Raw genomic sequence first — 57,671 nt, forward strand, 5'->3', positions numbered from 1 at the left:
AAATGTTCATAAAAAATGCCAACCGCACATTCGCTTTGGCCGTCTGCTTATCCTATAAATTATGTAAAAAGATTCACATATTACATGCTTGTGTTCAATATCTCCTTCCCCTTCATTCTTGATGTAATTGGGTAAAATAAATACAAAAAAAACCTGCTCGGCAGTTGGCCGAACAGGCTTCGTCATTAAGAATAAGGGCTTGTCTCCGAGTCGTAAGAATGACCAAATACACCTTTTTAGCATTATTCGATTCGGGCCAAACGAAATCAACGCACGCGATTAGCTCCAATTTCCACAAAACTGCGGTTTAACAATCACAGAGATGTTTTTTCGTCATTCTATAGTTCATGCCGCAGTTTTGTACCGGAGTAACGTCACTGAAGTTCGTTAAACTTGGCATTTTATGATTATCCGCTTTTAAAACGCGGTAGGTTCGTTAGCGGCTTTGAATTAAGAAAACAATTTCGTGCATGAAAGCCTATTATTTTATTTTGACCGTACCCTCACCCAGCATCTTCTCCATCTCGGAGAACAAAGAGGGCGAAGGTTTAATCCGGTAGGCATCACTCAATGCAAGGAGCTTCTGATGCTGTTCATAGAAGAGCACCGTCGCCACCGGACCTGAATGCTGCTGAAGCAATTGTTTCAGTCGGGCCAGAAGCTCCGGATTTTCCGCCTGCGGGGTGATCTTCACGAACACTCGCTGCTCCACCACTCGCGGCCCACGGCTCTGCTCCGTGCCGCCAGCGGCCTCAGCGGCCAGGCGAGCCACGGAAGCGGCGCCATTAGCATCGGCCGCTCCAGATCCGCCCCCAGCGCTGTGCGACGCTGACGGGCCCTGGCTTCCGCTGCTGCGTGCAGCTCCAGCATTCACGCCTGCGCTGCTGCGCTGTGCTCCGGCTCCCGCGCCAGCCGCCTGCCGTGGCGGAGCCGCCGGGCGCGAAGCACTGCCGCTGCCGGGCTTACCGCGCCGTTCGCGGCTGCGCAGCTGCTGTTCCAGTGCCGCCGGTGACAACGGCGCCACTTCCTCAGCCAGCAGCTTGAACCCTTCGTCCTGCTGCTGCACCTTGGCACGCACGACGAGCAGTTCACCTTTCCCGACATGCTGCTGGCTGCGCCGCCATACTTCGGGAAAGAGAACCACTTCACAGCGTTCGATCTGGTCTTCCAGCTCCATGAACGCCATAGCCTTGCCCTGTTTCGTCGTAATCGACTTCACAGACACGACCATCCCGGCAGCGACGGCCATCGTATCGTCAGCCGCTTCCGTCAGCTCCATAATGCGATCTGCGCCGCTGGATTCAAGCACATCTTCGTAGTCATCCAGTGGATGACCAGACAGATACAAACCTAACAACTCGCGTTCCAGCTCCAACTGCTGGCTCCCGGAATAAGGCGGAATTTCGGGATATTCTATCTCCCAGTTCGGCGTCTCGACAAAATCAAACAATTGGATTTGCAGATCCTCGCGTTCTTTGCGCCATTTCAGAGCGGCTTCCACGGTCTCATCCAGCATTGCCAGTAATTGGGCGCGGTGCCCAGGCAATGTGTCAAAGGCTCCCGCCTGAATAAGCGATTCAATTACACGTTTGTTGCATACACGCAAATCGACGCGACGACAAAAATCGAGCAGGCTGTCGAACGGTCTTTCCTGCCGTACAATCATGATACTCTCCATCGCCTGGGTACCTACATTTTTTACCGCAGCCAGACCGAAACGTATCGCCCCGGTTGCTGAATCTGCATCAGAATTCTGATTCGTCAATCCATCTTTCTCCTGTACAGCGGACATTTCATGCTGTTCGGAATGCGAGGACTCCTCTTCCCCAGTCCCATGCAGACGATCTGCTGTAGAAACAGTCACTACGCCAGAATTATTTCGATCCTCGGACTGCTCTGGCACTGTCGTCGCTGCCTGCCACTCATATGCACCACTACCGTCTTCGTCTGGTTCAGGACCCGGGTCATCCGGCAGAGGTGCTTCACCGTACTCTGCTTGTCCGGAATAATGATCATCATGTACAGCATGTTCCACCGTAGAACCTGCTGTACCGTTCTCATTATGCTCTCCCCCTAAACGTTGGGTTTCCGCCGCTTGTCCAGCCCTAGTTCTGTTGGATGATGCAAGCACAGGTGTAAACAGAATGCCGCTCTCATTCACATCCGGTGGAAGCACTTCAATATTCATGCGTCGGCATTCCACAACGTACTCCGCTACTTTGCGGTGACTGCCCATAACGGCAGTTAACATGGATGCCATAAAATGAATGGGATAATGTGCTTTCAGATAAGCCGTCTGGAAAGCAAGCACGCCATACGCAGCGGCATGAGCACGCGGGAAACCGTAGTTGGCAAACTTGACGATCATGTCATAGACCAGGTCTGCCTCCGCTTCACTGTATCCTTGCTTAAGACTGCCCTGAACAAAATGCCCACGTTCGAGATCCAGTACTTCCCGTTTCTTCTTGGAAACCGCTCTACGAAGCAAATCCGCTTCACCAAGAGAGAAACCTGCCATCCGGGAAGCAATCTGCATAATTTGTTCCTGATATACAATGATGCCATACGTATCCTTGAGAATGGCCTCCAGATCGGCATGCGGATAATCCACTTCGATCTGTCCGTGTTTGCCCTGAATGTATTTGGATATGAACTCCATCGGGCCCGGACGATACAAGGCCAGTACGGAAATAATATCTTCAAATACACTCGGCTTCAGCTCCTTCAGGACACGACGCACTCCAGCGGATTCGAGCTGGAATATACCCATCGTGTCACCTCGACCAAGCATCTCATACGTGAGTGCATCATCGTCCGGAATATGACGAAAATCCGGAATTTCGCCATTTTCACCAATCCAGCGCAGACATCGTTCAATAATTGAAAGGGTACGCAGACCGAGGAAGTCCATTTTGAGCAGTCCAATGGACTCCAGGTTTTCCATGGAATATTGCGTTAGGGCCGTTCCCTCACTGCCCTCCTGAAGCGGAACAGCATCCGTCAGCGGATCACGGGAGATGACAACCCCCGCCGCATGCGTGGAAGCATGACGAGGCATGCCTTCCACCTTCATAGCCATATCGAGCAATTCACGTGTTTTCGGCTTGGTCTCATACAAAGCCTTCAGTTCAGGGGTGGCTTCCATTGCCCGCTGAATGTTAATACCAAGCTGTGCAGGAATCAGCTTCGCTGCCTTGTCCACCTCGCCGTAAGGCACATTCAGGGCACGTCCAACGTCCCGAACAGCAGCACGGGCAGCCATCGTACCAAAGGTAATGATTTGGGCGACATGGGCTTTGCCGTATTTTTTCGCAACATACTCAATGACTTCGTCCCGACGTTCATCGCTGAAGTCGATATCAATATCCGGCATGGAGATCCGCTCAGGATTCAAAAACCGCTCGAAGAGCAGGTTATACTTCATGGGATCAACGTCTGTAATACGCAAGGTGTAGGCAACCAGACTACCTGCCGAGGAACCACGACCCGGTCCGGTGACAATTCCCTGCTGGTGAGAATAGGCGATAAAATCCCATACGATCAGGAAATAATCCGAGAATCCCATACTGTCTATAACCCGGAGCTCATAATCCAGCCGCTGTTCAAGTTCGGCTCTGAGCTCCGTATCCGTCCAACGTGATGATTCACTATAGCGCTCTTCCATTCCCTCTTCGCACAACTGACGCAGATAGGCAGAAGGAGTTTTCCCTTCAGGAAGTGGTCTATACTCCGGCAAAATGGATTTACCGAACTCCAGCTGCAACTCACACGACTCCGCGATGCGAACCGTATTCGTCAAAGCCTCGGGCACATGGGGGAACAAACGCGCCATTTCTTTTTCACTCTTGAGATAGAGCTGATTGGTTCCGATGCGAAGCCGATTCTCGTCATCTACCGTTTTCCCTGTTCCGATGCAGATCAACACATCTTGAAGCTCAGCGTCCTCTTCGGACAGATAATGCGCATCATTGGTCGCCACCAGTGGAATATCAAGCTCTGCTGCCAGACGGATCAGTTGGGGGTTCACTCTTTTTTGCTCAGATAGCCCATGATCCTGCAGTTCCAGATAGAAATCGGCACCAAAAATATGTTTGTAACGCAGCGCCGCACGCTTCGCCTCTTCTTCTCGTCCATGCAGCAAATGCTGGGGAACCTCGCCTCCGAGACAAGCACTTAAACAGATGATACCCTCGTGATGGGCAGCCAGACTCTCCATATCAATACGTGGTTTGTAATGGAAGCCTTCCAAATGACCGATGGAGCATAGTTTCATCAGATTGCGATAACCCGTCATATTTTTGGCCAGTAAAATCAGATGATGGATCGGCTGATCCTTCCGGCTGCCCCGCTCTTTGCGAGACCCGGCAGTCATATAAGCCTCACATCCAATGATCGGCTTAATTCCCCGCTCGACGCATGCTTTATAGAAAGGAATAGCACCATACATTACACCGTGGTCGGTCAATGCCAGCGTAGTCATTCCGAGATCCGCGGCTTTATTCACGAGATCCGGTATACGCGCAGCGCCGTCCAGCAAACTATATTCACTGTGAACGTGCAAATGCACAAAAGAACTCATGTTTTTTTCTTCCTTTCGCCATGGACAGTCGCAGCAACCTGCTTGAATCAGGTTACTGCACTATCTTCTTCTATCCGTATTTTTCATCCTTCGGTTCAGACCGAAAGTCGCTTTCTGTATTCATGTAAAATGCTCTATTAATGAAATGAATGAAATATAAGGATTCATCCTATTGAAGAGTGTTTTATTATTCTATTTTATCATAACGTTCGGGGGCACGCCCATACAATAGAAGTACAAGCCGCTCCCCCTGTTACGGACCAAAGACAGGAGGTGTGCTGCTAGGTCTGAAAGGGGTGTTGCCAGATGAGCACATTTTTGTCCAAAGCTATTCTTGATTTCTTCATTGCGTTTGGGATCGTGCTGGGCGGCGCGATGATTGGAGGTATAGGAGCGGTGGTCTCTCTCCAGCCTCCGACACAGACGATGCTTGATGTCGCTGGGAAAATTAAAATTTGGGCGCTCGCGGCGGCCGTTGGCGGTACAATCGATCCGATGCGGGTGATCGAAAGCAACGTGCTGGACGGCAATCTGTCTCCGGCAGTCAAACAAATTTTGTATTTGATATCCGCATTTATGGGCGCCCACATGGGTACCGAACTGGTGAAATGGGTATGCGGTGGAGGACGGGGTTAGCATGACTCCAGGACAGCGCCCATGAGAATCCCGCCTTTTGCACGTTACCGCCCGCTTATGCGCATGACTGCTGTCTTTGTTCTGGGAATGATCGCCGGTTGTGTCGTGTACAACGGTGTATTTCACTTGAGTTACAACGAGTTGTGGCTCAATAATCAGGAGTTGCAGCTTCAGCTGCATCAGAATGAGGAGGATATTAAAACGCTGAAAAAATACAGTAAACGCCAAACCGTCATTAAGGAAATCAAGGTCCGTGCAGAAGATTCTGACAAAGGTCCGGACGAGGCCTCCCTGAAAGTGATGTTACAGAAACTGGGCGATGAACTTGAGGTGCTCCGGGGCCGCGACGTGTTCAACATCGATGAGTACAGCAAAATGACGCGGATCATGCTGAACCAAAAAGTGTACACGGTCAGAGAAAAGGAATATACCGTCCAGGTGAAAACAATGCTGGTGATGGAAGGTGTTCTGCAAGTTTGGGTACAGATTCGGATGCACGTTCCGGCTTAGAAATAGATGACAGCCCCGGAAAAAAACTGCCCTTGCTCTCTGCCTGCATGGTACAATAAGGGCAGTAAATGCTTTCCAGAAAAGGAGCTGCGTCTTTGTGTTCATCGATGTACTCAAATATGTCCTAATCGCCATCTTTGCCCTGGCCATGGTCTGTTCAGCTCTGAACAGCATTCGTTCGCGCAGAACCACTGATCCCATCGCCACAGGTCTTTATCGCTCATGGACCAACGTCTGGATGGGTAGCATGTTGATTATTCTTTCCCTTATCCTGATGTTTGTGTTTACCGGTTCTACACTATCCGTCGTTGTGGAAGCGCTGTTTCTAATTATGGGAGCGTACAATCTGTTCGCCGGTCTACGTAACCGCAGTTACTATGCCCGTCTTCAGCAACATGCAGACGGTGGAACTAGCAAGACATCCGGACAATCTGCCTGATGCATTAGCACGATGTCATTGCGTTTTGCCAAAAAGAGAGTATCCTCATCTATCGAACAAGCCTGAACCACGTTGATTTTGGGGTACAGTGTGCTATTTCGATAAGAGGATACTCTCTTTTTTCTGAACTTATGATATTTTTCGAATCCAGGATCTCTCGCTTTTCTAGGCATGGTCAATGGATTGCAGAGTCATCACCGCTTTGCATACAACATTCCCATCACGGGAAATGACAATATCCATTTTGCAGGTCCGACGACTTGTCTCCAGAATAATGGGACGAACCAGAATCTGATCTTCAATCTGTACCGGACGAACAAAATACGTTGTTACATTATCCACCACATGGTCGTTACCTGTAACGTCCCAGGCGGCACGCCGTCCCGCCTGTGTCATCACATTCAGCAGAACACCTTCCGAGATCGTACCGAGGTCTGTCGCCATCTGCGGAATGATGAATCCGTGGAAAAACAATTCGTTCTGCTCTCCGCGCTCTTCTGCAAACCCGTTCCAGATCAGATGATCAAACGTCTCTCCAAGCTGTGGCTGCTTCTGTGCATCACGCATCGCCTGCAGCACTTCCTTACGTGTGACGGATGCAATCAGTTTACGATTCCGATCCACAATTGGTAGGAAGTCAATACCCTCCCACGTCATGATCTGTGCAGCCGAAGCCAGTGAGGTTTGCAGTGAAGCTGTGATTGGGCGACGTACGACACACTTCTCAATACTCTGATCCTCTTTTAACTCGCTCACATCTTTGAGACTTACGATACCGATAACCCGGTTCCATTCATCTACTACCGGAAAGCGATGCTCTCCCGTTTCGGAAACCAGCAGATGAAAATCCGCGGCTGAACTGGTCACCTTTAGCACCTGAAGGCGTGGTTTCTGACCGATAATGTCCTCTACCAACATAATCTTTTTCTTAATCAGTCGATCGAAGATCGCACGGTTAATCATTGAAGCCACGGTGAACGTATCATGCCGGGAGGAAATGATGGGCAGACCTAACTCATCAGCCATCACCCTCACTTCACGGCTTGTACCAAATCCACCTGTAATTAATACACCTGCGCCCTGTTCGAGCGCAAGGGAATGTGCATTGTCCCGGTTACCAACAATTAACAGGCTTCCCGCGTCAATGTATCGGGCCATGGCCTGCTCTTTCATCGCACCGATCACGTACTTGTGAAGCGGTTTGGCCAGACCGTCACTTCCACCCAGCACATGACCTTCGACGATGGTTACCACATCGGCAAAAGTCAGCTGCTCGGTCATACCGCGAGGTCTTTTCTCGATCCGCACCGTTCCAATTCGTTCCTTGGTCACGACCAGGCCGAAGTTCTCTGCCTCTTTTACTGCACGATACGCTGTTCCTTCGCTTACGCCCAACTCCCGCGCCAGTCCACGCACCGATATTTTACTGCCTACCTTCAGTTGTTCAATATGTTGAAGCAATTGTTCGTGCTTCGTCACGTTTTCTTCCTGTCCGTCCATCTGTACCACCCCCGAAGATGCATCTGTACTATTCTGTATCTATTATAACACGACCTTAGGAAAATAACCCCATTCCACGCACCATTCTCCTAAAGAACTGCGCTACATCGATCTGAATAATCAGAACAGCAAATTATAAGGATATAAAAAAGACCGGTCCCTTTCATACCAAAGGGAATCCGGCCTTACTTAAACAGATAGAACCATCTCTATCACCATGTCATCTGTGTTCCAAACCTTATACAGATTTGCTCTGCTCCTGCTTGTCCACCAGTTTCATCTCCCACTGCCGCAGCTTTGCCCGCCGAACAGCTTCCAGTGCACGCTTCTTCTCTTCATCCACACCAAGAATAAAATGTAGATGTGCACCAATGATTAATAATGAGAATAGCACCCATACGATGCCAAAAATATTAACCCAGTCCATTCCACCAACAAAGGAAATCCGCGGCAACGCAATAACCAGCATCGACAACGCGATAAGCAGATAGATCACATGTTTTGCTTTCTTCAACCTTTTCACCATTCACAGCTCCTTCGTTCTTGATCGACTCTATATGTCTAGTCTATGAACGATAAGGAGCTAATATGAGAGGTTCAGGCAAAAAAACGGGACAAGGTTTTAGGTTTAGGCTTCAGCGCCACCGTACAGATGACCCAGACTGTCTGCAATAATTTTGTTCACGTCTTCGATAATAACACTCAGGCGACGTTCAGCGTCAAACAGACGACGGATATTCAGGTTCAGGCTCAGTACCTCGAACAGTTTCTCCATTTTCTCCATTTCGTCCGGTGCAGGCATATCCCCACTCATCATACGTTGTTGCAATTCCATTTGTTGATCACGGAAATTATCCAGCATAGCCTTTGCTTCCGGATCTGTTTCAATCAGCTTCATCGCAGAAGTAATTTCTTCCACCTCGCTGCTTTCTCTCAGTGCTTTGGCCAAATCATTGGCTTTGTCATAAATGTTCACTATAATTCCTCCTCAAATTGGGTTGTTCTTCTGTTATCCATTCGTATTCATCACATTCTCATCGCAACGTTCACCCGTGTTAATACACGTATTTCACTTCCGTCAAACAAAGGTTGCGAAAACATGCCATCCATTACCTGCCGAGCATCAAATGCATTTAATCCAAATGGGTCAATCACCAAGGGTTATATGTCCTCATATGATGAAGCACATGCCATGTTCAGATGCCGTTCAACTTCGAGATCAGACATCAAGTTGCCGCCCGGAAGGAGATCCGTGATGTCCACTAAAAAAGTAACGATTCAGGTTACCGGCTCGGGCATCCTGCAGGACGACGTCATCATGCTGGGCGAAGGGGTGCTCAAGGCACTTAAAATCCCTTCAGGAAGGCCGCTTCAGCTGCAATTTGGCTCTTTCCGCCGAGAAGTCACTGTCATTCCGGTACCAAAGTATGACGGGCTGCGCATCAATCAGACGGTTGCCAGCAAGACCGGTCTAGTTCCACGTTCGGTCCTGAGGGTATCCTATCGTTCAGCCAGCCGTACGCTTCGTCTTGGCCCCTACATCAGTGTACTGATTAGCCAGGATTATCCCGATCAGCCCGATCGGCCCTTTGGCTCCATCACGATGTTCTGTCAAGAACTGGTGAACGCCTGCCGTAAGCAAGGCGCCTATGTATCCTTTTTCACACCGGAGGATATTGGAGCGGTAACAGGTTATATGAAAGGCTGGGTGTATGATGACGGCTGGAAAAAGACTGTTCTGCCTGTAGCAGACGTCGTCAATAACCGGCTAACGTCCCGCAAGCTGGAGAACAAACCTAGCGTACAGCATTTTATGAAAGAAGTAAAATCGCTCTACGGCACGCAAACCTTCAATGAAAAGTTTCTGGACAAAAATGAAGTATTTGATGCACTCAAGTCCATTTCAACGCTTAAACGAGTTCTTCCCGAGTCTCATTTGCTCAAGACATCCACCATGCTAAAGACGATGTGCAACCGACATCCGGTTGTATTTCTGAAGCCAGTACGTGGTTCTTTGGGCAAAGGCATCATCCGGGTCTCACGTCAGACTGACGGAAGTTTCCTCACTTTAGCGACTGGCGTCGGAGGTACCCGGAAACAAACGTATGCTTCTCTGGATAAACTGTATGCCAGTATGTCTGGGAAAATGAAAACAACGCGTTACCAGATCCAGCAAGGGCTGACTCTCATTGATAACAGTGGCAGACCCGTGGATTTCCGTGCGCTCGTGCAAAAAAACCGTACAGGAAAATGGAGTGTAACCTCCATCGTAGCCCGGATTGCGGGCGGGAGTCACTATGTATCCAATCTGGCACGGGGTGGAAGTCTCAGCACCGTCAAGGAAGCTGTTGCCAAAACGCAGCTGTCCGGATCAGCCAAAGCTTCCGCATATGCAGGATTGCACACCGCAGCACTGGATATTGCAAAAGGGATCGAGAGTGCCATCCCTGCTCATTTTGGAGAACTCGGTATTGATCTGGCCCTGGACTCCACTGGACGCGTATGGCTGCTCGAAGTCAACTCCAAACCATCCAAGAACGACAATACACCACTGAGTGAGAGTAAAATCCGGCCTTCGGTCAAAGCGATGCTGGAATACTCCACCTATCTAGCCGGATTCTGAAGAGTCATCCATTAGAGGAGGTGCAGCGGAATGTTCCTGCAACATCAAACAAAAACAGTTGCTATCCTGGTTCGGGCAACAGAAGGCTCGCCTCCTTTCGTAGATGAACTCTTCTGTCGTCGTCTCAGTTTGGAAAGCCATCGATACGGCCTAAATATCATTGTGCTGACCGTATCGAATAACCCCAGCGTGTCTGGTCTCACACAGGGCTATGTATTTGACAGAGGGGAATGGAACATCGTGCCTCTTCCTGCTGTAGACCTGATCATGGACCGCTGTCTACTGCCACTTCCCAGAACAGTCAAACAGCAGCTTCAGCAGCTAGCATCCTCAGGTAACGGAGACCCTGCCCGTTACTGGTCTTCTTCTTTACCTGGTAAATGGAAAGTATATCGCGCCTTATCTACTGATGTAAGACTGCGTGCTCTTCTTACGCCTACGACACTTCTTAAGTCGAATACCCTATGGGAGCAATGGCTGGAGCGCTGGCCAAAAGGTATTTTCTTTAAACCTGTATCGGGCACCCATGGTAAAGATACGTTTCGCCTTTATCGCGAAGATCACCACACCTCCTGGATTATGGAGGGCAGAAATACCCGCAATGAATTGATACACCGTACATTTGAGCATCGCCAGGACGTCTCTGCCTGGCTGGATTCACACAAGGCCGGTAAAAAGATGATCTTACAGCCGTATCTGGAACTAAGTCATCGTGGACGACCGTTCGACATTAGGGCCTTGGTGCAAAAAAATGGGCGAGGACACTGGTCTCTAACCGGATGTATGGTACGGGAAGGACCGGCTGGCTCACTCACTTCCAATTTGCATGGAGGAGGAAAAGCGTACCCCGTGCATCCTTATCTACTGGAACGATATGGGAGCAAGCAATCCAGCGCTCTGCTGGATACGATCAGGCAGGCTGCTGCCCGTATCCCTCCCCTGTTGGAAAGCCGATTTGGCAGACTGGCCGAACTGGGCCTTGATTTCGGAGCAGATGTTCAGGGTCGCCTTTGGCTGCTTGAAGTGAACTCCAGGCCGGGACGATCCTCATTCGCAGAGGCGGGTGATCCCCGTATGCACAGTCTGACCTACGCCCGGCCGCTTGCCTATGCCCGTTACTTGCTGCAACAACATGTTCTCACGGACGTGAAGCGTCCAACGAAAATGCCGAATACATCCAGCACAGCTGGCCTGAAACCCATCCCGATTCACGGCGGTTGAGGCACGCAGCGCCCCGCTTGCCATGGAGCCTAAGGATCTTTTCAGGATAGGAGGATAAATCATGAGTTTGACCTTTTGCAATCTGCATTTCACAAAGCAGCCGGATAAAGTGGTTTATGTATCCAACGCGTTAATGAAAAGCCTAAATCTATCCGGCAAAAAAACGATACATCTGCGGTTTGGACGTGACCGGGTACCTGCCACGATCAAACCAATCAAAAAAGCAGGTAAACATCTCTATCTCGCCTCAGGCATACGCAATCTGATGAACGTTCCAAAAAGAGGCAGTATCTACCTTCGTAACCTGCAGAATGATGAAGTTCAACTGGGTCCATTGATTGGCGTATTGTCTGACGGACCAGCTACAGGTACCAGCCCTTTTGGCTCCCGTACGGGTTTCATTAAACAGCTGCTCCGCGAAGGCAGCCGCAAATCCTATATTTATGCGTTTACCCCACGAGATATTAACTGGCAGAATGAAACAGTATCCGGTTTTTTCCTTAACGACAATGGAAGCTTCAGTCGCAAAACCGTACCTCTGCCAGACGTCGTGTATAACCGATTACCCAGCCGCCGCTCTGACTTCTCACCAGCAATCAACCAGCTGCGGGAGCGATTCATCCGACGCAAGATCCCTTTCTTCAATTGGAGTTTCTTCAACAAATCTGATATTTATAAACTGCTGGAGAACGACCCGGCGGCAGGACGTTATATTCCTGAATCCATCACCAACCCGACGGTAGAACAGATGAAAGAAATGCTGGAACGCCATCAGTTTGTCTATTACAAACCAACAGCAGGAAGTCTGGGCAACGGGATCTATCGATTGACCTATTCGCCCAAACGTGGATATTTCGCCCGTTATCGCAAAAAAGGCGGCAACGCCTTGCTGCGTTTTGGTTCATTCAACAGCCTGATGCGCATGCTTCAAGGCAGACACGGCAAACAGCTTCGCGGTTATGTCGTTCAACAGGGTATCCGGCTCATTGAGATCGACGACTGTCCGATTGATTTCCGCTTTCACATGCATAAAAATGGAAACAATCAATGGGTGGTCGTTGGTATTGGCGCCAAGAAGGCCGGCCGAGGTAGCGTAACCACACATATCAAAAATGGTGGTTCCCTGATGACCCCTGAGCAGGCGCTCAGCCGCAACTTTGGCGACCGAGCGGGAGAAGTGCTCCAGCATGCCAAATCCGTCGCTATTACACTGGCCCAGGCGATTGAAACCCAGCACCAGCATCTAATTGGTGAGATTGGCTTTGATCTGGGCATTGATCAGGAGGAACATGTATGGATGTTCGAAGCGAACGCCAAACCCGGCCGCTCCATTTTCCGTCACCCTTCGCTGCGGCTGGAAGGAAAATCATCGGTGGAGCACATCCTGGAACATTGCCTTTATTTGAGCAAATTCCGGAAGAAAGACGGCATTTGATGAGCTTGCAGGATGATTTTAGACCCGTTATTGCTGTCTTGACCATGCATGATGATCGTCGGATGTTCAGAGGAAACCAACAAAACTTCTTGGATATTGTACAAACGGGCGAAAATATGGGATATGTGGTGTACGTCGTGACTGTAAGAGATTTGAATGTGAGCGGCCCCACTGTGAAAGGATACACGTACAATAATGGAATTGGGAGATGGACTTCACAGTCCTTCCCCCTTCCCCATGTGCTTTACAATCGGATTCCCAACCGGGAAGATGAACGCAAACCTTCAGTACAGCGCAAAATTGAGGAGTGCATGCATTCCGGAATCGAACTGTATAACCCGTTTTTCTTCAATAAATGGAATTTGTTCGAATGGCTCAAGAAATCCAAGTCTACCCAGCAGCTGATTCCCTATACTCGCCGAATGCGAACAGCAACCGCTCTGGGGACGGTGCTTCGATCGTATCCTTACCTGTATCTGAAACCAGAGAGCGGCAAAGCCGGCAAAGGAATCATGATGCTCAAGTTCCAGGAAAAAGAACGTCTTCCTTATCGGCTTAAAATACAGAGCACCCGAAAAAGCACCACGTACAAAGCAGCAACCCTTTCCAAGTTATGGGCAAGAATTCGCAAGGAAACCGGACACACGCCCTATATCATGCAACAAGGTATTGAGCTAGCTTCGTCCCATAAGCGTCCATTCGATCTACGGGTACTTGTGCAAAAAAACGGCAAAGGGCAGTGGAGCGTAACCGGTGTTGGCGCCCGTCTTGCCGGGTCCCGAAGCATTACGACCCACGTTCCGCGTGGAGGTACGGTGGAGGACCCTGAGAAACTGCTCACTGATCTGTTCGGGGAAGAAATGTCGACTTCATTGATGAAGCGGGTGAAGTCCACTTCATTGTTGATCGCGAGACAAGTGGAACGAGGCTCAGGGCATACGCTTGGTGAAATGTCCATGGACCTGGGTATTGACGATCTGGGCGAGATCTGGTTCTTCGAAGCGAATGCGAAGCCGATGAAGTTCGATGAACCGCAGATTCGACGGAGATCACTGGAACGCATTTTTCAGTACAGCGCCTACCTTGCCCGCCAAGCGAAACGATGATGAACAGGAATAACAGCAAAAGAAGGTGATTGTTTGTGTCCTCACCTGTTCTGGGCATTATGACGTTGTACTTAAATGAACATCGCGCTCTGGAAGAACGGAGCATATACCGCAGAATGATCCTTGAAGGGCGCAAGCGGGGACTCGATATCTATGTGTTCACACCTGCCGATGTACACTCAGGAGGCAAACAGATTGAGGCTATGGTCTTTCATTCGGAAAAAGGCTGGTCCCGGGAATGGCGTTCATTCCCGGACATGATCTTCGATCGCTGCCGTATACAGCGCAATCGCAGATTCCAGCAGTTGCTTGCCTTTCGGGAAAAGTATGGACATCTGCTCTTTCTAAACCGTCCACTGCGCAATAAATGGACCATTCATCAAACGCTCTCGGCGAAATCAGCCTTCAGTGAACATCTGCCAGATACCGTTCTGTTTCAGGATATGTCTGATGTGAATCGTATGCTGAAAGCCTCCTCGCTCATCTATCTGAAACCCATTAATGGAACCGGAGGGCGCGGAATCCTTCGCATCGAACGCAGTGGCAGCGAGGCCAATACGGTTCTTGTACAGGGACGGGACCAGAAGCGGCGGATCATCACCCCACGTAAAGTCCATCTGTCACGCTTGGGTTCACTGCTACAGCATTGGAATATGAAAGATAAATACCTTGTTCAGCAGGGCATTCAGCTTCAGCTTCCGAATGGCCGGGTTCATGATTATCGAATGCTGGTCCAGAAGAATGGTGAAGGACAGTGGGAATTAACTGGATGCGCAGGACGTATGGGTGCGGAGAAAAGTGTTACCTCTAATCTGCATGGCGGTGGCCAGGCCATTGCGATGCACAAATTGATGAAACAGTGGATTACCGATGAGAAGGAACGGGCTGAGATCAACACCACTGCCGAGAAATTTGGGATTGACGTTGCTTCATTTCTGGAGAGTACCTATGGCACCTTGTGTGAATTGGCTCTGGATCTGGCGATTGACAAGAGCGGACGTATCTACCTGCTCGAAGTCAATCCGAAACCTGCACGTGAAGTATTTGCCCGCATTGGAGAGAAAGATACTTATTCCAAGGCAATCACTCAACCACTGGAGTATGCCTTATGGGTGTACCACAACCATCCAAGTGCGAACCGTCCCCCTCGTGGCGTGAAGGTAACCAAACCAGTCAAACGCGTAAAAGGTAAGTCTGCCACTCTCAAAAGGACCAGAAGATCCCGGTTATGACCGTCAGACTTCATTGGTAGTGAACCAAATTCTCCTTGAACCAAAAAAACGGACCACCCAACATCCGAATGGATGTTGGGTGGTCCGTTTTTTTCTATTCGGCTTCCCGATATAAACGAAGCAGTTCCGTAAAATCAGAGATTAGTACATCTGATCCTGCAAGTTCTTCATCTCGACCGAACCCTGCATAGGCACAGCCGATGACGGTCTGGTTGTTCATTTTCCCTGCTTCCACATCCGAAGAGCGATCTCCGACCATCCATGCATCCTGAATCCGATGCTTCTCAAGCAGAATCTGAACCAAGTTAACTTTGGAAGGGGTCTTGTACTGTCCTGCACTATACACGCCTTCAAAGAGCGGCATGATCTCATGGGCAAAGGCCACACCTTTAACATAGTCCTCCAGCCCGTTGCTGGCGACAAACAACCTTACACCTTGTTCTTTCAATGCTTCAAGCGTCTCTTTTACTTGTGGGTACAGTTGCGAGCTTCCCCCATCGAGCCCTTCAATCTCCAACTGAAGCAGCAGTTCGTCTGCACGTCGATGGGCCGCAACTGAAGCTTCAGGCATAACCACTTTCCATATGTCTTCTAGCAACATCCCCAGGCTTCCCAGCATTCGTTCTTCAGGAGGAGTCTCTCCCTCAAAATGCCCTTCAGCCCGCAATGTATCAAACAGCTGATGATAGGCTGGCAACAACAGAGTTTCCGTCTGAAACAAAGTACCATCCATATCAAAAATCATTGCTTCCGGTTTACGCAATACCGTCTCTTTTGTCATGTCCAATGTTCCTTTCGGATTGGGATATGTATTCGGAATCGTTCCCCTTCCATGATAAACATAAACGTTTGGCAGTGTAAACCGCGCAATGTAAAACATCTGTGTCATCAACGTTATACAAAATCCACAAACGTTATACTTGAATTAAACAAACTATATACAATTTAATTTTCATTAAGTATAATACTGAAAAATAGTTCCTTAGACACCGCATCTAAAGAACTAAAATAGCTTTCATCCAAGTTTTTTCGACAAATACATATACCCCAAGGAGAGGCATAACAAACATGAAAAAGCACAGAACCTTCAAAATTTTTTATAAGATTGGTTTGGGCTATTTGCTCGTAGTCGCTGTTTTGGCGGGTTGCATTCTTTTAATCCAGAACAGTACCAGCAAACTTCAAAGCGAATTGGATTTTCTCGTGGATCACGATATGAATGTACACGCCCTGACTTATGAGATTGAAAGGAACATGGTGGATATGGAAACAGGCCAACGAGGTTACGTTATTACAGGGCAGGAAAATTACCTTGATCCGTATACCCATGGAAAAGAACAGATGGTTGTACTTAAGGATCAACTCGCTACTTTGATCTCGGACAACCCCTCACAGCTGAAGCTGTTGGAAGATATACATAAGACCATGGAACACTGGATTCAAATCGCGGGAGAACCGGTTGTTGCGCTGCGCCAGGCCAATGACCTACCTTCGATCCGACAATTTTTCACGACAGATCCTGGTAAACAGGATATGGATCAAATTCGGCAATCCCTGAGTACATTCCGAACCAATGAACTGGCTTTGACTGAAACCCGTACAGAAGAACTGAAACAGAAAAACAAGGTGCTCAACTGGGAGTTATACGGAGCATTGGTCCTTGTTGCCTTAATCTCAGTCATCGCTGCCTTAGTGCTGTCCCGGTCCATTGTAAGGAACATCCGTGCAGTGACACATGCACTGAATGATATCGGCTCCTCCAATGGTGATCTGACCTTGCGAATTGCCACTCCGATGAAAGACGAGACACGAGAATTGGCTGAAGCTGCCAATACCATGCTCTTGGGTCTGCAACAAATGATGCTCGATATTCAAAGTAATGCCACCATTCTGAGCACAGCCTCTGATCGACTGGATAAAGGCGTTTCTGACAATCATATCGCTGGAAAAGAGGTGGCCACAGCCATGGAGCGAGTCGCAGAAGGTGCCGATGAACAAGTTGCCCTTACTCAGACCATGGTCGCTGCAATGGAACAATCACTCATCGGACTTAATCGGGTAGCGGCTACAACTGCCGACGTGGCTGAACGTTCCGTACGCACGGAATCCATCGCCGTTGATGGACAACAGCGTATCGATAATGCTATAGGGAAAATAACGTTCATTGAACAATCCTTCTTGTCTGTGCAGGAAGCGATTAACGAAATCTCCGAAATGTCTGATCAAGTTATTAACATTGCCGATTCCATGTCAGGGATCGCAAGACAAACGAATCTGCTCGCACTCAATGCCGGAATTGAAGCTGCTCGCGCGGGGGAACATGGACGTGGATTTGCTGTCGTTGCCTCTGAAATCCGCAATCTGGCAGATCAAAGTGCCACGTCAGCGAAAGAAATTACAAGCATATTGGAAACCGTTGTAACCGGAGTCCAAAATACGGCGCAGGTTGTGGACGAAAGTACACTCCATGTCAACGAAGGATTACGGACGATTGAAGATGCAGGGCATGCATTCACAAATATTACCCAGCACATTCATGATCTCAGCGGTGAAGTTCAGGACGTATCCGCTGTTGTAGAACAACTGACATCCGGCAGTGAAACGGTGATGAAGTCCATTAACGAAGTATCCGCCGTAGTTGAGGATACCGCATCAGCGACAGAAGAGGTATCAGCTATGACCGAAGAACAACTTGCTTCCCTACAGGAAATGACAGACACCTCCAAGCAGTTAAACGAAATGTCCGATGCGCTTGATCAACTGGTTAACCGATTTAAGTTGTCTTGATCCTATGGATTAGATCCAGATAACAAAAAGAAGCAGAACCCTACTCTACAGGGATCTGCTTCTTTTTTCAAAAGGAAAAAACATTTAACGAATCCTCTTCTAGCTCAGTACCTTTTTGGATCAGGATTGATCCGGATTACGCAGCGCTTCAAGGACAAGCTGTGCATGATAACCATCGTTGAAATCGTATATTTTGGCAGGTTGGCTTTGAATACGGGCGATGACGTGTTTAAGTACAGGCAACTGGCTTAAGGATTCATTAACTTCGACGGGAACAAGTGGCTCTCCGATGCGTCCATTCCATAGTTGATCCCAGTTTTCCAAGGCAATTGTTCCTTCAGTACCGTAGACCACCATGGATACACGCTCTTCACCTGCAAAATGAGCAATCCCATTTAACTGGATTCGGGTTCCATCCTCCAGCTCCATCGCAGCCTGAACCTCATGTTCACATTCATCTGTATTCTGAGGAAAATGAACTTGACTGTTAATCACGCGGATAGCACCAAACACTTTTTGGATCATATGAATCCAGTGGATCCCCACTTCAAGAATAAATCCGCCCTGCTCGCGGCTGGTAATCCAGGTATTTTGCTGCCACGCTCGAGGCCACTGAGGGAATTGCAGGATCAGATCAATTTTGCGAATTTCGCCAATCGTTTCCTGACGGATCAACTCTTGCATCTTCACTACTGACGGTTCATGAGGCATGGAGAAATGAATTGCATGTACTACATCGGCCTTCTTTGCTGCCTCAAGCATTGCTCTGGCTTCCTCCACGCTGTTTGCCAGTGGTTTCTCACAGAATACATGAATCTTGCGCTTTAGTGCCTCCATAACGACGGCATAGTGATATTTAGGCGGGACCGCAATGTACAGTAGATCAACCGCATGTGTGTCTAGTAATTGCTTGAAATCCGTATACGTCTTCATCTCAGGATGAGAGGAAGCAAACGAGGTCAAATTTTCCTCACTGGCATCGCATACCGCTACAATCTCTACTTTTTCGGATAGTTCTACCTGTGTTGCCTGATGTATCATATGTAATCCCATTTTGCCCAGCCCAATTACAGCCATTTTTATCATTGTCATTCAACTCACTCCCATCGAATTTCAGTATAACAGAAAGCTTAACATTGCCAATCTTTGCACGGATGCGAAATGGAACGCACACGATCCTCATTGGATACATATAAAATAAATCTATCATATTTTACTTTATTTTACATTTTGTTCTATAAATCTTGTTTATAGGTAATTTGTTGCAGGAATATATAACCAATTTATTTTCTCTTATAGGGCAAGACATTAAGCGTTTCCAACCTTAGAATCAGGAACTTATACTTATAAAAGCGGTTGACAAAAAACCACAAAAAAAGCTACTCTTCCTATTAACAAGGATTTATTTCCTTTTACAACCTTAGACACGACATACATCCCAAAAATGGAACTTGACCTGTGGGTCCAAAAACCTATTTTGTGAAGCGAGGTGTCCCGCATGAGAACAGTTGCGGACTATTTGGCAGAAGCTCTGCGTAATTTAGGCGTTACTCATGTCTTTGGTATTATCGGAAAATCCATATGTCCTGCTGTCCTGAAAATGGTCGATTACGGTTTGGAATTCATCCCAGGTCGCCATGAATCCAGTTCAGGCTTTGCCGCATCGGGCTATGCCCTTCAAACAGGGAAACTGGGTGTGGCCTTCGCCACTTCAGGTCCAGGTGGAACCAATTTGCTCACCGCCGCAGCCCATGCCAAGGCCAACAACTTGCCTGTCCTGTTTATTACAGGCCATCAATCCATTCAGGAATTGGGGCTTCCGCAATGTCAGGACTCCTCTTCCTACTTGGCTGATTTGGCGGAGATGTTCCGTCCTGCCACCCTATTCAGCAAGCTGGTGGAGCGCAGTGATCATTTCAGCACCATATTGAATCACGCCCTTTCCATTGCACTCGGTCCCAACAAAGGTCCGGTCCATCTCTGTCTTCCGTTTGATGTACAAACCGAACAGCTCGCTGATTTCCGGGTTGTCATCCCGGAGCCAGAACCCCTGATTAGCGTATCCAATCTGAATCGTATTCTCCCCTTACTTCAACAGTCCAGTCACCCTTTAATTATTGCAGGCAAAGGCGTCAGCCGCGCCAGAGCCCATGATGAATTGCTCCATTTTGCCGAACATTTCAATATTCCTGTCATTACTTCTCCTGGAGGAAAAGGTGCCATTGCCTGGGATCATCCCCTTTACCATGGGCCTTGCGGTGTTGGCGGCTTCCCTCATGCAGATGAACTGCTGAATCAAAGTGATCTTTATATCGTACTCGGTTCACGTCTGAGTGATATGACAATCTGTAATTTGAAACCTGAAAACCATCCTGCACATCTGATTCAATTCGATGCTGATCCTACATTCGTTGGTAAAATACTTAACGCTCAAACCTTACATATCACCGGTGACTTGAAGGACAACCTGCAGTTTTTGCTAGGTACATTGACAGAACAACCTGTTGTTCCAAGAGAAACACCTACTGTGGATTACACCGTACCTCTCCCGGATCTGCCGCGTCTGTCCTTGGGTTCCATCTTGGAAGAAATGAGTGAACTGCTTCCATATGATCATAAATTGTTTGTGGATGATGGTAGTCATGGTTTCCATGCGGTTCAACGATATAAAGTCAAGAAACCAGGCAGCTTTGTGTTTGACGCCTACTTTGCCTGCATGGGCAATGCCATCGGCATGGCTATTGGGGCCAAGACTGCCGCACCGGAAGAAACCATCGTATGCATTACTGGTGACGGATGCTTTATGATGCTTGGAACTGAAATTAACACTGCTGTATGCAACAATCTGCCCGTCATCTTCATCGTTGTGAACAATAAACAGCTGGATATGGCACTGAAAGGCATGGAAAAAACAACAGGTCGAATTGATGGCACTTTATTTGAGGTTCCCGTGGATGCGGCAAAGTTTGCCGAGTCGCTCGGTGCTGTTGCTTTTCGGGCAGAAACACGGGCTGAATTCATCTCAGCTCTCCAAACCGCACAGCAGCTGAATCAAGTTACTGTAATTGAGCTTCTTACTGATCGCGACGAGATCCCACCCACGGCTCACCGTACCGTGACTTTGAATTAGGAGGAACATAGCATGAGTGAACAAATGACTCAAGGATTGGAGCGTTTTGCAAAGCTTTCCGGTGAATATGGTGCAAAAGCACTGGCACCGATTAAGGATCAGTTCCCTGAGCTCGCCGAGTTTATTATGGGAACAGCTTACGGGGATATCTTTCAGCGTACAACCATCACCGATCAATGGAAGGAAGTTGCGATTATCTCCTCACTGATCTCACAAGGGCAGTATGAGCAGTTGGGGGTTCATTATACGATGGCGCTAAGTGTCGGTGTAACCGTGGATCAGCTCAAAGGAATTTTGCTGCACCTGGCACCGTGTGTTGGCGCACCGCGGATCATCAGTGCTTTTAATATATTGCTAGCTACACTGGATGAAATCCAATAATTCACTCTTCTACATTTTTATACACGATTCGACTTTTTTATTGATCTTATTACATCTCAACCTTTATAATATGGTTAAATTATCCTTCGAATCCGCCTACATCTCAGAAACAGTCAGCGGGGCCTCAAGGCCTATGTCTTGGTTAGCAGGATAGCCTTAACTCATTTAAAGGAGAGAGAACAATCATGGGAAGTTTTATACTGAAAACTGACGTTCCGAACAAGGTTTTGAACATTGAATTGGAGGGCTCTTTCTCTCAAGAAGACGGTTTACGTTCCATCTCGGCATATCAGGACACGATCGCTCCGATTAATACCAAGGAGTATGGGCTGAATATTGATTGCAAAAAGTTGAATGTTACCGCTCCGGAAATTGTGCCTCTTCTCGAGGGCTGCCTGCAGATGTTCAAAAAAGATGAATATAAAAAAGTGGTGTTGACGCTTGAGAATAATGCCATTCTGAAAATGCAACTGTCCCGTCTTGGACGGTCTGTCGGACTGGACAATCTTGAGATCATCTCCACGGTTACGACATAATAAACCAGGCGGACAAGCTGAGGGTTCACTTATCCGCTCAAGAGGAGAATGAAGATGGCTGGAATTCGTATTGTAGATATCGATATCTATCATCCAACGAACAAGGTGGGCAATGACTTTTATATTGAACATTTTGATGCAAGAGGTGTAGATATTCGGGGATTGTTAAAGGCACTTGGGCGTGATACACGTTACAAAATTGACAACGATGATGAAAACTCACTAAGCATGGCCTTTGAGGCCGCCAGTAATTTGCTCGAAAAGACCGGACTCACCGGTGCCGATATCGATCTGATTGCTTATGCAAGTCAAACGCCGGAATATATCTTTCCTACGAATTCCTTAATGATACATCGCCTGATTAACGGGGCATCCCATACGATCTGCATTGACAGCAATGCCAACTGTGCGGGCATGACCGCAGCCTTTGAACAAGTTAGCCGTCAAATGTTGGGCAATCCCAGAATTCGTCGTGCTTTGATTCTTGGCTCGGATTACATCGCTCCTCACGCCAGTCCAGACGATCCTGTGTACTTCGCGAACTTTGGGGACGCAGCAGCAGCTGTTATTGTTGAACGGGACGAGCAGGCAGTCGGTTTTATTGACTCGATCTACCAGACTGATACCTGTGTGTACGGCAATTCTCTCTTCCCGGCACAAGGTCTTGCAAAACTAGGCCAAACCGGTGTTGACGCAGGTGCCTTCCATGTAAAATTCATACCGTTTGATGATTCCATCTGTGTAGGCGCTGCCTCTGATTCGATTCGAACTTTGCTAAGTCGTAATGAAATCGGAGCAGATGAGATCAAAGCCGCTTGTTTCTCCCAATTATCCATTGGCAATATACGTGCTGTATCCGAGAACATTGGCATCAGCGAAGATATTGCCGTCTACATTGGAGACGAGTTCGGATACACCTCAACCAGCAGTCCGTTTATTGCATTGCATCGAGCCATAACTTCCGGCCAAATTCAGCGTGGTGATAAAGTGCTGTTCTGGACCGTTGGCGCTGGGTGGCAAAATGTTGCCATGGTCGTTGAATACTGAGAGTTTGACACGGAACCCCAAAAAGCAGGGCAGCCTTTTTTAATAAAAAAGGACGGTCCTGCTTTTTTATTATTTTAAAGTTTTGAGATGATAACTTTTACTGGATACATCCCATTACCATTATCTCAAAACCAATGAGGAGCATGATCTGAACAATTCCTTTCATCGCAAAAACCGCTCCCTTGACAGAGAACGGCAATGAGAACGATATATTGTCCTTTTCAGAAAATCTTCTTCGTCTCCCGATCATCCTTTAGAATCTCTACTGCCTCACGAAAACGCAAGGAATGCACAATCTCCCGTTCCCTCAGAAACTTGAGACTATCCTGTAGATCAACGTCATCCGTAAGATCGATCAACCACTGATATGTAGCCCGTGCCTTCTCTTCCGCTGCAATATCCTCGTACAAATCCGCGATAGGATCTCCCTTCGAGGCAATATAGGCTGCAGTAAATGGCACACCGGAAGAATTGGTATAAAACAGTGCAGAGTCACGCTGTGCGTAGTTTGGACCAAGCCCTGCTGCTTCCAGTTGCTCCACCGATGCATCTTTTGTCAATTTATATATCATTGTTGCAATCATTTCCAAGTGGGCGAATTCCTCCGTGCCTATGTCGTTCAACAGTCCGATAATCTTGTCCGGAATTGTATACCGCTGGTTCAAATATCGCAGGGCAGCCGCCAGTTCTCCGTCTGCGCCCCCATACTGTTCCGCCAGCAATTTCGCCATATGAGGATCACATTTGCTAACCCGAACGGGATATTGCAATTTTTTTTCATACACCCACATGCAGATGCCTCCTCTATAAAATCAAATCCAACCTGTTACGATCCCTCGAGCTCCTAGCCTGGAACGTCTGCAAGGAAACCCGAGGCTGTTATCTCATACTTGCCAAGGCCATGGCGTCTGGGACCATTCCCACGGATATTTGGAGAAAGCATGCCCAAAGTTCATCAGAGGTCCGTACAATTGCTGAAACTCATGCGCCACCCTCATCCGCTCCTGGCTGAATTTGTTGTATTGCTCGATGCTTTGATAGTCGCCCGGGTGGGTGTCCAGATACAGATTCAACTCAACCAATACAAAATCCAGGGCCTGAAGTTCCTCCAGCAGCTCATAGTATTTTGCATCACAGGCTTTAGGTGCTTCAGGTTCCATCTGCTTCCACCTTCCTTCCCTTCGAGCTCGCAGGTGTATACGGACTGTATAAAGCAGGCCACAACGTTCCAACTCTTAAGGCTTCTGCAGGACTGAACTGCGGCCAGCCCATCGGCTGAAATGGGATAAACAGTTGCGGAGGAACTAAGTACGTCCGAATCGTCTTCGGTGGACATGGATCAAACGGCCCCACAAAAGGGGCGTAAGCACGAAGCTGTGGATCTGACACAGAACAACGCCTCCTTCATCACTGATTTGGTACATTCGACATCGCTTCATTCCAAGCTTTCATTTCCCGTCTCTATAACCATATGTCGCTGTCCCCCAAGTTAATCCCATATTTAGCTGAACGTAAAAAAAGACCTTCGAACGACTTACCCCGCTGGGCAGTGTCCAAAGGTCACTTCATTTGATATGGGGACTATGTGCCCAATGATTATTTCATCAATACTCAGTCCCTGTTACGTTCACGATCATCCTGCATCGAACCTGGTTCCTGTTCTCCTATTTCCACCTTATCTTCTTCAGGATCCGGTCGCTTATATACCTTCACTCTGGTAATTCGGAGACGGGTGGATTCTTCCACTTCAAAGACATAACCGTTTTGCTCCCGTGTTTTACCTTTGACCACGCTGCCTTCCAATTCCTTGAACAGCCAGCCGCCAATCGTATCGACTTCTTCATCCTCAATGACAGCACCGGTCCATTCATGAACCTCTTCAATCAGGCAACGACCATCGATGGAAAAGGCTTCTCCACTGCGCTCCATATGCGGACGTTCGTCTTCGAACTCATCATACAGATCGCCAACGATCTCTTCCAAAATCTCTTCAGCAGTCAGCAAGCCTGCTGTACCACCGTATTCGTCGACCACCAGTGTCATCTGGGAGTGCTTTTTCTGCATCAGACGAAGTACATGACTGATCTCCATCGATTCAGGAACATTCAGAATCGGACGAACAAGCGCAGCCAGATCATGCTGCTGGTCAGGTTCAGCAAGAAGCAGATCGGTAATGTGGATAAATCCGATAATCTCATCCTTATCCTCAACAGCCACAGGATAACGGGAATGCTTCGTTGCATTAATGATTTTCAGGTTTTCTTCCAGCGACATATGAGTATACAGACAGTCCATATCCGTACGTGGTAGCATAATTTCACGTGCCAGCATATCCGAGAAATCAAAGATGTTATCCATCAGTTTGATTTCATCCTTATCGATGACGCCACTTTTCGCACTTTGCTTCATCAAAATTCGAAGCTCATCTTCCGAATGGGCCTCCCCTTCGCTGGCGGGTTCAATGCCTGCCAATCGCAGCAGTGCATTGGCTGACGCGTTCAGTACCCAGATGAATGGGAAGAAAATTTTATAAAATAACAGCAACGGTGCCGATAGCAGCAAAGCCACTCCGTCTGTTTTTTGAATCGCCAGAGATTTGGGTGCAAGCTCACCCAGCACAATGTGCAAAAACGTAATGATACAGAAACCTATAATGACCGATACCGTGGATATAAGTCCTGTATCCGCTACACCAAGCTTGAACATCAGAGGCTCGACCAGTAATTCGGAAATAGCCGGTTCACCGAGCCAACCAAGCCCCAGCGATGTCAACGTGATTCCGAACTGGGTTGCCGAAAGATAGGCATCCAATTTACCATTCACCTTCAGTGCATAACCAGCCAACTTATTCCCTTCACTCTGTAATTGAGTGAGGCGTGTTTGTCTAACTTTGACCAGAGAAAATTCCGCTGCGACAAATACGCCATTCAAAAATACGAGCAGAAACACACAGACCAGATTAAATACCAACTGCCCAAGATGAAATTCGGTATGAATACCCAAGTCGAAACTCCCCTTTTCTATCTATTTCAGGAATACACCTGGAATATCAACGTGTAATTGCTTTTCTCGATTTGAAATCCACACCTTTATAATACATATCTGCCACTAGCAGATTGGGTCCGCAACAGGAAGCCGCATCACAATGACAGTTAACGGTCTGATTCAGCGGATGTTCCGCCGACCACTCATGAAATACATCATCCAGCTTCCGGTCACGAATGTTGCCAAACTCCGGGATGTCGGCAAAATCGGTAACATACACGTTTCCGGTAAACATATTGACGTTAACGCGGTTACGACCGTCGGGATCATTACGAACTGTCACTTTAGGCTCGCTATACAGGCGGTTAATCAGTTCGCGATCCTGCTCTGCTGCACTGCATGCGAAGAACGGAAGTGTACCAAACAGCATCCACATATCCTTGTCACGCACATCCAACAAACGATGAATAGCCGCTCTCATATGATCAAGGGAAAGCACCGGCAGCGAAGAAGCAAAATTCGAATTATACATCGGATGCACTTCATGACGGACACAGCCCATCTCACGGATCAATTGATGAATGCCCTCAAGCTTGTCATGGGTACGGAAATTAATCATGGACTCCGCAGAGATAAACATGCCCGCTTCACTAAGTTTGCGGGAATTTTCAATCATTTTCTCATACATCTTCACCGCGACTTCCCGTTTTACAGGTCTACCACTGTTGGCAAACCCGACTTGGTGAAAGTCATCGGCATTCAGATAGTTGAATGAGATATGCATAACGTCCAGATAAGGCAGAAGCTGCTCGTAGCGACGGTAATCCAGCGTCAGATTCGAGTTGATCTGGGAACGAATGCCCCGTTCCTTGGCATATTTGAGGAGCGGAATGATCATCTCATCCACGGTCTTCTGGCTGAAGCTCGGTTCACCACCCGTCAGACTAATCGTCTGAAGGTGCTCAACCTCATCCAGCCTTTTAAGCATCAAAGGCAGCGGAAGCGCTGGTGCTTCGCGCATCGTTAACATATCTCCTACTGCACAATGCTCGCAGCGCATATTGCACAGATGAGTCACGGTCATTTCTACACTGGTCAGCACATGCCGTCCATATGTACGCAAAGAGCCGATCGGATCCCAAGGATCATTAGTCGGCGATAAAGGCATCGGTTCTACCGATCCTGAGTTTAGCATGGTCATTGTTCTTCACCTTATTCCTTTTATTAACCTAAAAAGTTTTATTTACAACATACCCCGTCTTCAACTTTTGGAGTTATCTTTAATCATAGCACAATTTCCTGTGCTCTGGCATGAGCATGCTCTGTCCATTACATGACAAAAAACGCCCGTGTAATATCAGGCCGGCTCGGTCCTGATATTACAATATGAGCGTTACCCATTATCCATTGACGTCAGGATATCAAAATAATTCGCCACGTACTGAAGCTGGCGTAGCGTCTTCCACACCTTCAACACCTGTAATCATAACAGACAACGCTGTGGACAGATCGATCTCGTAGGGTGCACTCAATGTCTGGCCGTAAGCATCTTTGAGAACACGAATACGTGGTCGTTGTGGAACACGCGAATGGATGGCTGCAACAACCCCGACCTCCCCCGTACTTAGCGTGACGGAAATACCTAAGGGATAAATGGCTACACAATCACGGAATTTTTCCAGCATTCGCTGTTCATAAAGTGTCCCTGAACCGGTGTATAATACTTCCACAGCTTGATGTGGCAGCAAAGCTTGTTTGTATACCCGATTGGTTGTCATCGCATCATACGAATCGGCAAGGGCCAGCCATTTGGCGTACTCATGAATCTCTTTGTCTTTCAAACCAAAAGGATAGCCGCTGCCATCAATCCGTTCATGGTGTTGTAATGCGCAATGTGCAGCAAGGAGCGGTATACCCGGTTCATCTTTGAGAATACGATGTCCATATGTAGTATGCTGCTGTATGATTTTAAATTCATCATCGCTTAATTTGGCGGGCTTGTGCAGAATTTCTGGAGCGATCTGCGTTTTACCGATATCATGCAACAGAGCTCCTAGTCCAATCTCCATTAATTGCTGCCGAGTATAGCCTGATGCCACACCAAGAACCAGCGTATACACACATACATTAAGAGAATGATTATACAGATCAAAATCACTGGCGTTCATATCCATCAGCATAATCATCGCTTCCTTTTGACTGCCAATGTCCTCCAGAATCGTATTCATTAACCCGCTAAGTGCTTTTCCGAAGTGTGGGATTCGGCTTTTGGTTTTGAGACCCGACATGCTCTGAAACTGCTGTTTGATCTCGACCAGCGCTCTGCGCCTAGTCTCTTCCTGCAGCATATCCGGAATAATAATATCCTCTGTTGCTGCATCCGATATATACACATATCCAATCCCCAGGTCCTTTAGACGTCCAATCAACCGACTGGTCAGCTCTACTCCCTCACTGAGCAGAACCAAACCCTCTTCACTATAAATTCGTTTCCCCAGCTTCATGCCAGGCTGCAATAGGTTTATATGTACTAAACGCACAGCCTATCCTCTCCCGCTCCGTAGATGTAATTTCCACTAGCCGCCGCTTCAGCAGAAGGCAAGTACTTGTTAGATTTCATGCCAACGGGACCGCAGGCTGTCATCCAGCGCCCCTGGCCTTTTTAGTTCCGATTCGAGCAGATCACGTATGAATTCAGGAAGTCGATACGATGTATCCGTTCCAAGAGCAAAAGACGGATAACCTACGTTAAACGTAAACATGTCGAGTGTTCCTACCACATATTCTTGTTCATCACGCATCGGCTCACCCTCTATATATATGGCACGGATTTTCTCGTATGGAGGTGAATGGGGATCATACTCCACATCCATTCCATCCATGCATAATGTTCCTAAAATATCCCCGCGAAATCCAAACCCGATAATCGGTTTACGTGAAAACTCTGACAACAGGGACTGCTCCAGCGCTTCCCGAATTTGAATTCCATTCAAGCATATTGTACAGGCATTAATGGGAGATGGACATAGGGAATGTAACATTCCCTTTGTGATATTCCCCTGCGGAAGATCTCCAAGGAGCTGCCCAGCGTTAACAAGAGACAGTTGTGCTCCAGTGAACTGACGAACTGCTTGGGCAAGCAGAGACGCAAACGGAGACTCATGATCGTAATCAATGGTCAGCTTTCTGTCCGTAATAACGGCTGTTTGGCCCAGCGCACGCTCAGCTTCCGTCCGGTGTGTATCTATAGCCAGCGACACGCTTTCTTCGAGCAACATGTTCTGGACTGGAACACAGCCGCTGCTCACCAGTGTAAGTTCATTCGCTTCATATTCCCGCTCCAGTACCACCTTACCGAGCCACTGGCCAAACTTTCCTGCCGCTCCAAGCACCGTCTGACCAATGACTAAAGGTTCTTCCAGTACATGATGTGTATGTCCGCCCAGAATGACGTTGATGCCCTGAATCTGTTCAGCCAATCTGCGATCTGTGGAAAGCCCTAGATGGGACAAGATAACGACTACATCCACCTGAGAACGTAAATCTCCAACTTGCTCACGCAGCGTCTCTACTGGGTCCAATACATCCCAACCCAACAATTCATAAAAGGCAGTAAAGGGTGCTGTAGCACCAAGCAGACCGATGCGAAATGGCCCCTTCTCCAATATGAGAGAGGATTTCATCCAGACTGGTGGCAGGCCCGTAGCTTGGTCCACAACATTTCCACATACAACAGGACACAGAAGTCCAGAATATGACTGCGTCAGTTGTTCGGGTGTAAATGTTAGTCCTTCGTTGTTCCCGATCGTTATCGCATCATAACCGGTCAGATTAATGATATCCACGTTGGCCGCCCCCAGGGTACCCTCCGTCTCAACTGCCATCCGGTCCATATGATCTCCGATATCCACGACCAGAAATTCTCCAGCCTGTTCCTTCTCATGTCCAATCATGGCGGCGATGGAGCTCATGGAACCAAAATGACTATGGATGTCATTGGTGTGTAGAATCGTTAATGTTTGCGCCTTCTTGGTGCTCATCACACCGCCTCCCTCTTATCGTCGATAACGTACATTCCTCTAATGGATAAGCATAACATTTTCCGCGTCGTTATGATATATTTATAGGGTTTAGAGATTAAAAAGAGGTGAGTAATTTCCATGAAATTAACAATTCAACTATTTGCAGGAATCGCTGAACGTCTGGGCACATCCCTGCTTGAATATGAATACCCCGGAACGGATCCAACGCCTATGCAATTAAAAGAAAAACTTGGCCTTGCTTATCCTGAAGCGGCTGACCAAATACGTGTTTCTTTTCTGGCAGTAAACCAGCAGTATGCTTCTGCCGATATTATAATCAAGGCTCAGGATGAACTTGCCTTAATTCCCCCTGTGTCGGGAGGAGATGGTACCCAATTGAATGGTGATGGACATCGTTCATCCCATCCTGAGCATCGCACGGATGATGGATTATTCCTGATCACCCAGTCCCCACTGTCCGTGGAAGCTACAACGGAGCTCGTCATCACTGCAAACCATGGAGCAGCCCTTACCTTTGTTGGCACCACCCGTGAAATGACCGGACAGCAACGAACGGTTCATCTTGAATATGAGGCCTATATACCTATGGCACTTTCTCAGATGGCAGCTATCGGTAATGAAATCAATGAGCGCTGGCCAGGCGTAAAATGTGCGATTAGCCATCGGATTGGGAAGGTAGACGTAGCAGAGATCAGCGTCGTTATTGCCGTTTCCTCCCCTCATCGCAGTGACTGTTACGACGCAAGCCGTTACGCGATTGAAAGACTCAAACAGAATGTACCCATCTGGAAAAAAGAAATATGGGAAGATGGTTCCGAGTGGAAAGGTCATCAACTAGGACCCTGGAACCCCACAGACAATTAATTAACTAGTCATTCGACCTGTCCAAAAGGTGATGAAATTAGTAAATAAGTCGTTGTCAACCCATTTTTTTCTTGTTATTATAATCATATATGTCGATATTAGTCGAGGAAAAGGTGGTTTATACGTGAGAGTGCATGTTACTGATCTTAAAACTGGCGACCTGTTAAAAAATGATGTGTACAACAGTTCGGGTCTCCACATGCTGATGAAAGGTTCCACACTCAGCGATGATGATATTGCCAAGCTGCTGCAGCACGGAATCGATTACGCAGATGTAGAACATACAACATCTGACCTACACTCTGATGCACAAACCTTACCTTCCGATCAAACCCGTCTGTTAACTAACCTGTTTAACGATACGATCAAAGGTACAGAATCTCTATTTGAACAAGCCATGGAGAAGGGTTTTATTGATGAGACTCAGGTCGATGAAATTTTGATAACCTTAACAGGACAGCTTGAAAAACAAAAGGACGTTGTCTCCTTGCTGCTGATGCTTGACGGAGATAACGACTACACCTACAACCATTCCTTACAAGTCGGAATGCTCGCTTTTTATATCGCCGGCTGGATGGGCTACAACCCTGAGGAGTGTCTAACCGTAGCCAAAGCAGGATATCTTCATGATATTGGCAAGTCCAAGATTCCTTCTGAAATTTTACATAAGCCGGGCAAGTTAACGCCCGAAGAATTCGAAGAAATGAAGAAACATACGTTATATGGTTATGAGATTGTCAAAGAGTCCACTCAGGACGAGATCCTTGCAACCGTTGCCCTTCAGCATCATGAGCGCGAGGATGGAAGCGGCTACCCTTATGGACTGAAAGGTGACGAGATACACCCATTTGCCCGTATAACGGCTGTAGCCGATGTTTACAGCGCGATGACGACCACTCGGGTGTATCAGACCAAACAGGAATTAATCTCCGTGCTATGCGAATTGTACAGCCTCAGCTTCGGTCAGTTGAATGCTGAAGTTACGCAGGAACTCATCAAACATATGCTGCCCAATTTTATTGGCAAAAGGGTTCTGCTCACGACCGGCGAAACCGGCCTAATTGTGTTGAACAACCCCGCGGATTACTTCCGCCCACTCGTTCAGACCTCTACAGCCTTCATTGATTTAGCGAAGGAAAGAGATGTGGCCATCGTTGAAATTTATATCCAGTAAGCATTAGCATTCAGTTATGCGCAGCAGCAGTTAAAGTAAGCCCAGTTCAAGAGAACATGTCATACGTTTACATGTAAAAAAGGGGAGCCATTAAGGCTTCCCTTTTTTTATTCTTATTCATTCATATCCGATTAAACACAGAATGCTTTAGTGATGATAACCAACAGAATGAACAGTACCAAGATCGCACCTGTGTTGGTGAACATATTGTATCCGCCTACGCCGCCTACGTTGCCACCACAGCCATATCCAACTTCGCTCATGTGATTGCCTCCTCTTCATCAGGTATACCTTAACATATGACGTTTGCGTTGGGATGAACCGGGCGAACTGGCAACATTCAATAAATGGTTGTCTGCCTGCTTTGCCTGTTAACTTGAGGAGGTGGAAGAGACCTTAATGCCCTTCTCCTTGCGATACATGATGACAAGCAATCTCCAAAAGTCATAACTCCCTGTCTCGTTATTTATATACGATTGGTAATAATGATAAGCTTCCTCAGCCCAGGACGGACAAGCCATACTTGAAATGTTTTTCTGCTGCTGGATCCAGGCCGACTGGGATTCCAGCATCTTCTCCATCGCTGTTAACCGCTCTCTTTCCTCCGTCGTCAATGGGGTTCCCTCCTGTCCTTCAACCGTTGAACTATATTCAGATTTCAAGTAGATTCCTGGATCAACAACACCACTCTCACTAGCCGTGTATCCATAAGAAGGGAAGCTCGTTTTGCGTACCTCATAATGCACATGCGGACCCGTGCTTTCGCCTGTACTTCCCTGATTGCCAAGAAGCTGCCCTTGTTTCACTTGCTGTCCAACTTTTACTGCAATTCGGGAAAGGTGAGCATAACAATGCAAGTAGCCCCTATGATCCTGTACCGCAACCGTAAGCCCGTAGCCGCCGAATCCTGATCCTGTAGCACCTTCCGAAGCAAAACGTACAGTCCCGTCCATAAATGCATGGATGGGCCCATTCCATGGCTCTGTGACGAGATCGATTCCGCGGTGAAATGTCTGGCCGCCAGAAATAGGATGGATTCGGTAGCCAAATGAACTTGTAATCCGATATCCTTTAAACGGATTTATGCTCATGTATTCACATCCTTTTCTACCATTAGATGCTTAAATCTAGTAAATGGCTTGTGCTATTGATCCTATTTTATTACAAATAAACCCAGGATAGAGCATTCAAGTATGTTTTCTACTACAATAAAAAAAGATCGAGGGATAAACTCCCTCGATCTTTTTTGATGCTGTATATAGATCACGTGAAAGTGATTCAGCATAATTTCGCCACAATCAAAATCCACGTTTTCGAAACGTGCTAGGGCAGTTGGATTAACCAATAGACCCTTCCATTTCGAATTTGATCAATCTGTTCATCTCTACCGCATATTCCATCGGCAGTTCCTTCGTGAACGGTTCAATAAAGCCCATGATGATCATCTGTGTTGCTTCTGCATCAGTCAAACCACGGCTCATCAGGTAGAAGAGTTGATCTTCAGACACTTTGGATACCGTAGCTTCATGCTCCAGCATGATGTTATCATTCATGATTTCATTGTAAGGAATCGTATCGGATGTGGACTCATTATCCAGAATGAGTGTATCACATTTGATATTGGATTTTGCACCTTCCGCTTGGCGACCAAAGGAAGCCAAACCACGGTAAGTTACTTTACCACCATGTTTACTGATCGACTTGGATACAATCGTTGATGTTGTATCTGGAGCCAAGTGAATCATTTTCGCGCCTGCATCCTGATGCTGATTTTTACCAGCTACAGCGATGGACAGAACCGAACCTTTAGCTCCGCGGCCTTTCAGTACAACTGCTGGATATTTCATCGTCAGTTTTGAACCAATGTTGCCATCGACCCATTCCATCGTTGCATTTTCTTCAGCAACGGCACGTTTAGTAACCAGGTTGTAGATGTTTGGTGCCCAGTTTTGAATCGTTGTGTAACGAACGCGGGCATTTTTCTTACAGATGATTTCAACAACCGCACTGTGCAGTGAGTTCGTGCTGTAGATCGGAGCTGTACAACCCTCAACATAGTGAACGAAGCTATCCTCATCTGCAATGATGAGTGTACGCTCGAACTGTCCCATGTTTTCGGAGTTAATCCGGAAATAGGCTTGCAGAGGCACTTCACATTTTACGCCTTTAGGTACGTAGATAAAGCTTCCTCCGGACCAAACGGCACTGTTCAATGCAGCAAATTTGTTATCAGCCGGTGGAATAACAGTTGCGAAATATTCACGCAGGATTTCCGGATGCTCTCTAAGTGCAGTATCCGTATCCATGAAGATTACGCCCTGATCTTCCAATTCTTTTTGCATGTTGTGGTATACAACCTCGGACTCATACTGAGCCGATACACCTGCGAGGAATTTTTGTTCCGCTTCAGGGATACCCAGTTTATCAAAAGTTTCCTTGATTTCGGAAGGTACCTCTTCCCATGTTTTCCCTTGTTTTTCAGAAGGACGAACATAGTACTGAATATCGTTGAAATCCAATCCGTCGAGATCTCCACCCCATTTAGGCATCGGCATTTTTTCGAATTGTTTCAGGGATTTCAAACGGAATTCCAACATCCATTCCGGTTCGTTCTTGATTTTGGAAATCTCCGTAACGACTTCTGCAGTCAGACCTTTACCGGTTTGAAAGATGGATTTGTGTTCGTCGCGAAAACCATATTTATACTCTTCCATTTCTGGTGCTTTTTTAGCCATCTTGCTCTACCTCCCTATCGTTATTGTACATTTTCCTCTTCGTCAATTCCTTTGCGTAGTGCATTCCAGGCCAATGTGGCACATTTGATGCGTGCAGGGAACTTGTTCACACCGGATAGGGCTTCGAGATCTTCATAATCGTCGAAATCGACTTCTTCCCCTTTCATCAGTGAGGAGAAACGGTTAGCCATGTCGAGTGCCTGCTCCATCGTTTTACCTTTGACTGCCTCCGTCATCATCGATGCCGAGGACATGCTGATGGAACAACCTTCCCCCGTATACTTGGCTTCCTGAACGATTCCGTCTTTCAGCAAAAGTTGCAGTGAAATCCGGTCGCCGCACGTTGGATTATTCAAATTCACCGTGACAGCTTCATTATCAAACGTTCCGCGGTTCCGCGGGTTTTTGTAGTGGTCCATTATGACACGCCGGTACAGATCATCAAGTTGCATCGCCAAAATACTCCTTTGTCTGGATTAAGGCGCTGACAAGCCGGTCCACATCTTGTTCATTATTGTATAGATAGAAACTGGCACGAGCTGTTGAACTGACTTCCAGCCAGCGCATCAGCGGTTGGCAACAGTGGTGTCCGGCACGAATGGCTACGCCACTCGCATCCAGCACAGTTGCCACATCATGCGGGTGTACATCACCGAGGTTAAATGTAACCACTCCGACATGACGCTTGGCTGGTCCATAAATGGTCAGTCCATCAATCTCGGCCATACGTTCCGTTGCATAAGCTGCCAGCACACTTTCATGATGAGCAATCTCATCCATGCCAATCTGCTCCAGGAAATCGATAGCAGCGCCCAATCCAACCGCACCTGCGATAATCGGCGTTCCGCCTTCGAATTTCCAAGGAAGCTCTTTCCAATTGGATTCATAGAGACCCACATCATCAATCATTTCACCGCCGAACTCAACCGGCTCCATGGACTCCAGCAGCGCCTTTTTGCCGTAAAGTGCACCGATCCCGGTTGGTCCGCACATTTTATGGCCGGATAATGCGTAGAAATCACAGTCCAGATCCTGCACATCCACCTTCATGTGCGGTGTGCTCTGTGCGCCATCCACAACGATGACAGCACCTTTGCGGTGTGCAATTTCAGCGATTTGTTTTACCGGATGAACAACACCCATAACATTGGATACATACGCGATTGCTACAATTTTAGTATTGTTCGTAATCGTCTTCTCCACATCAGCCAAATCAATGTTGCCATCCGGCTGAAGCGGAATGTATTTCAATGTCGCACCCGTTTCCTTGGCTACCTGCTGCCATGGAATCAGATTGCTATGGTGTTCCATCTGCGTAATAACAATTTCGTCGCCTTCTTTGCAAACTGAGCGTCCGTAGGACGAAGCCACCAAATTCAGAGCGGTCGTTGTCCCACGGGTGAAAATAATCTCCTGTGTGCGGCGTGCGTTGATAAACTTGGCAACCTTTTCACGTGCGCCTTCATAAGCATCCGTTGCACGGCTTCCAAGCGTATGAACACCACGATGCACATTGGAGTTCTCATATTCATAATAATGTTTAATCGCTTCGATTACAGCCAGCGGCTTCTGGGAAGTCGCAGCGTTATCTAGGTATACGAGCGGGTGTCCGTTGATTTCCTGGTGGAGGATCGGGAACTGCTCGCGGATAGCCGGGTTCATTGTCCCAGTTTCCGTTCGATGAGAGACTGCAATTGGGTACGCAGTGCTTCCAGAGGAATATCCGCCACCACCGGAGCCAGGAAGCCGTAAATGATCAGGCGTTCTGCATCCGTACGGTTAATCCCGCGCGACATCAAGTAATGAATTTGCTCCACATTGACTTGACCTACAGAAGCCGCGTGACCTGCTGTTACATCATCCTCATCAATGAGAAGAATTGGGTTGGCGTCTCCACGTGCTTTCGGGCTCAGCATCAGTACTTTCTCTGTTTGCTGTCCGTCCGCTTTGGTAGCACCTTTCTCAATCTTCGTAATTCCGTTAATGATTGCAGAAGCCTCTTCACGCATAACTGCACGTGTAATCATCTGACTTGGCGTGTTTTTGCCGAAGTGACGAGCTTCAGTAGTGTAGTTGATTTTCTGAGAGCCGGAGCCTACTGCGATAACTTTGGAATCGGAGCTTGAGCCGTTCCCTTTAAGAACTGTCATCGTGTTGCTTGCAGTATCACCGTTGTTCATCTCACCAACGATCCACTCGATCGAACCGTCGTTCTCCACCACTGCACGGCGGAAAGATACGTCAGTAACATTTGTGCTCAGTTGGTGAACTGATGCGAAACGGACTTTGGCACCAGCTTTCACGAATACTTCCACAACACCGTTATGGAACACAGGTGAAGACAGTTCGCCAGATACATAGTTATCCACATAAGTAACGGAGCTGTTGGACTCAGCAACGACAAGCACGTGTGGTGCAAATGTTGCAGTAGCATCATCTGTGAGCAGTACCGCTTGCAGCGGAACTTCAATCTCTACGTTTTTCGGAACATAGAGGAATACCCCACCGTTCCAAAGTGCTGCATGCAGTGCAGCAAGGGAATGCTCATCTGCTTTTACAGCCGTATTCAGATATGGTTTTACCAAATCGCTATGTTCGCGAACTGCAGTAGCCAGATCTGTGAAGATAACTCCTTTTGCTGCAAGTTCAGCAGACAACTTGGAATATACCGTACCGGAATTACGCTGGATAACCAGACTGCCTTCTGCTTGGTCCTTAACCAGATCTTTAATGGAAGCTGGTACTTCCTCAAGGGAAGCAATCGCTTCACTAGCTTTGTATGTGCCGTACTCGCTGACATTCCAGCGTTCGATTTTTTGTTTTTCCAGTTTGGGAAGCGCAAGCCCGCTTGCAAGCTTAAGGGCTTCGAGCCGCTGCTCGGTCAACCAGCCGGGTTCATTGTTGCTTTCCGACAAGGCGCGAAGCGCTTCAGATTCAACCGGAAGAATTGTTTGTGTAGTCATTGATTATCCTCCTCCGTTTTGTCTTTACGCTTGACCTACAGTTTCGTCCGTGATTCCCAGCTCTTCTTTAACCCAGTCATATCCTTCAGCTTCCAGACGGTGTGCCAGCTCAGGTCCGCCAGATTTTACGATACGACCTTGCATCATTACGTGCACATAGTCAGGAGTAATGTAGTTCAACAGGCGTTGGTAGTGAGTGATGATCAGGAAGCCGCGATCTTCGCTCTTCATTGCGTTTACACCGTTTGCCACAATTTTCAGAGCATCGATATCCAGACCGGAGTCAATTTCATCGAGTACTACGATTTTTGGATCAAGCAGCATCATTTGCAGAATCTCGTTCCGTTTTTTCTCACCACCAGAGAAACCTTCATTCAGGTAACGGTGAGCAAATTCAGGATTCATGTCGAGTTCTTTCATTTTACCTTCCATTTGGCGAATGAACTTGATCAAGGAGATCTCGTTGCCTTCACCACGACGTGCATTGATTGCGCTACGCAGGAAGTCGGAATTCGTTACACCAGCAATTTCACTTGGGTATTGCATAGCCAGGAACAGACCCGCACGAGCACGCTCGTCTACAGCCATATCCAGTACATCTTCACCGTCAAGTGTAATCGTACCGTCTGTTACTTCATATTTAGGGTGCCCCATAAGTGCAGAAGCCAGTGTTGATTTACCAGTTCCGTTCGGACCCATGATTGCGTGGATTTCTCCACCTTTCATTTCCAGGTTGATGCCTTTCAGGATTTCCTTACCTTCGATCGTCGCTTTCAGACCTTCAATGACGAAATTCGTAGCCATGTGTATTGTTTCCCTCCATTGTTTAAATTGATGTTTACTGTCGAAAACGAAAAAGCACCTATTAATATCTGAACAGGGCTTCCCCTGAATTTCTCCTGTACTCCAATCTCCAAAGCAAGAATCACTTTAGAATAATTCTAAACTGATTCTCAATGATTATCAAGTCATTTCCTAAGAACTCTTGTCCCTTACAGGAAACATTATTCTATCTGATTCTATAATAAAAGCCAGATTGAATCAAATGACAAAACTTCTTCGTCATAAATAGACAGTGAGAAAAATCACAGGAATTCAACCTTTTATCAAATCTGCTCCTCTCAATCGAAAAAGGACCTATCCATATCATGGACAAGTCCTTCCGATAAATAACATTACATTTTGAGCGTCTCGTTAATCTTCTGTACCTGTTCGTCAAAATCCGCAACGTCCACCACCGGCGTCATTTCGCGCGGCACCGGACCATTCGGAATGGAAATCCAAGAACGGCATCCGTTGTATTCAGGTAATACGGGAATCTCCATCGGTTCCTTCAAACGGTACACTCGGAGTATCAATACGTGGAGTGGATCTTTGCGTTTCCACTTTAGGCGGTCTTCGGCAAAATCAGCAGTCCACATATGAAAGTCAAGAAGTCGATCCAGCATCTCCTGATCTCTGATCTCCAAATCCTGTGCCACTTCAGCATATGCTGTGAGACGGATCGTCGAAGCTTCAGGCACCCATTCGGCCAATGATTCCTCAACATAGAAATGATCAGAGGACTTTATCAGTTCTTTACGCTGATGTTCATAAGTCGGATACAGATAGAACGCTGGACTTTTTAACTCAAAACGTCGGGTTTCCTCCACAATCCCGCCTTTGCGCATCACCATAATCTGGCGACCCGTTTCCAGCGCTTTGATAGCGGAGGCCCATTCTTTTAATGCCGGTATCGTTGTGCCTATCATAAAGATCTCCTCCCCAAGTCAGTCTTGTCAGCAGTATAGACGCTCGGCGTCGTCCTGACAACGTGAAAGGTAGGTTAGAGTAACTGTATGGTTTATAAGCCAACGAACTCAGTAAGTGAGAAAGTGAGAATGTAATTAGCCCAAGAAAGAGCGCAGCATCCACATATGTTTCTCCAGATCAGCCTTGAAGCCTGTCAGCATATCAGAAGTCGGTTGGTCTTCCGCAGCTTCTGCTACTTCAATACCTTCCTGGTACTCGTTCGACAATGTAGCAAAATCCTCGATTAGATTCTGTACCATTGTGTTGGCATCTTCGCCACCAGCAGCCTCTTGAATGGAGGACAGCTCAAGATATTCTTTCATTGTAGCCGCAGGGCTACCTTTGAGCGTAAGAATACGTTCAGCGATTTCATCCATTTGTACAGTCACTTCATTGTAGAATTCTTCGAATTTCACATGCAGTGTGAAAAAGTTGGGTCCTTTTACATACCAGTGATAGTTATGGATTTTAACATACAGGACGTTCAGGTTTGCCACCTGACGATTAAGTACTTGTTCCACCGATTTTGCTTGAGCTGTTTTGTTTTTTGTAGCCATCTTAATCCCATCCTTTTATTATAAAATTAGTCTGACATTCACTTGATTCAGGTCAACCTGAATGTGAATAACAGAGATTTAACATTTCGGCACCGCCTTAATGCGGAGAGCCTTGTCGGCGGTATTTCTATCAACCGTCCGGCCTATTTGTTTTTACCCGTACACCGGAAGTTCGAAACAAGTCCGGTATAGGCTGTCTCAAAAAAAGGGTACAAAATCACAGTTATTTCCGATATACTGACATATACCAAGCAAAGAAGTGGGTTTTCCTGTTTCTTCATATATATGGAGGTGGCATTCTTGTCCCAATATCGCCCTTTTACACCCCAGGATGCAATCGAACTGGCCAAAACATTACCGGGTCCATTTGCGGCAGATGCGAATCTGGAATGTCGTGAGATCGGTGACGGCAATCTGAATTTGGTCTTCCATATCACGGATCAGAACTCCGATAAAAGTATCATTATCAAACAAGCTCTTCCTTATGCGAAAGTGGTTGGAGAATCATGGCCATTGTCTCTGGTGCGTGCCAGAATTGAACGGGAAATTCTACAGGAAGAGTATCGTCTATGTCCGGGAATGGTACCCGAAGTGTACCATTATGATGATGATCTCGCCTTAACCGTGATGGAAGATTTGAGCGATCATGTGATTATGCGTAAAGGCCTCATCGATGGCGGAACATATCCTCTTTTTGCACAACATATCGGGGAGTTCATGGCAAGAACGCTGTTTTTCACTTCAGATCTTGGCATGAACCAGCAACTGAAGAAAGAGAAACAGGGAAGATTCGTCAATCCGGATCAATGTAAAATAACCGAAGATCTGATCTTTGATGAACCCTATCGCATTGCGGAGAAAAATAATTATGAGGCAGCCATTGAAGACGAAGCGGAAGCACTTCGTACAGATGGAGAACTCCATCTTGAAGTAGCTTTGCTACGCGAGAAATTTCTTACCCATGGTCAAGCTCTACTTCATGGTGATTTACACACAGGCAGTATTTTTGTCACAGCTGAATCCACGAAAGTCATTGATCCCGAATTTGCCTATTTCGGACCAATGGGATTTGATGTAGGAGCCGTGCTTGCCAATCTGTTACTCCACTACGCCTCACTGCCAGGCCGAATCCAGGATCAGACGGCTCTTCATGAGCGTGAAACGATATTGCTGGATATGGTTCGTGACGTATGGACTGAATTCGAATCCCGTTTCCGCAGCCTGTGGGCTTCAGATCTGGTTGATCCTATGGCTAAGACGCCTGGATACGAAGATCTTTACGTACAACAACTATTCAGAGATTCTGCTGGCTTTGCGGGCGCGAAAATGGTCCGCCGTATTGTCGGACTTGCGCATGTCGCAGATATCGATACGATTGAAGATGCGACACAACGTGAACGTGCTCAGCGCAAAGCGCTGGCAATCGGTAAAGCACTCATTAAGCGTAATCGCAGTCTGAATACCATTGGTGAACTTCTAGATACAGTAGCTACTGCAGTTACTTTTATTAAAGCTTAACTCAAGGAACGGAGGAACATCCATGACAAACCCTGAACATCAGCCTCTGTCCTCCCTTATATGGAAACAGGACAAGCTTGAAATGCTTGATCAGCGTCTGCTGCCTGAAACAATTCTGATGCTGAAACTGTACACGCCCGAAGAGGTATGGGAATCCATCCACTCGATGAAAGTACGCGGTGCTCCAGCGATCGGGATTGCTGCTGCATTCGGCGTCGTGCTTGGTGCCAAGGCATATGACGGACTTGCCGTACAAGGCTGGCTCGATCATGTAAAATCCATCTGTGCTCATCTTGCCACTTCCCGTCCAACCGCTGTTAACCTGTTCTGGGCATTGGATCGTATGATGCAAAAAGCCAGTGACCTCGCTGAATCCGGTGCAAACATCGAAGATAGCAATGCTGCTCTTGAAGCGGAAGCACTTTTGATTCAAAAAGAAGACGAAGAAGTCTGCCGTCTTATCGGTGAAAATGCTCTTCCTTTGTTCGCAGACGGTATGGGTGTGCTCACACACTGTAATGCAGGCGGACTTGCAACCGCGAAATACGGAACGGCGACTGCACCGATGTACCTCGCTCATGAGCGTGGCATCAACCTGAAAGTATTCGCAGACGAAACGCGTCCTGTCCTTCAGGGTGCACGCCTTACGGCCTTCGAGCTCCAGCAAGCCGGTATTGATGTCACTCTGATCTGCGACAACATGGCTGGTATGGTTATGTCCAAGGGCTGGATTCAGGCAGTTATCGTTGGTACAGACCGCGTCGCTGCCAATGGGGATGTAGCTAATAAAATCGGAACTTACAGCGTAGCGGTCCTTGCCAAAGCGCACAACATACCTTTCTATGTTGCCAGCCCACTGTCCACTATTGACCTGTCTACGCCATCCGGAGATCTCATTCCGATTGAGGAACGTGCTGCGGAGGAAGTAACCGAAGGATTTGGCAAACGTACGGCACCACAAGGTGTGAAAGTATTCAACCCGGCGTTTGATGTCACTCCTAACGAATATGTAACGGCGATTATTACGGAAAAAGGGGTCGTTCGCGCTCCTTTCAAAGAGAATCTGGCTGCCTTGTTCGCCAAGGATGAAGCTTAATTAATAGAAGTAAGTTTGATTGTTTGATATAGGATTGGTACATGTAAATTAAAGAAAGGGCTCCCCAGTAGGGGAGCCTTTTTAATCGTCTAATATTCAGGGATTAGATCATCTTGAGCAATGCTTCTACACCCGTCATGCCAACCCTAATGCCCATGGCTTCGGCTTCCGTTGTCACCGACTCCATAGGTGCATGCAGCAGCTGTTCCAATGTGCGCACGCCAACCGCCCGAGCTGCAATAATCTTGCGATCCCCAAGCTTCTCATTAAGTAATCCCACGTCGAGTGCTCCGCACATGATATATCCTTTGGATGTATTAATCGTCAGTAATGTCGTTTTTGGCAGCTTTACCTCTACTCCGACCAGAACATGTTCTCCAACCACAATCGGCTCCATCGTCACCATAATTTCCCGATACACCTCCTCTTTCACAGGTCACGATAATTGTATGCCTCATTCTGGATAGCCGTGTGGACACCTGCGGAAAAGGATTGGAAATGCATATGGTTTTACTTGAATTTGCCTAAGTGGTTGCTCATTTTCTATGTCTCCAGCACTATGATTATTGCCTTTTTAATGATATAGTGTATTGAAGCATGTTTTTGCTGACATATCTTTTAACGGGGCTGGGATGAATGAAAGAAACCTTATCCAACGAAGAAGAAATCGGCTTTTTATTCAATGTCGATATTCTTATTAAGAGCCGCTCGAATGCATTGGCACTGCAGTCCCTGTTGGAGTTCATAAACAAAGAGGAACAAATTGCGGACTTCCGGATTCAATCCGGCATAGAGCTTGGCAAAATTATTGAAGTGACACTGCAGTCCAAAAAGGACTCATTCGCCTTTCTTCATAAAGAAAGAAAAAAATCACAATCCAATGCAAGACAGAAGAACTCTTCACCAAATCAAGCGACGGCTTCAACCGTTCCAGTCAAACCACAAAGTGAAATCGAAACACCTGATTCCCAGATAGCTCCTTCAACCGAAGCATCCAACACTACCAACGGAAATTCATTCGATGTATGGATTGATACCCTTATCAAAGAAAACCGTCTTACTCGGATCGTTGTGAACAACAAGAACGGCCGGCATCAGAGCATTCCATGCCGAATCTTGAATTTTGATCGGGATACCAGCATTGTAAGTGTCTACCATGTGGATGAAAAACAAGTATATACGTTCCGAACGAATGAAATTGATGAGTTTCTCTAACTCAATGAGCATTCAAACAAAAAGCAACTTACGGGGGAATTCCATAACATTTCCCAGGCAAGTTGCTTTTTTTAGTGTTCATCACGTAACAATGAGCTGGCACATCGTTAGTTATCCTTAACTACGCCCAGCTATTATAAATCATCATGAGCGATCTTTTCCCCGCTGCCATACGTCTATTGCTAATAACAACCATCCGACAATAAAGGCTACTCCGCCGATTGGCGTGATGGCTCCCAATACTTTAATACCTGAAATACTCAGTACATACAGACTGCCCGAGAATATGATTATTCCGATAAACAGTAGACGTGCTGCCCACTTGAGCTTGGTAGAAGATCCAAGCTGGCCCGCTGTAAGACCAATAATCAGCAGTGCGATTGCATGTATCATGTGGTACTGCACTCCGGTTTCATACACGGCTATGGCGTCTGCACCAATTTTTTCCTTGAGCATATGTGCACCAAATGCACCAATAGCTACAGCAAGCATTGTCAGTACAGCACCAAGCATCATCCATTTCCGTTGCATTTGCTTTCTCTCCCTTAATTCATCTCTCACTATTTATTTTAGCGAATCCTTGCAGTGTTTACCAGCCAGCTACGATGCGAAGGCATTTATATGTCTGGTTATATATACTTTATTTCGCTTTTGCCTCCAAATCGACGAAAACTGGCGTTAAACCTTGATTTTTATCGATTTTTATGGAAAAGTAAAAAGGAATGCCTTCATTCGCTTGATGAGAATCATAATACCGGGATTAGGTTAATTACACTCATGACTACGATTAAGGGAGGGATAAACCATTTATGGATAATCAAAATAACCAGAATAACCATCATCCTTACCAATCCAGTTCCTCTGCGGATCATTCAGATCCCAATCATGATAATCTGTTTACACCTTACCCCTCCGACCTTGAAAATCCATCTATGGGTCGATTGAAACATTCTGGGCCTGGTATTGCAAGTTTTGTGATTGGATTGGCCTCAATCATTGGTTACATGCTGACTTTAGGTATTGCCACGATGGCTATCAACAGTACAATTGGCGTCGTAACCACACCGATCCAAGTGGAAGAGATAGCATTACATCCAGCAGTTGTTCTGGCTTCTCTGGCTGTTCTGGTTTGTCTGATTCTTAATCTGGCTGGACTCATTCTCGGTGTGATCGGGCTCATTCTCAAAAATCGTAAAAAAGTCTTTGCTATCATCGGAACCATTCTCAGCGGAGTCATGATTCTGGCGTTTGCAGGCCTTATAATCGCAGGGATCTATATGATGTAAAAGCGTAACTCCACATCACATTCATTCTTCAAAGATGTTAATGAGATAACACTGATCCATCCATCTCAATATGATTCATTTGATCCATTCTATTGCCAAATTTTCGTATCCAAAGGAGATTGACATGTCACGAATCAAAATTTTCACGGACAGCACAAGTGATCTGGCCCCAGCATGGATCCAGCAGCACGATATCGGTATCATCCCTTTATATGTCGTGTTCGGTGAGGAATCACTGAAGGACGGTGCTGAAATTAAGCCAGAGCAGCTCTATGAACGTGTAAGCAGGGATGGGCGTCTGCCCAAAACGGCAGCACCTTCACCTGCTGATTTCATGACGGCATTTCAACCTTACATAGAACAAGGGTATGATATCTTATATATCAGCTTGTCCTCTGAACTTTCGTCAACTTACCAAAATGCAAGATTGGCCAGTTCCGAATTTCCGGAAGGTCGCATCTCTGTCGTGGATTCTCTGAATCTTTCTTCCGGGATTGGCCTGATGGTCATGAAGGCAGTTCATGCAGCAGAAAAAGGGCAAAGCCTGATGGAGATTACACATCTCGTTGAAGCCATCAAGCCAAATGTGCGAACGGAGTTTGTCATCGATACGTTGGAGTATCTGTATAAAGGTGGACGCTGCTCTGGCATGCAAAACCTGATTGGCAGTCTGCTGAAAATTCGACCCGTCATTCGGGTAGCCGATGGCAAGATGTCACCTGCATACAAGGTGCGTGGCAAACGCGAAAAGGCGCTGGAACAAATGCTGCAAAACACACTTAACCATAAGGAACAGATCGACCGTGATCTTGTTATCGTCGTACATACCATGGCCGAAGAAGACGCGCTTGATTTGCAAAAGTCTCTACAGGAGCAGACTGGAGCACGAGTGGAATTAACTACGGCTGGCTGCGTTATATGTAGTCATTGTGGTCCCAAAACGATCGGTATCATTTATAATACGGTTCTATAAAAGGCCTCAAAGACCAAGCCAAAAAGGGCATCCCAAGCTACCGTAGCTCAGGATGCCCTTTTTCTATTGTAAACATGTAAAATTAATAACTTTTTGTTTTCAGGTCATTTAAACTTTTGAACGCATATCCTTGCTTACGTGCCTCATCAATGATAGAAGCTAGCGCCTCCGTGTTATCCTTAGACACAGAGTGAAGCAGAATGACTGCTCCCGGATGAAGCTGTTTCAGAACTTGCTGACGTGCATATTCTGTCCCACGCTGCACTTTAGTATCCCAATCTTTATAGGCAACGGACCAAAATACATTAACGTAACCTTGGGCGTGACTCTCTGCAAGCGTCCGATTATTAAAAATGCCACGTGGTGGCCGCAAGAAGGTCGCTTGCTGTCCAGTCAACCGATTGACCTCAGATCGTACCTGATCAAGCTCTGTTCTTATTTTTTCATTGGAAACTCGGGTCATATCGGGATGGCTCCAGGAGTGGTTACCCACAATATGGCCTTCTACCGACATTCGCTTCACCAATTCAGGCTGGTCTTTTAGATAATGTCCGGTGACAAAAAAAGCAGCTGGCACTTTCTTGTCGCGCAGAACATCCAATATAGCTGGCGTAAACCCATTTTCATATCCGTTATCAAACGTAAGATACAGCTCTTTCTGTTTTGTATCCCCCAGGAAAATGGCATCGTTATGCTGCAATATCTCCTTAAATCCTTCCTGATCAATGGAAGGCAACTGGCCGTTTTGGCTCTTTTTAAAGCCAAAATGATAAGCTCCATTTATTGGCGATGCTTCAGTATGTGCCGGTAATATACCGAACGTCAATACAGCCAGCAGCATGTAAAGAACCATTCGCTTCATTGCTATCCGCTCCTGTTCCTGAAAAATTCGGTTTGTCGTTTCCTATCACGAACACCTTCAGGTAATATGCCACAGGAACAGATAATGTATGTAATTTTCGATTACAGATCGCTTCACATACTTACACACCATGGAACCCAGTTCTCATTTCTTCGTTCAAAACCGTTTATTGTCTCGCTCGGGATGATGAAACAATTCAAGTAAGGTCTGAGGTTTTCCACTGGAAGCCAACCATTCTCTAACCATCTCTATTGCACGTGTCTGACCATCACCACTATCCCGCCAGGTTAGCAGCTCAATGACTTTAATAATCAGGGCAGACATATTATGATTATCATGTTCAGAGCGATCTGCGCGCAATTTATGATATAGAGCCTCCTGCTCCCAATCAAGTAAAATCTCGTCACCAATGGTAGGCTTCATCAATGTGTATGCTCTACCACACTCTGGACAACGAACCGCACTGACCTGCTCTTGAGCAAAGATTGCCCGAATATCCTGGTCGCAATCCGCGCACTGGAAATATACCTGTATGTTGTGTATGTTATTGTTCATGTTGGTCTTCCTCCTGCTATGTATGTACTACATCTATACCCGAATTATCGTTGATTCACGCTAAATTCCGCCAAATTCAGAAGGTGCTATAATCTTGTAAATATGTTAAAATATTATACATACCATAAGTAGGAAGAGGCGGATATTCATGTCTAAGGAAGAGCGTAATATTACCTGGCAGCAATCCAGCTTAAACAGGCAGGACAGGGAAAAACATAACGGTCATCGCAGTCGTGCCTTATGGTTCACCGGCCTATCCGGCGCAGGAAAATCCTCGCTTGCATTTGCCCTAGAGCAGTATCTGTACGAAAAAGGGGTTCATTGTTACGTACTTGATGGGGATAACGTACGTCATGGACTGAATCGGGATCTTGGGTTCACGGCCGAGGATCGGCAAGAAAATCTGCGCCGGATTGGTGAAGTATCCAAGCTGATGGTAGATGCCGGGTTATTTGTTCTTTCCGCCTTTATATCGCCAGATGCACAAGACCGGAATATGGTTAAACAGCTCTTTGAAGCTGATGATTTCATTGAAATTTATGTTCGTTGTTCGATCGAAGAATGCGAACGCCGTGATCCGAAGGGACTTTACAAAAAGGCCCGCAGCGGTGCCATTCCACATTTCACAGGCATTTCTGCCCCTTATGATATTCCAGAAGATCCTACACTGATTATTGATACTGAAGAGCTGTCCATCGAAGAGGCCGTGCATGAAATTGTGCAGCATCTCGAACGTGTTGGTGCTTTTCAGCTGCCGCAACCTGTTAGCAATGCCATCGTTCACTAAATGCAAATGGCAATCAGATTGAATTACTTTCCTACTACACATACTTCAAAGGCGCTGCCTCTAATGGCGCGCCTTTTTGCTTTGTTCATTTCCGGATTTACTGAGAGAATTATTGCCCCACGACACCTGCCTGCATATTCAACAGTTTGCTGAACGTGCCAACCGGATCAGTAGACAATTGCTGATAACCCCCTTGTTGGATAACCCGGCCCTCATCCAATACAATCACTCGATCTGCTGTTCGAATAGTGGATAGTCGGTGTGCGATAACAATTACGGTAACATGCCCTTTCAGGCGTTCAAGAGCCTCATGAATATGCTGTTCGTTCTCACTATCCAGCGCACTTGTCGCCTCATCCAATACCAATACAGAAGGGTTCCGAAGCATGGCGCGGGCAAGCACCAAACGCTGACGTTCACCACCAGACAGGCGGATGCCCCGATCACCGATAATAGTATCCAGTCCTTGTGGAAGTTTGCGGACAAACGCTGCAGACGAAGAGAACTGTAATGCATGCCACATCTGTTCTTCACTGGCATTTGGATCAACCAGGCGCAAATTTTCACGAATACTCGTATGGAACAGAAAAGGGTCCTGTGAGACATATCCGATTGAACTTCTCCAGGCTAACAATCGATCCTCGGTTAACGGCACCCCGTCCACCAAAATCTGACCACTCTCCGGACGTATGAGTCCCATAATCAAATCTATCATCGTGCTCTTCCCGGCTCCCGACTTGCCTACAATGGCTGTCATGCCTTTCGCAGGGATGGATGCATACGCTTCGAATAACGAGTAGGTATTGCTACCTTCGTAGCGATAATTCACTTGCTGACACTCGATGGACTCCTTAAGCACCAGGGGTTCAATGGGCCGCCCATCGCCATCTTCCTGCTCGTTCGGCTTGACCTCGGCCTTCATTCTAACCGAACGTGGACCGGGAACCGTTAACTCCTCATCATATGGTTCACCAGCATTACCCGTTTTTTCGCTAATCTCACGGCTTTTCTCGGTTTCTGTCTGTAACTCTCTCACAATTTGAAACGCGGGCAGCATCGAACTCATATACTCCAGATTGGATTGAATGGACGTGAAACGTGGCCACAACCGTGAAAAGATCAGAATGATGAGCAACAAACTTGCCGGAGGGACAGCGAGTACATGTAGAGATAAATAGATAAAAGCAGCAATAATGACAGCCGCGGATATTCGATGAATCAATTGTGTGCCGCTGTTCAACTGGCTGAACTGAATCACGTTACGTTCAATTCGCCCACACATACGTTCAAACCAGCTAATATGTGATTTTTCGAGCATATTGCTCTTAATATCCTTGATACCGTTAAAGTGCTCTGTAATACCGTTATAATAGCTCTGGGAATATTCCGACGTCTGATCCCCAATCTGCTTTGCCCGTTTCACGAATTTTCTTAAGACAATAAACAATACCAATCCGCAGACCAGGACAAGAGCGGTTAACTTGGCAGACAACCAGAAGGCCAGGCCGATTTGAATGCCGGTGAAGATCAAGGAAGCCGCCATTTGCAGCATAATATTCGTTCCCTGACTGACACGGGCGAGTTCGGTCGTTAATATATGATTAAAATCGGATTTTCGTTTTTGGAGAAAAAAAGACCACTGCGCCATAATGATGGCACGATAGGTTTCCATGCGCAGCGTTCGAACAAATTGCTGCTGAATTCGAGTGTTGCGAATCGTCTGAAGACGTTGTAGCCACGCCTGTCCAGAAACAATGAGGACAAAGGTCAACAATACCAGCAGCAGCCGGCCATTTTCCGGAAAACGATTTAAAAATTCTGAAATCCAGGGTAAGTGCAGACCTGTTGAACCCATTTCAAAAATACCAATAAGACTTAACATCGGAACGAGCATATATATGCCTATTCCTTCCATCAGACTGATGCAGATCATGCCCAGCAGGTTCCAATACAACACTGGGCCCGTTACACGATGCAATTTCCGCATAAAAAATTGTAATTCCGAAATCATACGTTATCCCCTCTCCGTCATCGTGTTCCTTTTGATTCGCCGCCAGAACCAGAGAAACGGACGTAACGGAAAATACAAAAAATGCAGTGAACGCGGAAGTGGTAGTTGGTCTACATCCCAGGTACTCGGATACAAACGTTCGATAAAGAAAAACAGCTTCTGCCTTGTGCTTCGCAGTGCGAACAGATAGGAACGATAACTTTTTACATCTGCCGGGCTCTCAATCATCTCATTCATGAACACTACGCCGCGTCTGGCTAATTTCTCTCCCACACGTTCGTGAGAAGAAAACAAAGCAAGATAATTGGCATCCAACGGGGTGTCCAGTAATACCGAAGCCAGATGAAGAGCTTGTGAACCGATAGATAATCTGCCTTCTGCTTTCAGGCGTCGCTCCACTTTTTTGACATCCAGTCGCATATTGCGAATCATCTGGTCGATATCCAGTAACCAGCGCAGTCTGAACCACCCGTGTCTTGCGCCATGCGTCACCAAATATGCCCACAGATCCTCCCTTTCCAGCATACGGACAGGCGTCTGGGTATAGGTGCTGAATCGGCTGCGTTTCCACAGTAATTCAAAATCGGTTTCTCTTCCGGAATCCGGGTTAAGCCGCCAATGGATCTCGACTTGGGTTCTTTTGACCGGGTGTTTGTAACAGATATGATGTTCCCGCCATTTCCAGCTGGCAACAGTTGGTGTTCTCTTACCTTCCTTCGATTCATAACCTAGTGATTCAAGAATCTCTTCCGCGAACTCCACATCATCAAAGGGAATGAGAATGTCCAGATCTTTAGAGGTCCGCAAAGAAATATCTCCGTATAGATCATGTGCCAGCGCAGGCCCTTTGAGCGTAATATTCCGAATGCCTCGTTCACGAAAAGCGCCACATACCTGCTCCATCTCGGCTGTCAGATGTAACATGCGGAACGTATTAGCTGTGTATTGCTGCTTCAGGTTCTCCACTACAAAAGCGGGAATAACCGCTGAATCCAACTCTTTTATTTTCAGATAGAGAACAGAGTACAGTCGATGATGATGGGCGAGCTGCAAAAAGAGCTGCCAGTCCATGTCCTTCATCCGTATTTGGGCGTCCTCAGAGGTTATTGCTGTTAGATCGCCTTTAATCATGCTCAAAATCAGCTTAAGCTCCTGCGGAAAATCCGCTGTATATTGTTCCCACTCATGTATCGTAGACAATCTCCCCAGCTCCCTTCTCAGGACACCGTTTGCCAAACACGCCGACAACCGTATATTGGTCCATTGTATCTGCTCCAGTCACAATCAATTTCCCACTTCGAAGCCATGCATGAGCCATCATTTGGCCTTGTTTATTCCGTGCAGTACCCATATATAGAGTACTCTCCACTTTACGTCGTTCCAGCATCTTCATCGCTGCGATTGCCATGACAAGGCAACGACTCTCCCATAATGTATACCTGCTGGCAATAAGTATAGCTTTAGAAATATTTCGTATTGTCGTCACATCAACTCGGTTGAGTCCCGTCATCGGCGTTTCGTACATGGGTGTACCCAGACCAGGAGCAATCTTGGCAAAAGGCATCGCCTTAAGTATTCGTGCCCATCCCAGGTGGACATAAGCTTCCCATACCAATCCACGAATTTCACGTGGCAATGAACGATATGCTTTAATTTTTCGCAACATGGCTCTACTCTCCACGGGTAACGTCAATTAATCCTTCATGTGTCAGATGCTCAAGGAATTGAACAACCTGTTCACGGCATAGCTCTGGTTCAATCTCATATTCTGAGGCTAACACTTCAACCAATTCATTCAATGTTCGTTCTTCACTGATCAGATCCCAGATTCGTCCACCTGTGCTGCCCAGATTATAGTACTTTCCGTTATGAATGCTCATCATGACTTTTTCCCCGCCCATGTCACTGACAAGATTGCCTTCCTTCCGCAACACACGTTCTTCCCCATTCATTGGCTTCGTTGCAGTCATTGTCCTGTATACACTCCTTTACGTGCATGTTCTGTAATCCGGTCAGCCATCTCAAAAGCAGTAAAATCAGATCCTGACCTCGTGATTCTGAAAACTTGGATACTGGCGGACAGTCTTGAGACTGTCTCGAACAGCCATTGTGCCAGACCCTGCCTGGTCACAAGACCACTCCGAAAGGTATGAGAGCACAACATGTGAAGGCGTTCCAATCCTGCTACTTCCATCAGCTGTACGGGTTTCAGCATCTCTTCCGGCTTTGGATCAAGTTCAAAAACAGCAGCAAGCGGAACCGGTCTATCATGAAAATAGTGCTGAACAGGTATCGCGTACTTCGTAATCTCTGCATGAACCGTTGCATAATCCTGTTCCTTCATGCCGAATCCATCAAGGCTGGGCTGCCATAACTTTTGCTGCGGATACCCCGGCGATACGATTGCTCTTCCCCCCGCATCCCATGTCAGTGCCACAACATCATCCGTTAAGAGTGGATAGCCACGTGAAGCAAGTGCAGCGGATAAAGTAGATTTGCCCGCACCCGAATGTCCAACAAATGCATATGCCCAACCGTCAATGACCACCGCACTTCCGTGCAGCGGAAGAATGCCGCGCTGCATCATAATGACCGCCATACATGTGCCCAGCACGAACAATCTAACCTTTTTGTCGTCCGCTCCCGCTTGAGGGGATACCACAATGCGGCGTCCTTGCACCATGAGAAACAGACCCGTATCCTCGATTCGAAAAAAAAGACTGCCATTCCGGGATACAAAGTTATCTCTTCCCACATCCCACTCTTCCCAGTGTGCTTGCAAATCAGCAATCTCAATGTGTACATCCGCATGGACAGATTCAGAATCTGTACCGTTCTGTACGGTTTGGAGTTCAGGCATGGGGAATTGGCTCAACCAACGCAAGCCATACGCTTCATACTGCACAGGCAACAATGAATGACTCCTCCTTCACGATCTGCATATAGATAAAAAAAGCCCTTATATTCGCACTGCTCAATATAAGGGCGGAGGCGAAAAGTGGAATATTGCCCTTTCCGCCCTTCTAAGTATGATGGCACATGTTAAAACTAAACAACTTAGGAAGTTGGATCGTACATGTCAGCATCGTGAACTGTAATCCAGTCGATCTGTCTGTAACCTACGCCCGCCATTGTTTGGTTCACTTCCAATACTTCCAGTGCTGGTGCTTGCCATTCCTTTTTTTCCATTTGCATCGTATTCACCTCCTCTCATGAGTCAACTGATTAGAATCCGTATCCCTTTATATCGCTAGATTCACCAGATACATCAGAACTTTCGGATGAATCGATATACGATCAGGCTATGCATCATTAACCGCAAGTCCGGGTGGGACGCAAGCTCGGGTCGAGGGTTTGGAAAATTAGCAAGTGCGGACTTGATTCGCTCTGTGTTCAATATGCCAGCGACCCGGCTGTCAGAACATAACGCACGTAATTCGGCAGTAAAATCGCCCCAATTGGGAATCATGCGGTGCAACCAATCCGCGGGCTGAACACCACGCACTCGCTGATTTAACCTAACTTTGTCAGGCAGCTCAGGTGATGTAGCCCGCCGAATCAAAGCACGATCCGTCCCTTGATTAACATATTGTTCAATCGGTACGGACAGACAGAAACGGATCACTCTAGCGTCACTCGTAGGATCACGCTCCCATGCCCGATAACGAAGAGAGCATTTGGTGGCGACAGCACCATTTTTGTTCGCAATGGCCAGATTGTTGAATTTCTCTGCCCGTACTTTGAGCGCATCTGCCTGAGCACCGCCTTGCAGAACAATAATTGATTTGAGTCGTTCCAATACGCCTGTTCGTCTAGCAAACTCCGGATGGATTAATTGCACCGACGCAGCTTGGGCAGCTCCCTTTGCCATGGATTTGAACAATTCCGGATACGCTTTACGACCCGTAATTTTGGCAATTCGCGAGAACTTCATCCCGGTACGTTCACTGTACTGCTGCATTTCCCGGAGCCACCGGAACCAACGTCCGCTTTTTAGCAAACTGGCGTAATAATCTAGTGCTGGGCCCCAGGAGACCGTGAAGTTGCCCCGCGCTCCAGTCAATAGGATGCCTGCATCCTGCTGGCTCGCTTTTTCATAAAAACCACGAATCCAGAATGAATTTTCAAAGTATTTATAAGGCATTTCCATAATATCAAGCCAGGTGTCCACTTCACTAAGAGGGCTTCTACCCTCAAAATCAAGATAATTCTCCTTGATATTACCGACATGATTAACCGTAGACTGGATAAACGGGCGTTCATCTGCTAACAGTGTTTTGGATGTGTAATCCGTAAAATCAGACACAGGAACGTAGCTGTAGGCATTTAATGTTTTCCCTTGACTCCGCAGTGTTCCTGATGCATATCCAACCACAGCCCCAGAATCCAGTCCTCCGCTTAAAGCAGCAGCCACCTGTCGATGCGTTCGCAAACGCGATCCAACAGCTTGACCAAATACCTCACGGAATGCTTCTACATATTCCCCGTCGGACTTGAGCCGTAGAGGCTCCACTTCGTCCCAACGATGATATTGTTTCTGTTCCAGCCTGCCATCCCTGAAGCTAAGTGTATGGGCAGGGGGCAGCTGGCTCACTCCGCGATAGACGGTCGAATGGATATCTGCTGAGTCATGCATGTCGGGAATGGCAAGAAATTCGGACAACCAGATTTCGTCCAATTCTTTATGTACACCTTCCAATTGCAGCAACGGATTCATTAAGGTACAGAAGGCAAACCGTTCACCATCATGCCGAAAATAAAAGGATCTCATGCCCGTAATATCTCTGGCAGCGAAGAGTCTACGCTTGCGATCATCCCAGATTGCGAAAGCGAAATCGCCAAGCAGTTTCTCTGCCATATGTTCATCCCACCGCTGATAAGCTCGCAAGATCAGTTCACTATCCGACAATCCGGCTAACTCAGCCCTCGATATGGACAGTTGATCTGCCAGCTGCTCCCGATTATCCAAAATGGCATCCGCCGTGATAGTCAGACCACTCACTTCATCATATAAGGGCAATTGCTCGCTGACTGACTCCGGCGTAATCCACTGGGCGTGGCAGCTTAGAAAAGCTTCATTACCTTTCCATACCCCCGTTGTATCCGCCGGAACGTGGCCCAGACTGGCATATAAGCGCCAACTGTCCTCCCATAACGCTTGCTGACCATCGGTGTGAACAATTCCTGCTATAGCGCTCATGACTTTCCTCCCCGGAGTATCTTGCGCTGTGAAGCCCAGGCGCTTATCTGGTTCCCAAACGGAATCAAGGATTTGATACGCTGAATCTTGCTGTGAGCAGACGCAAGCTGTACCTTTAACCGTTCCCGCTCATTGTACCCTCGCTCCAGCCGATTATCGGCTGCACGTAATGCAGCTTCCAACTGCCTGATCGTTGCCAGTGCGGCCAGTGTCGGGTCAATTGCATCGGGTTCATTCGCTGTCTGATTATCCCTGTTTCCATCTGGAGTATTGCTCGCTAGGTCTACAGGCTGCATCCGGTAACCCTGCTGCCAGCTGCTGCCCGTTGCTTCTGAGAATTGAAGCGTTAGCTTGGATATGACTTCCTCATCCGGGCCAGCTTCGTAACGTACACCCGTCCATTGCTCGGCTTCTTTGAGCTGTTCACTGTAGCCCATCCGATGGAATAGATCTGCGCCTATCACCCGGCAATAGAATTCAACTTCCTGTGGATCGAGTATTTTTTTCCAGTTGTTAACAGAATCTTTATGAGCTTCCTGATGCGAGGATAGAAACGGATCACCGACACCCATACTATAGAACATATTGGACTTTGTACTGTCCACAAAGCGTCCATATTGCTCTATTCCCTCTTCATATCCGATGCCAAGAAAACCGCATAACTTTTCCATTTCGTCCCGAGGGTTGGAGACAAGTTGTTCGTACTGAACTTCATAGGCATTCGTGTGTTTGTCCGCAAAATAATCATTTAAACGGAGCATGCCCAGTGTGAGATCAACTGCTTTCATATTAAGGTTCGGACTCTGCAAGCTGCGAATCAGTTCGAATCCTTCTCCGGTATGGCGGTTTACCTTTTTGTAGGAAGCAGCTATGGCAAGGGGGTTACGCTGGAGATGAATGCGCTTGGACTGTGGAAACAGGCGATCAAGCCATTCCAGCATATAATAGTAACGAGGAGATTTATCTACGATGAAGTCTGCACCGCTCCCCTCCAGAAATCCGTTATAGATTTCAAGAGCAAAGCTTCTGCACGCCTTCTCAAAACCTTCGTCTGAAACCATAGCGCTGTAAAACTGACGGATAATGGCACTTCCACCATAGGGGCGGGAATCAGCCTTCTGCAAATCTACAAGATTCATCAGAAACCACATCTCCTGTGTGGCAAATACACGGCTGTGATTTTGCAGCATCACGGTGGATAGCGAACTTCCACTGCGAGGTACACATAGTAGTAAGACAAGTCCGTTACCATGAACATCTACCAATGGCAGCCTCTCCTCTGTAAAATTAAAATAAGCATGCAGTTGGTATAGCTCTTTATATCAATATCCGCTAATATTCCCATACGGGAATAGGTAAAATGGATGATGTACTTTCGACAATCTTTAGATACGATATGTATTCATGCTTTTACTCTATGATACAAAATGTATCATGTCAATCTTTTATTTTCACCTTTTCATAATATCTTTCTATCCACTCTATTCTGTTTTCTGTCGTTTAATCACTTATACTTATTCTATGACCCTCATCATTTGTAACTATTGCATAAACATGAAAAAGCTCCAGAGCAGTTTACGAAAAACATGCCCATGGAGCTACTATTATTAATGATGAACATTAGCTATAAAACGTTAATAACCACTTATCCAGTCGATCTTGCCTCTGAGCTTTTTCCCGAAATGGGATGATGCATCCAGCCCTGCCCTTCTTCCTGATCCGCCTGAATCGCATCCGACATCCCCTGCTGCACTTTCACAGTCACCAGCACTGCAATCCCCGCAGCGAAAAAGAAAATTAAAGACAGAATCCCCCAACGGGTTGACCCTGTTAATTGGCCCACCCAACCAAACACAAACGGCCCAAAAATGGAAGAAAATTTTCCTGTAATATT

General features: G+C 47.0%; 56 protein-coding genes (1 of these 56 running past the window's edge). 21 read left to right on the plus strand and 35 right to left on the minus strand.

Annotation, left to right across the window (positions count from 1 at the left end):
• Nucleotides 1-481 precede the first annotated feature (481 nt).
• Nucleotides 482-4,579 (minus strand): DNA polymerase III subunit alpha, encoded by a 4,098-nt coding sequence (locus tag G3352_RS20495; RefSeq protein ID WP_163759313.1) that lies wholly within the window; start codon nt 4,577-4,579, stop codon nt 482-484.
• A 306-nt stretch (nt 4,580-4,885) separates the two neighbouring features.
• On the opposite strand from G3352_RS20495, the gene G3352_RS20500 reads away from it, so the two are divergent.
• The 3 genes from G3352_RS20500 (at nt 4,886) to G3352_RS20510 (ending at nt 6,164) form a co-directional block, all read left to right on the plus strand.
• Complete coding sequence (locus G3352_RS20500; protein ID WP_024629128.1) at nt 4,886-5,215, plus strand: YtrH family sporulation protein; 330 nt, start codon at nt 4,886-4,888, stop codon at nt 5,213-5,215.
• 21 nt (nt 5,216-5,236) lie between these two features.
• Nucleotides 5,237-5,725, plus strand: coding sequence for a sporulation membrane protein YtrI (locus G3352_RS20505; protein WP_076289791.1), 489 nt, complete (start codon nt 5,237-5,239; stop codon nt 5,723-5,725).
• A 97-nt stretch (nt 5,726-5,822) separates the two neighbouring features.
• Nucleotides 5,823-6,164 carry a YtpI family protein gene (locus G3352_RS20510; RefSeq protein ID WP_345940786.1) on the plus strand — a complete coding sequence of 114 codons (342 nt, stop codon included), beginning with the start codon at nt 5,823-5,825 and terminating at the stop codon, nt 6,162-6,164.
• A 165-nt stretch (nt 6,165-6,329) separates the two neighbouring features.
• Here the strand turns inward: G3352_RS20510 and G3352_RS20515 are convergent, their stop codons facing one another.
• The 3 genes from G3352_RS20515 to G3352_RS20525 form a co-directional block, all read right to left on the minus strand.
• Nucleotides 6,330-7,664: a DRTGG domain-containing protein gene (locus tag G3352_RS20515; RefSeq protein WP_064639320.1), complete on the minus strand. Its 1,335-nt coding sequence runs from the start codon at nt 7,662-7,664 to the stop codon at nt 6,330-6,332.
• A 238-nt stretch (nt 7,665-7,902) separates the two neighbouring features.
• Nucleotides 7,903-8,190 (minus strand): hypothetical protein, encoded by a 288-nt coding sequence (locus G3352_RS20520; protein WP_205524971.1) that lies wholly within the window; start codon nt 8,188-8,190, stop codon nt 7,903-7,905.
• Nucleotides 8,191-8,292: 102 nt separating this feature from the next.
• Nucleotides 8,293-8,640 carry a YlbF/YmcA family competence regulator gene (locus G3352_RS20525; protein WP_062319951.1) on the minus strand — a complete coding sequence of 116 codons (348 nt, stop codon included), beginning with the start codon at nt 8,638-8,640 and terminating at the stop codon, nt 8,293-8,295.
• Between the two features lie 279 nt (nt 8,641-8,919).
• On the opposite strand from G3352_RS20525, the gene G3352_RS20530 reads away from it, so the two are divergent.
• The 5 genes from G3352_RS20530 to G3352_RS20550 all read left to right on the plus strand — a co-directional run bounded on the left by G3352_RS20530 (nt 8,920) and on the right by G3352_RS20550 (nt 15,281).
• Nucleotides 8,920-10,287, plus strand: a complete 1,368-nt coding sequence (locus G3352_RS20530) for a YheC/YheD family endospore coat-associated protein (RefSeq protein ID WP_163759317.1) — start codon at nt 8,920-8,922, stop codon at nt 10,285-10,287.
• 30 nt (nt 10,288-10,317) lie between these two features.
• The gene (locus G3352_RS20535) at nt 10,318-11,508 is read left to right on the plus strand and encodes a YheC/YheD family endospore coat-associated protein (protein WP_163759319.1); all 1,191 of its coding nucleotides are present in this window, start codon (nt 10,318-10,320) and stop codon (nt 11,506-11,508) included.
• Nucleotides 11,509-11,569: 61 nt separating this feature from the next.
• Nucleotides 11,570-12,943: a YheC/YheD family endospore coat-associated protein gene (locus G3352_RS20540; protein ID WP_163759322.1), complete on the plus strand. Its 1,374-nt coding sequence runs from the start codon at nt 11,570-11,572 to the stop codon at nt 12,941-12,943.
• Complete coding sequence (locus G3352_RS20545) at nt 12,943-14,049, plus strand: YheC/YheD family endospore coat-associated protein (RefSeq protein WP_163759626.1); 1,107 nt, start codon at nt 12,943-12,945, stop codon at nt 14,047-14,049. The genes G3352_RS20540 and G3352_RS20545 overlap by 1 nt, the downstream gene beginning before the upstream one ends.
• 35 nt (nt 14,050-14,084) lie before the next feature.
• Nucleotides 14,085-15,281: a YheC/YheD family endospore coat-associated protein gene (locus G3352_RS20550; protein WP_345940791.1), complete on the plus strand. Its 1,197-nt coding sequence runs from the start codon at nt 14,085-14,087 to the stop codon at nt 15,279-15,281.
• Between the two features lie 94 nt (nt 15,282-15,375).
• Here G3352_RS20550 and G3352_RS20555 read toward each other — a convergent pair whose 3' ends face one another.
• The gene (locus G3352_RS20555; RefSeq protein WP_163759324.1) at nt 15,376-16,062 is read right to left on the minus strand and encodes an HAD hydrolase-like protein; all 687 of its coding nucleotides are present in this window, start codon (nt 16,060-16,062) and stop codon (nt 15,376-15,378) included.
• Nucleotides 16,063-16,349: 287 nt separating this feature from the next.
• Here G3352_RS20555 and G3352_RS20560 point away from each other — a divergent pair, with 287 nt between their 5' ends.
• A complete protein-coding gene (locus G3352_RS20560) occupies nt 16,350-18,068 on the plus strand; it encodes a methyl-accepting chemotaxis protein (RefSeq protein WP_163759325.1) in 1,719 nt (572 codons plus the stop codon).
• 120 nt (nt 18,069-18,188) lie between these two features.
• Here G3352_RS20560 and G3352_RS20565 read toward each other — a convergent pair whose 3' ends face one another.
• Nucleotides 18,189-19,160, minus strand: coding sequence for a Gfo/Idh/MocA family protein (locus tag G3352_RS20565; protein ID WP_163759327.1), 972 nt, complete (start codon nt 19,158-19,160; stop codon nt 18,189-18,191).
• 406 nt (nt 19,161-19,566) lie between these two features.
• Here G3352_RS20565 and G3352_RS20570 point away from each other — a divergent pair, with 406 nt between their 5' ends.
• The 4 genes from G3352_RS20570 to G3352_RS20585 all read left to right on the plus strand — a co-directional run bounded on the left by G3352_RS20570 (nt 19,567) and on the right by G3352_RS20585 (nt 23,162).
• Nucleotides 19,567-21,198 carry a thiamine pyrophosphate-binding protein gene (locus G3352_RS20570; protein WP_163759329.1) on the plus strand — a complete coding sequence of 544 codons (1,632 nt, stop codon included), beginning with the start codon at nt 19,567-19,569 and terminating at the stop codon, nt 21,196-21,198.
• Nucleotides 21,199-21,210: 12 nt separating this feature from the next.
• Complete coding sequence (locus tag G3352_RS20575) at nt 21,211-21,579, plus strand: carboxymuconolactone decarboxylase family protein (RefSeq protein ID WP_163759330.1); 369 nt, start codon at nt 21,211-21,213, stop codon at nt 21,577-21,579.
• Between the two features lie 185 nt (nt 21,580-21,764).
• Nucleotides 21,765-22,115 (plus strand): hypothetical protein, encoded by a 351-nt coding sequence (locus tag G3352_RS20580; RefSeq protein ID WP_163759332.1) that lies wholly within the window; start codon nt 21,765-21,767, stop codon nt 22,113-22,115.
• A 54-nt stretch (nt 22,116-22,169) separates the two neighbouring features.
• Nucleotides 22,170-23,162: a 3-oxoacyl-[acyl-carrier-protein] synthase III C-terminal domain-containing protein gene (locus G3352_RS20585; protein ID WP_163759334.1), complete on the plus strand. Its 993-nt coding sequence runs from the start codon at nt 22,170-22,172 to the stop codon at nt 23,160-23,162.
• A gap of 221 nt (nt 23,163-23,383) precedes the next feature.
• Here G3352_RS20585 and G3352_RS20590 read toward each other — a convergent pair whose 3' ends face one another.
• The 7 genes from G3352_RS20590 to G3352_RS20620 form a co-directional block, all read right to left on the minus strand.
• Nucleotides 23,384-23,953 (minus strand): manganese catalase family protein, encoded by a 570-nt coding sequence (locus G3352_RS20590; protein WP_099854743.1) that lies wholly within the window; start codon nt 23,951-23,953, stop codon nt 23,384-23,386.
• 93 nt (nt 23,954-24,046) lie between these two features.
• On the minus strand, nt 24,047-24,322 hold the full coding sequence (locus G3352_RS20595) for a spore coat protein CotJB (protein WP_063564297.1): 276 nt from the start codon (nt 24,320-24,322) through the stop codon (nt 24,047-24,049).
• Entirely contained in the window at nt 24,312-24,551 is a 240-nt protein-coding gene (locus G3352_RS20600; protein WP_076289847.1) for a spore coat associated protein CotJA, read from the minus strand. The genes G3352_RS20595 and G3352_RS20600 overlap by 11 nt, the downstream gene beginning before the upstream one ends.
• 222 nt (nt 24,552-24,773) lie before the next feature.
• Nucleotides 24,774-26,159, minus strand: coding sequence for a hemolysin family protein (locus G3352_RS20605; protein WP_481856320.1), 1,386 nt, complete (start codon nt 26,157-26,159; stop codon nt 24,774-24,776).
• Between the two features lie 52 nt (nt 26,160-26,211).
• Nucleotides 26,212-27,348, minus strand: coding sequence for a radical SAM/CxCxxxxC motif protein YfkAB (yfkAB, locus tag G3352_RS20610; RefSeq protein WP_163759338.1), 1,137 nt, complete (start codon nt 27,346-27,348; stop codon nt 26,212-26,214).
• A 220-nt stretch (nt 27,349-27,568) separates the two neighbouring features.
• Nucleotides 27,569-28,687 carry an HD-GYP domain-containing protein gene (locus tag G3352_RS20615; RefSeq protein WP_163759340.1) on the minus strand — a complete coding sequence of 373 codons (1,119 nt, stop codon included), beginning with the start codon at nt 28,685-28,687 and terminating at the stop codon, nt 27,569-27,571.
• A gap of 69 nt (nt 28,688-28,756) precedes the next feature.
• On the minus strand, nt 28,757-30,187 hold the full coding sequence (locus G3352_RS20620; protein WP_163759342.1) for a bifunctional metallophosphatase/5'-nucleotidase: 1,431 nt from the start codon (nt 30,185-30,187) through the stop codon (nt 28,757-28,759).
• 120 nt (nt 30,188-30,307) lie between these two features.
• Between G3352_RS20620 and G3352_RS31455 the strand changes: the two genes are divergently transcribed.
• Together G3352_RS31455 and G3352_RS20630 are read left to right on the plus strand one after the other, a co-directional pair.
• Complete coding sequence (locus G3352_RS31455) at nt 30,308-31,054, plus strand: molybdenum cofactor biosynthesis protein (protein WP_163759344.1); 747 nt, start codon at nt 30,308-30,310, stop codon at nt 31,052-31,054.
• 124 nt (nt 31,055-31,178) lie between these two features.
• On the plus strand, nt 31,179-32,228 hold the full coding sequence (locus G3352_RS20630) for an HD-GYP domain-containing protein (protein ID WP_163759346.1): 1,050 nt from the start codon (nt 31,179-31,181) through the stop codon (nt 32,226-32,228).
• Nucleotides 32,229-32,359: 131 nt separating this feature from the next.
• On the opposite strand, the gene G3352_RS31245 is transcribed toward G3352_RS20630, so the two are convergent.
• The 9 genes from G3352_RS31245 to G3352_RS20670 form a co-directional block, all read right to left on the minus strand.
• A complete protein-coding gene (locus G3352_RS31245) occupies nt 32,360-32,491 on the minus strand; it encodes a YjcZ family sporulation protein (RefSeq protein WP_208642727.1) in 132 nt (43 codons plus the stop codon).
• Between the two features lie 108 nt (nt 32,492-32,599).
• Nucleotides 32,600-33,319: a M23 family metallopeptidase gene (locus G3352_RS31460; protein WP_163759347.1), complete on the minus strand. Its 720-nt coding sequence runs from the start codon at nt 33,317-33,319 to the stop codon at nt 32,600-32,602.
• A 246-nt stretch (nt 33,320-33,565) separates the two neighbouring features.
• Nucleotides 33,566-34,963: a Fe-S cluster assembly protein SufB gene (sufB, locus tag G3352_RS20640; RefSeq protein WP_062319997.1), complete on the minus strand. Its 1,398-nt coding sequence runs from the start codon at nt 34,961-34,963 to the stop codon at nt 33,566-33,568.
• A gap of 20 nt (nt 34,964-34,983) precedes the next feature.
• Nucleotides 34,984-35,415 (minus strand): Fe-S cluster assembly sulfur transfer protein SufU, encoded by a 432-nt coding sequence (gene sufU / locus G3352_RS20645; protein WP_163759349.1) that lies wholly within the window; start codon nt 35,413-35,415, stop codon nt 34,984-34,986.
• The gene (locus G3352_RS20650) at nt 35,405-36,625 is read right to left on the minus strand and encodes a cysteine desulfurase (protein WP_099854758.1); all 1,221 of its coding nucleotides are present in this window, start codon (nt 36,623-36,625) and stop codon (nt 35,405-35,407) included. The genes sufU and G3352_RS20650 overlap by 11 nt, the downstream gene beginning before the upstream one ends.
• Nucleotides 36,622-37,926 (minus strand): Fe-S cluster assembly protein SufD, encoded by a 1,305-nt coding sequence (sufD, locus tag G3352_RS20655; protein WP_163759351.1) that lies wholly within the window; start codon nt 37,924-37,926, stop codon nt 36,622-36,624. Before sufD ends, G3352_RS20650 begins: the two co-directional genes overlap by 4 nt.
• A 24-nt stretch (nt 37,927-37,950) precedes the next feature.
• Entirely contained in the window at nt 37,951-38,730 is a 780-nt protein-coding gene (gene sufC / locus G3352_RS20660) for a Fe-S cluster assembly ATPase SufC (protein ID WP_062320002.1), read from the minus strand.
• Between the two features lie 371 nt (nt 38,731-39,101).
• Nucleotides 39,102-39,677, minus strand: a complete 576-nt coding sequence (locus G3352_RS20665; protein ID WP_163759353.1) for a DUF1802 family protein — start codon at nt 39,675-39,677, stop codon at nt 39,102-39,104.
• A 135-nt stretch (nt 39,678-39,812) separates the two neighbouring features.
• Nucleotides 39,813-40,274, minus strand: coding sequence for a Dps family protein (locus G3352_RS20670; RefSeq protein WP_163759355.1), 462 nt, complete (start codon nt 40,272-40,274; stop codon nt 39,813-39,815).
• A 300-nt stretch (nt 40,275-40,574) separates the two neighbouring features.
• On the opposite strand from G3352_RS20670, the gene mtnK reads away from it, so the two are divergent.
• Nucleotides 40,575-41,792, plus strand: coding sequence for an S-methyl-5-thioribose kinase (gene mtnK, locus G3352_RS20675; protein ID WP_205524972.1), 1,218 nt, complete (start codon nt 40,575-40,577; stop codon nt 41,790-41,792).
• Nucleotides 41,793-41,814: 22 nt separating this feature from the next.
• Complete coding sequence (gene mtnA, locus G3352_RS20680; RefSeq protein ID WP_163759360.1) at nt 41,815-42,888, plus strand: S-methyl-5-thioribose-1-phosphate isomerase; 1,074 nt, start codon at nt 41,815-41,817, stop codon at nt 42,886-42,888.
• 103 nt (nt 42,889-42,991) lie between these two features.
• On the opposite strand, the gene G3352_RS20685 is transcribed toward mtnA, so the two are convergent.
• Nucleotides 42,992-43,294: a YunC family protein gene (locus G3352_RS20685; RefSeq protein ID WP_163759629.1), complete on the minus strand. Its 303-nt coding sequence runs from the start codon at nt 43,292-43,294 to the stop codon at nt 42,992-42,994.
• A gap of 230 nt (nt 43,295-43,524) precedes the next feature.
• Here G3352_RS20685 and G3352_RS20690 point away from each other — a divergent pair, with 230 nt between their 5' ends.
• A complete protein-coding gene (locus G3352_RS20690; RefSeq protein WP_163759362.1) occupies nt 43,525-44,103 on the plus strand; it encodes a hypothetical protein in 579 nt (192 codons plus the stop codon).
• 144 nt (nt 44,104-44,247) lie between these two features.
• Here G3352_RS20690 and G3352_RS20695 read toward each other — a convergent pair whose 3' ends face one another.
• Nucleotides 44,248-44,634 (minus strand): DUF423 domain-containing protein, encoded by a 387-nt coding sequence (locus G3352_RS20695; protein WP_163759364.1) that lies wholly within the window; start codon nt 44,632-44,634, stop codon nt 44,248-44,250.
• A 278-nt stretch (nt 44,635-44,912) separates the two neighbouring features.
• Between G3352_RS20695 and G3352_RS20700 the strand changes: the two genes are divergently transcribed.
• Nucleotides 44,913-45,389, plus strand: a complete 477-nt coding sequence (locus G3352_RS20700; RefSeq protein WP_163759366.1) for a hypothetical protein — start codon at nt 44,913-44,915, stop codon at nt 45,387-45,389.
• A 124-nt stretch (nt 45,390-45,513) separates the two neighbouring features.
• A complete protein-coding gene (locus tag G3352_RS20705; protein WP_076289862.1) occupies nt 45,514-46,362 on the plus strand; it encodes a DegV family protein in 849 nt (282 codons plus the stop codon).
• A gap of 82 nt (nt 46,363-46,444) precedes the next feature.
• Here the strand turns inward: G3352_RS20705 and pdaA are convergent, their stop codons facing one another.
• Complete coding sequence (gene pdaA, locus G3352_RS20710) at nt 46,445-47,224, minus strand: delta-lactam-biosynthetic de-N-acetylase (protein ID WP_163759367.1); 780 nt, start codon at nt 47,222-47,224, stop codon at nt 46,445-46,447.
• A 156-nt stretch (nt 47,225-47,380) separates the two neighbouring features.
• Nucleotides 47,381-47,779 carry a hypothetical protein gene (locus G3352_RS20715; RefSeq protein WP_163759369.1) on the minus strand — a complete coding sequence of 133 codons (399 nt, stop codon included), beginning with the start codon at nt 47,777-47,779 and terminating at the stop codon, nt 47,381-47,383.
• Between the two features lie 148 nt (nt 47,780-47,927).
• Here G3352_RS20715 and cysC point away from each other — a divergent pair, with 148 nt between their 5' ends.
• Nucleotides 47,928-48,566: an adenylyl-sulfate kinase gene (gene cysC, locus G3352_RS20720; RefSeq protein ID WP_063564275.1), complete on the plus strand. Its 639-nt coding sequence runs from the start codon at nt 47,928-47,930 to the stop codon at nt 48,564-48,566.
• A 109-nt stretch (nt 48,567-48,675) separates the two neighbouring features.
• Here cysC and G3352_RS20725 read toward each other — a convergent pair whose 3' ends face one another.
• The 9 genes from G3352_RS20725 to G3352_RS20765 form a co-directional block, all read right to left on the minus strand.
• On the minus strand, nt 48,676-50,577 hold the full coding sequence (locus G3352_RS20725) for an ABC transporter ATP-binding protein (RefSeq protein WP_163759371.1): 1,902 nt from the start codon (nt 50,575-50,577) through the stop codon (nt 48,676-48,678).
• A 3-nt stretch (nt 50,578-50,580) separates the two neighbouring features.
• On the minus strand, nt 50,581-51,777 hold the full coding sequence (locus tag G3352_RS20730) for a nucleotidyltransferase domain-containing protein (RefSeq protein WP_163759373.1): 1,197 nt from the start codon (nt 51,775-51,777) through the stop codon (nt 50,581-50,583).
• Nucleotides 51,761-52,243 carry a lasso peptide biosynthesis B2 protein gene (locus G3352_RS20735; protein ID WP_163759375.1) on the minus strand — a complete coding sequence of 161 codons (483 nt, stop codon included), beginning with the start codon at nt 52,241-52,243 and terminating at the stop codon, nt 51,761-51,763. Before G3352_RS20735 ends, G3352_RS20730 begins: the two co-directional genes overlap by 17 nt.
• Before the next feature lie 4 nt (nt 52,244-52,247).
• Nucleotides 52,248-52,547 (minus strand): lasso peptide biosynthesis PqqD family chaperone, encoded by a 300-nt coding sequence (locus G3352_RS20740; RefSeq protein WP_163759378.1) that lies wholly within the window; start codon nt 52,545-52,547, stop codon nt 52,248-52,250.
• Complete coding sequence (locus G3352_RS20745; protein ID WP_163759380.1) at nt 52,544-53,491, minus strand: aldolase; 948 nt, start codon at nt 53,489-53,491, stop codon at nt 52,544-52,546. The genes G3352_RS20740 and G3352_RS20745 overlap by 4 nt, the downstream gene beginning before the upstream one ends.
• 143 nt (nt 53,492-53,634) lie before the next feature.
• The gene (locus G3352_RS20750) at nt 53,635-53,772 is read right to left on the minus strand and encodes a paeninodin family lasso peptide (protein WP_205524973.1); all 138 of its coding nucleotides are present in this window, start codon (nt 53,770-53,772) and stop codon (nt 53,635-53,637) included.
• 73 nt (nt 53,773-53,845) lie between these two features.
• Entirely contained in the window at nt 53,846-55,777 is a 1,932-nt protein-coding gene (locus tag G3352_RS20755; protein WP_163759382.1) for an asparagine synthase-related protein, read from the minus strand.
• On the minus strand, nt 55,774-57,042 hold the full coding sequence (locus G3352_RS20760) for a sulfotransferase family protein (protein ID WP_163759383.1): 1,269 nt from the start codon (nt 57,040-57,042) through the stop codon (nt 55,774-55,776). The genes G3352_RS20755 and G3352_RS20760 overlap by 4 nt, the downstream gene beginning before the upstream one ends.
• Nucleotides 57,043-57,422: 380 nt before the next feature.
• Nucleotides 57,423-57,671 carry the 3' portion of an MFS transporter gene (locus G3352_RS20765; RefSeq protein WP_163759385.1) on the minus strand. The gene runs 1,092 nt beyond the window's last position, so the window shows 249 of its 1,341 coding nt (coding positions 1,093-1,341); its start codon lies beyond the right edge, outside the window; its stop codon occupies nt 57,423-57,425.

The sequence above is a fragment of the Paenibacillus sp. ALJ109b genome (genome assembly GCF_010747435.1).
GTDB classification, from domain to species: domain Bacteria; phylum Bacillota; class Bacilli; order Paenibacillales; family Paenibacillaceae; genus Paenibacillus; species Paenibacillus taichungensis.

What these genes read in the sequence shown, in the direction of transcription:
- G3352_RS20495 (WP_163759313.1), bottom strand. Translation starts at nt 4,579, where the DNA reads ATGAGTTCTTTTGTGCATTTGCACGTTCACAGTGAATATAGTTTGCTG.
- G3352_RS20500 (WP_024629128.1), top strand. Translation starts at nt 4,886, where the DNA reads ATGAGCACATTTTTGTCCAAAGCTATTCTTGATTTCTTCATTGCGTTT.
- G3352_RS20505 (WP_076289791.1), top strand. Translation starts at nt 5,237, where the DNA reads ATGAGAATCCCGCCTTTTGCACGTTACCGCCCGCTTATGCGCATGACT.
- G3352_RS20515 (WP_064639320.1), bottom strand. Translation starts at nt 7,664, where the DNA reads ATGGACGGACAGGAAGAAAACGTGACGAAGCACGAACAATTGCTTCAA.
- G3352_RS20520 (WP_205524971.1), bottom strand. Translation starts at nt 8,190, where the DNA reads ATGGTGAAAAGGTTGAAGAAAGCAAAACATGTGATCTATCTGCTTATC.
- G3352_RS20530 (WP_163759317.1), top strand. Translation starts at nt 8,920, where the DNA reads ATGTCCACTAAAAAAGTAACGATTCAGGTTACCGGCTCGGGCATCCTG.
- G3352_RS20535 (WP_163759319.1), top strand. Translation starts at nt 10,318, where the DNA reads ATGTTCCTGCAACATCAAACAAAAACAGTTGCTATCCTGGTTCGGGCA.
- G3352_RS20540 (WP_163759322.1), top strand. Translation starts at nt 11,570, where the DNA reads ATGAGTTTGACCTTTTGCAATCTGCATTTCACAAAGCAGCCGGATAAA.
- G3352_RS20545 (WP_163759626.1), top strand. Translation starts at nt 12,943, where the DNA reads ATGAGCTTGCAGGATGATTTTAGACCCGTTATTGCTGTCTTGACCATG.
- G3352_RS20555 (WP_163759324.1), bottom strand. Translation starts at nt 16,062, where the DNA reads ATGACAAAAGAGACGGTATTGCGTAAACCGGAAGCAATGATTTTTGAT.
- G3352_RS20560 (WP_163759325.1), top strand. Translation starts at nt 16,350, where the DNA reads ATGAAAAAGCACAGAACCTTCAAAATTTTTTATAAGATTGGTTTGGGC.
- G3352_RS20565 (WP_163759327.1), bottom strand. Translation starts at nt 19,160, where the DNA reads ATGACAATGATAAAAATGGCTGTAATTGGGCTGGGCAAAATGGGATTA.
- G3352_RS20570 (WP_163759329.1), top strand. Translation starts at nt 19,567, where the DNA reads ATGAGAACAGTTGCGGACTATTTGGCAGAAGCTCTGCGTAATTTAGGC.
- G3352_RS20575 (WP_163759330.1), top strand. Translation starts at nt 21,211, where the DNA reads ATGAGTGAACAAATGACTCAAGGATTGGAGCGTTTTGCAAAGCTTTCC.
- G3352_RS20580 (WP_163759332.1), top strand. Translation starts at nt 21,765, where the DNA reads ATGGGAAGTTTTATACTGAAAACTGACGTTCCGAACAAGGTTTTGAAC.
- G3352_RS20585 (WP_163759334.1), top strand. Translation starts at nt 22,170, where the DNA reads ATGGCTGGAATTCGTATTGTAGATATCGATATCTATCATCCAACGAAC.
- G3352_RS20590 (WP_099854743.1), bottom strand. Translation starts at nt 23,953, where the DNA reads ATGTGGGTGTATGAAAAAAAATTGCAATATCCCGTTCGGGTTAGCAAA.
- G3352_RS20595 (WP_063564297.1), bottom strand. Translation starts at nt 24,322, where the DNA reads ATGGAACCTGAAGCACCTAAAGCCTGTGATGCAAAATACTATGAGCTG.
- yfkAB (WP_163759338.1), bottom strand. Translation starts at nt 27,348, where the DNA reads ATGACCATGCTAAACTCAGGATCGGTAGAACCGATGCCTTTATCGCCG.
- G3352_RS20620 (WP_163759342.1), bottom strand. Translation starts at nt 30,187, where the DNA reads ATGAGCACCAAGAAGGCGCAAACATTAACGATTCTACACACCAATGAC.
- G3352_RS31455 (WP_163759344.1), top strand. Translation starts at nt 30,308, where the DNA reads ATGAAATTAACAATTCAACTATTTGCAGGAATCGCTGAACGTCTGGGC.
- G3352_RS31245 (WP_208642727.1), bottom strand. Translation starts at nt 32,491, where the DNA reads ATGAGCGAAGTTGGATATGGCTGTGGTGGCAACGTAGGCGGCGTAGGC.
- G3352_RS31460 (WP_163759347.1), bottom strand. Translation starts at nt 33,319, where the DNA reads ATGAGCATAAATCCGTTTAAAGGATATCGGATTACAAGTTCATTTGGC.
- sufB (WP_062319997.1), bottom strand. Translation starts at nt 34,963, where the DNA reads ATGGCTAAAAAAGCACCAGAAATGGAAGAGTATAAATATGGTTTTCGC.
- sufU (WP_163759349.1), bottom strand. Translation starts at nt 35,415, where the DNA reads ATGCAACTTGATGATCTGTACCGGCGTGTCATAATGGACCACTACAAA.
- G3352_RS20650 (WP_099854758.1), bottom strand. Translation starts at nt 36,625, where the DNA reads ATGAACCCGGCTATCCGCGAGCAGTTCCCGATCCTCCACCAGGAAATC.
- sufD (WP_163759351.1), bottom strand. Translation starts at nt 37,926, where the DNA reads ATGACTACACAAACAATTCTTCCGGTTGAATCTGAAGCGCTTCGCGCC.
- sufC (WP_062320002.1), bottom strand. Translation starts at nt 38,730, where the DNA reads ATGGCTACGAATTTCGTCATTGAAGGTCTGAAAGCGACGATCGAAGGT.
- G3352_RS20665 (WP_163759353.1), bottom strand. Translation starts at nt 39,677, where the DNA reads ATGATAGGCACAACGATACCGGCATTAAAAGAATGGGCCTCCGCTATC.
- G3352_RS20670 (WP_163759355.1), bottom strand. Translation starts at nt 40,274, where the DNA reads ATGGCTACAAAAAACAAAACAGCTCAAGCAAAATCGGTGGAACAAGTA.
- mtnA (WP_163759360.1), top strand. Translation starts at nt 41,815, where the DNA reads ATGACAAACCCTGAACATCAGCCTCTGTCCTCCCTTATATGGAAACAG.
- G3352_RS20685 (WP_163759629.1), bottom strand. Translation starts at nt 43,294, where the DNA reads ATGGTGACGATGGAGCCGATTGTGGTTGGAGAACATGTTCTGGTCGGA.
- G3352_RS20690 (WP_163759362.1), top strand. Translation starts at nt 43,525, where the DNA reads ATGAAAGAAACCTTATCCAACGAAGAAGAAATCGGCTTTTTATTCAAT.
- G3352_RS20695 (WP_163759364.1), bottom strand. Translation starts at nt 44,634, where the DNA reads ATGCAACGGAAATGGATGATGCTTGGTGCTGTACTGACAATGCTTGCT.
- G3352_RS20700 (WP_163759366.1), top strand. Translation starts at nt 44,913, where the DNA reads ATGGATAATCAAAATAACCAGAATAACCATCATCCTTACCAATCCAGT.
- G3352_RS20705 (WP_076289862.1), top strand. Translation starts at nt 45,514, where the DNA reads ATGTCACGAATCAAAATTTTCACGGACAGCACAAGTGATCTGGCCCCA.
- pdaA (WP_163759367.1), bottom strand. Translation starts at nt 47,224, where the DNA reads ATGAAGCGAATGGTTCTTTACATGCTGCTGGCTGTATTGACGTTCGGT.
- G3352_RS20715 (WP_163759369.1), bottom strand. Translation starts at nt 47,779, where the DNA reads ATGAACAATAACATACACAACATACAGGTATATTTCCAGTGCGCGGAT.
- cysC (WP_063564275.1), top strand. Translation starts at nt 47,928, where the DNA reads ATGTCTAAGGAAGAGCGTAATATTACCTGGCAGCAATCCAGCTTAAAC.
- G3352_RS20725 (WP_163759371.1), bottom strand. Translation starts at nt 50,577, where the DNA reads ATGATTTCGGAATTACAATTTTTTATGCGGAAATTGCATCGTGTAACG.
- G3352_RS20735 (WP_163759375.1), bottom strand. Translation starts at nt 52,243, where the DNA reads ATGTTGCGAAAAATTAAAGCATATCGTTCATTGCCACGTGAAATTCGT.
- G3352_RS20740 (WP_163759378.1), bottom strand. Translation starts at nt 52,547, where the DNA reads ATGACTGCAACGAAGCCAATGAATGGGGAAGAACGTGTGTTGCGGAAG.
- G3352_RS20750 (WP_205524973.1), bottom strand. Translation starts at nt 53,772, where the DNA reads ATGCAAATGGAAAAAAAGGAATGGCAAGCACCAGCACTGGAAGTATTG.
- G3352_RS20755 (WP_163759382.1), bottom strand. Translation starts at nt 55,777, where the DNA reads ATGAGCGCTATAGCAGGAATTGTTCACACCGATGGTCAGCAAGCGTTA.